We start from the raw sequence: 57,671 nt of genomic DNA, 5'->3' as shown, positions 1-57,671 counted from the left end.
CGACCGAAGCCCCTGCGATGCCGGACCCCGAGCTCAACCCGGTGTTCGCGGCAACCATGGAGGCGGTCGAGGAGGCGTTGGTCTCGTCACTCGTACACGCGGTGACCACCACCGGCTACCGCGGCCACACGGCATACGCGCTGCCCCTCGACCGGGTCCTGGAGCGGCTGAGCGCGTCCGGGCGGTTGCCCAGGGCCTGAAAAGGCCGAGCCGGCGAGCGGGAACGCTCGTACCCTGACAGGGTGACCGGGGACGGTGGTCGGGCGGCCGTCGAGCAGGTGTTCCGCACCGAACGGGTGCGGGTGCTCGCCGCGCTCGTGCGCAGCACCAACCAGCTCGACCTGGCCGAGGACGCGCTGCAGGACGCGTTCGCCACGGCGCTGCAGCGGTGGCCCCGCTCCGGCGTACCCGACGAGCCGGCCGCGTGGCTCGTCACGGTGGCGCGGCACCGGCTGCTCGACCGGCTGCGGCGGGACAAGGTGGGTGCGGAGAAGCAGGTTGCCGCGAAGGTCTTCGAGGGAGCGGGAACCGCGCCCGCGGAGCCCGACGAGCACTCCCAGCTGGGCGAGATCGGCGACGAGCGGCTCAGCCTCATCTTCACCTGCTGTCACCCTGCCCTGTCCCTTGAGGCACGAGTCGCGTTGACGCTGCAGGCCGTCGGTGGCCTGACCGCAGCACAGATCGCGCACGCCTTCCTGCTGCCGACGGCCACCATGGCCCAGCGCCTGGTGCGGGCCAAGCGGAAGATCCGCGACGCCAACATCGTCTTCACGGTGCCGGCCGACGACGCGCTCGAGCCGCGGCTGGACGCGGTCCTCGCGGTGGTCTACCTCGTCTTCAACGAGGGCTACACCTCGAGCGCGCCCGGGCCCTTCGTCCGCGCCGACCTGTGCCGCGAGGCGCTGCGGATCGGCTCGCTGCTCGCGACGCTGCTGCCGACCGAGCCAGAGGTCCTCGGGCTCGGCGCCATGATGCTGCTCCACGACGCGCGCAGGGGCACCCGGACAGACGAGGCGGGTGGGATCGTGCGGCTGGCCGACCAGGACCGGAGTCGCTGGGACGCCGGGCGGGTCGCCGAGGCGCTCCGGCTGCTCGACCGGGCGCAGCGGCTGGGCGGTGACGGGCCCTACCTGGTGCAGGCCCAGATCGCGGCGACCCACATGGCAGCCCCCTCCGCCACCGAGGTCGACTGGGAGCGCATCGCCGCTCTGTATGCCGAGTTGTCGCGGCAGTCGCCGTCTCCCGTCGTCTCGCTCAACCACGCGGTGGCCGTCGCGGAGACGGGCCGGGTCTCGGACGCGCTCGACCTGGTCGACGCGATCGGTGACCTGCGGGACTACCACCTGCTGTCGGCGACCCGCGCCGAGTTGCTCGCGCGGCTGGGACGCACGAAGGAGGCTGACACGGCATACGGCCGGGCTCTCGAGCAGGTGCGCAATCCGGCCGAGCGGGCCCACCTGCTCCGTCGACGTTCGTCCCTGGGCCAACCTGCTGACAGGAATTCGTGAGGGGTGTGTCGAGTTCGGCCCGTCCCGTTCGTCAACAGGACGTCCACAGTCCATCCTCACCAGGAGACCACCATGAGCGCTCAGCTCGTGCACTTCGAGATTCCCACGCCTGACCTGTCCAAGGCACAGGCCTTCTACACCAAGCTCTTCGACTGGCAGCTCGAGCCGTTCGGCGAGTCCTACCAGTTCATCCCCGGCCAGCCGTCCGGCGGCATCCTCGCCAGTGAGGGGGCCGCGGCCGGCGCACCACTTGCCGTCTACTTCGGTGTCGACGACATCGAGGCGGCCGTCGCGCAGGTCGAGTCACTCGGCGGCCAGGCGGAACCGGTCCGTGACATGCCCGGCATCGGCAAGGACGCGGTGTGCCAGGACGACCAGGGCACGACGTTCAGGTTGTTCCAGGCGGCGACCGGCGGCACGACCTGACGAACTCCCACCACACCAGCACGTGACGAAGGAGGAGACATGCAATACCTGATGCTGCTCTACCAGAGCGGACAGCGAGCCGACCCCGCGAGCCCGGAGAGCGAGAAGGTGCGGTCCGCCATGCGGGCCTACCTCGACGACCTGGAGCGCAAGGGCGCCCTGCGCGCGGCGGCTCCGCTGCAGCCACCCGAGACGGCGACGACCGTGCGCGAGCGCGACGGCCAGCGGCTGCTGGTCGACGGGCCCTTCATGGAGACGAAGGAGTGGCTGGCCGGCTACTTCCTCGTCGACTGCCCCGACCTGGACACCGCGCTCGCGCTCGCGGCCGAGTGCCCGGGATGCGCAGGACCGGGCGGTGTCGAGGTGCGGCCGCTGGCCACCGTGCCAGAGTCGGCGCCGGCGGGAGGTGTCGGCGGTGCGGCTTGAGCCGCTCACGCTGTCGCTGCTCCTGCTCGCCGACCCGCAGCCAGACCTGACCGGTGAAGAGAAGGCGCGCCTGCAGGACGAGCACATGGGATACCTCGCGAGCCTGTTCGACGGGGGCGAGCTCCTGGCGGCAGGTCCGGTCCAGGACGTGCCGCCGGGGCGGCTCGTGGGGTTCTCGATCTACCGGTGTCCGCCGGAGCGTGCTACCCAGCTCGGTGACCGGGACCCGGCCGTCCAGCGCGGCAAGTACGTCCACGAGGCCCACCAGTGGCTGGTGCCCGAAGGCGTGCTCGCCCCCGGTAAGGGACGGCTGCCTCGGTCGGCCACCGAGGTCGGCGTCTGATCCGGGGCAAGCCCCGCTTGTTGCTGGGAGATGGCGTCATCGGTGACGCCCTCTTCCAGCAACTTCGCGAGGAAGTGGGTCAGCGGCGGCCGACGAACCAGCGGCGGATCGCCTCGATCCGCGCACCGACCTGCTCACTGGTGGCCTGGTCGAGGGCCGGTCCGCCACAGTGCCGTCGCAGGTCGGAATGGACCACCGCGTGCGGCGCGCCGCTCTTGCGGGCGTAGGCGGAGACGAGCTTGTTGAGCTCCTTGCGCTGGGCCGCGAGCGCCCGGTGCGCCGACACCGGGGCCGAGGCCTCCTTCGCGCGGCGGCTTGGCTTCTGGCGGGCCTGCCGCTGGCGCAGCACCGTGGCGACCTGGTCGGGCTCGAGCAGACCGGGCAGGCCGAGGTATTCCTGCTCGTCGGGGCTGCCGACGTCGGCGTTGAGACCGAACTGCTGGGCGTCGAAGAGCACGTGGTCGAACTCGGCGTCGGACTCGAGCGCCTCGAACGACAACTGGTCCGCGTCGGCCTCCGTTTTGGTGGCGTTGGCGTCCGCGACCAGTCCCTCCTCGGAGGCCCACATCGACTCCTCCCCCGGCTTCTTGGGCCGGTCGAGGGCGTGGTCGCGCTCGTCCTCCAGGTGGGCGGCGTGCTCGAGGAGGGTGGCCACGCTCGGCAGGAAGACCGAGGCGGTCTCGCCCCGACGGCGAGCGCGCACGAACCGCCCCACCGCCTGGGCGAAGAACAACGGTGTGGAGGTCGAGGTGGCGTAGACGCCGACGCACAGGCGAGGGACGTCCACGCCCTCGGAGACCATCCGCACCGCCACCATCCAGCGCTGCTCGCCCTCGGCGAACTCCTCGATCCGGCGGGAGGACCCCGAGTCGTCGGACAGCACGACGGTCGGCTTCTGGCCTGTGACCGACTCGAGCACGCGGGCATACGCACGGGCATTGGTCTGGTCGGAGGCGATGACCAGGCCCCCCGCATCCGGCACGCCACGACGCACCTCGGTGAGCCGCTTGTCGGCCGCCCGCAGCACCGACGGGATCCACTCTCCGCTCGGGTCCAGAGCCGTGCGCCACGCATGGGCGGTGGCGTCCTTGGTCAGCGGCTCGCCGAGTCGCGCGGCGATCTCGTCACCGGCCCGGGTGCGCCAGCGCATGGCACCGCCGTAGGCCAGGAACAGCACTGGGCGCACCACCCCGTCGCGCAATGCTTCCGCGTAGCCGTAGGCGTAGTCGCTGGCAGAGCGGCGTATGCCGTCGCCGTCCTCCTCGTAGCGGACGAAGGGGATCGGGCTGGTGTCGGAGCGGAACGGCGTGCCGGTGAGCGCGAGCCGTCGCGTCGCGGGCTCGAAGGCTTCGCGGATGGCGTCACCCCACGACAGGTTGTCGCCGCCGTGGTGCACCTCGTCGAGGATGACCAGCGTCGGAGCGGCCTCGGTGCGCGCCCGGTGCAGCAGCGGCTTGCTCGCGACCCCCGCGTAGGTCACCGCCACCCCGTCGAACTCGGCGTTGTGGCGGCCCTGGGCGTTGGTGAACCTCGGGTCGATGCGGATGCCCACGCGTGCTGCCGCGTCGGCCCACTGGGTCTTGAGGTGGTCGGTCGGCGCGACGATGGTCACCCGGCGCACGATCCCCCGGCCGAGCAACTCGGTCGCGAGCCGCAACGCGTAGGTCGTCTTGCCCGCACCGGGTGTGGCGACGGCCAGAAAGTCCCGCGGCAACGTGTCGAGGTACTGCGCCACGGCCTCGGCCTGCCAGGCCCGCAACTTGTCCGCCGTGCCCCATGCCGCTCGCTCCGGGAAGGCTGGTGACAGGTGCGATGCGGCAGACGTACTCATGTTGCCCCGAGCCTAACGGACGGCCCACGCCGCCCCGACCGCTACCTCAGTCGTCGCCGCCGTCCAGAGCCGATGGTCCGGCTCCCGCGACGACCTCCGGGCCTCGCTGCGCTCGATCCTCAGTCGTCGCCGCCGTCCAGAGCCGATGGTCCGGCTCCCGCGACGACCTCCGGGCCTCGCTGCGCTCGATCCTCAGTCGTCGCCGCCGTCCAGAGCCGATGGTCCGGCTCCCGCGACGACCTCCGGGCCTCGCTGCGCTCGATCCTCAGTCGTCGCCGCCGTCCAGAGCCGATGGTCCGGCTCCCGCGACGACCTCCGGGCCTCGCTGCGCTCGATCCTCAGTCATCGCCGCCGTCTTGCGGAGCGCGCAGCCCGTCATAGATCTCCTTGCAGATCGGGCAGACCGGGAACTTCTGCGGATCCCGGCCCGGGACCCAGACCTTGCCGCACAGCGCCACCACCGGCTCGCCGGAGAGGGCACTCTCGAGGATCTTCTCCTTGCGCACGTAGTGCGAGAACCGCTCGTGGTCCCCGGGCTCCTGCAGCTGCTCCTCGACCTGCTCGCGTTCGAGCACCGCCGTCCTCGTGCTCGGCATGGACGGCTCCGGGTCGAGCTGCGGGGCGTGTGGGTCGTCCAGGGGCGTCTGCGAGTCAGTCATGGGCCCATTCTAGGAGAAGGGGGGCGGATGCCACCTCACGCAGCGCAGCGGCAATCAGTTCATCGAAGGGTCGTCGGGGAAGCTCGCCACCAGGGCCAGGTTGCCACGCTGGCGCTGCAGCACCTCACGCCAGAGCACCTCGGGCTGCGCGCTGAACGCGTCGCGGGCCTCGGCGTCCACGACATACCAACCGCCTTCACGCACCTCTCGCTCCAGCTGCCCCGCCGACCATCCCGAGTAGCCCGCGAAGATCCGCAGCCCCGCGATCTCCGGCACGACGACCAGCGGCGGCACGTCGAGGTCGACCAGGCCGATCCCGCCGAAGAGCAGCCGCACACCCATCGGCTCGTCCACCGACCCCGGCACGGTGACCAGGCCGAGGGCCGAGTCGAGCCCGACGGGGCCGCCCTGAAACAGGGTCGCCGGCTTGGTCACGTGCTCCTCCCACCCCGGCAGGACGGCGTCGACGGCGGCCTCGATCGGCCGGTTCAGCACCACACCGTGCGCGCCCTCCTCGTCGTGGTGCAGCACCAGGACGACGCTGCGCCGGAAGACCTCACCTCCGGTCTCCGGCGTCGCGACGAGCAGCTGCCCGGTCAGGAACGTCTGGTCCACAACGACATTGTCGCGCGCCCCGGTGTCAGCCGCCCGACAGGGAGCCAAGACCCTCAGAAATGGTTGTCAGGTCCCAGACAGCCCGCTGTCGCAGACCTCACGATCACTCCCCACGGCCATCGGAGCCTGGAGAAGCTCACCGCTCGTGGAGCGCACGACAAGGGCCGGTATGACGGGTGCTCACCACTCGTCATACCGGCCCGGTGTCGTCGATCTAGCTCTCGTCAGTCTCGCGGTGCGCGCGACCGCGCGCCACGGCCCTGCGGACGAGGTCCGCGGCCTTGCGGCCGGCCGCCGGGGCGGCCACGGTAGGGACGCTTCTCGCCCTCGAGCAGGCGGCGCACCTGCGCCGGAGGCACTGGGACACCGGTGGGCACCTGCGCCCCGGTGGCCTCCATGAGGGCAGCGTCCCCCGGGGTGACGCGGGTCGGCCGCACATCGACGCCGGCCTCGCGGGCGATCCGCTCCATGCCGCGCCGCTGGTGCGGGAGCGTCAGGGTCACCACGGTGCCCCGCTCGCCCGCCCGAGCCGTGCGGCCCGAACGGTGCAGGTAGTCCTTGTGATCGGCCGGCGGGTCGGCCTGCAGCACGACGCTGACGTCGTCGACGTGGATGCCGCGGGCGGCGACATCGGTGGCCACCAGGACCGGCAGCGTCCCGTCGCGGAAGGCACCGAGCACCCGGTTGCGCGCGCCCTGGTTGAGGCCGCCGTGGAGCGCTGCGGCGAAAACGCCCTGTTCGCGAAGCTGTTCCGCGACGCGGTCGGCGCCGAGCTTGGTGCGCACGAACACCACGGTGCGTCCCTCCCGGCTGGCGACCTGGGCCAGGAGCGTCTTCTTGTGCATGGGGTCGATCAACAGGATGTGGTGGTCCATCGTGTCGACGCTCGCGGTGGCGTCGTTCGTGGAGTGCGTGACCGGGTCGACCAGGTAGCGCCGCACGACCTCGTCCACGCCGCGGTCGAGCGTGGCGGAGAAGAGGAGGCGCTGACGGCCCGCGGGGATCAGGTCGAGGATCGTGGTGATCTCGGGCAGGAAGCCCATCTCGGCCATGTGGTCGGCCTCATCGAGGATCGCGATGTCGATCTCGGAGAGCTCGACGGCACCGCGCTCGATCAGGTCGTTCAGCCGGCCGGGGGTGGCGATGAGCAGCTCGACGCCACGGTCGAGGGCGTTCAGCTGCGGCTGGTAGGGCATGCCGCCGGCGACCAGCTTGTGCCGCACGCCCATGACGTGCACGAGGGGCTCGAGGGCGTCGCTGACCTGGATGGCGAGCTCACGCGTCGGCACCAGTACCAGCGCGCGGGGACGCCGCGGGACGGCGCGGCTGCTCGCGGCCAGGCGGGTCAGGGTCGGCAGGCCGAACGCCAGCGTCTTGCCGGAGCCGGTCTGTCCGCGACCCAGCACGTCGCGGCCCGCCAGGGCGTCCGGGATCGTCGCGTTCTGGATGGGGAACGGCGTGGTGATGCCGTCGCGGGCCAGCCGCTGCACGAGCGGCTCGGGCAGACCGAGCGCGGCGAAGCCGTTGTCGTCCGAGACCGGCACCGGCGCCCCGTCGACCACCGGCTTGGGGGCGGCGTTCTCCCACTTGCGGCCCGGGCGCTGCTCGCGCTTGCCGTAGTCGGCGTCACGCCGGAAGTCGCTGCGCGGGGCGCGGGCCGGACGCTCCTCACGTCGGTCAAAGCTACGCGGCGCACGGTCGTCACGCCGGTCGAAACTGCGCGGCGCACGGTCGTCACGCCGGTCAAAGCTGCGCGGCGCACGGTCATCACGACGCTCGTCATGCCGGAAGTCGCCGCGCGGCGCGCGAGCCGGACGCTCGTCACGACGATCGAAGCTGCGCGGGGCACGGTCGTCCCGGCGGTCGTCGCGGCGGCCAGGGCGGTCGGTGCGCTGGGGGCCGCGGGGTGGGCGGTCGTCATAGGACTTGCCTTGGCCGCGGTGCGCCTTCTTGGGCCCCGCCTTGGCCTGAGCCTTCTTGGCGGTGCTCCAGCGGGCCTTTTTGGGCGCGCCGGACTTGGGGGCGTGCTGCTTGCTCATCTGAAATTGGCTCACTTCGGTAACTCGAGGTAGGCACGCCTCGAGCTGCCGTCCGTGGCAACGAATGAGAGCGAACCTCAGGCGAGTGTGGTGCCTTCTCGCCCGGCGGACCGGGATGGACGGTTGCCATCCGGCTGCCCGGTGTCCTTGCTTGCACGTTCTCGGGACGCCTCACGCGTCCATGCACCGGGGTGCCTCCACCGTATCAGCGTCTGGTCCGCCTCCAGACCAGGAAGACGGCAAGGGCGAGCAGGACGCCTGTGAGATCTGCCACGACGTCCCACCCGCTGCCGTCGCGGTGCGCCAGCAGGCTCGCCTGGAGCAGCTCACTCACGGGTGCGTGCAACGCGAGCAGACCCACCACCCACCACCGGGAAAGACCGGTCATAAGCCCGACCAGCGTCGGTGCCGCGAAGACGGACGCGTGGATCAGCTTGTCGAGGTGCGCGAGCCCCGGACCACCGGGAGCGGTGGGCACGTAGAGCACGACGAGCTGCACCACCATCGCGAGGACGAGCAGCACGATCCAGCCGCGCCTGATCCGGGAGACGGCGGTCGGCTCGGAGACCTTCGTGGGGATGGTGGGCCGGGACGTCATACGGGCAGCTGCGCGGCCTCGGCGTCGTTGGGGGCCTTGTCGTCCCCGCGAACGGCCTTCTCGACCGCGGTGGCCACCGTCTTGGAGACGTCGGGGTGGAAGACGCTGGGAATGATGTAGGCGGGGTTGAGCTCGTCCTCGCTGACCGTCCCGGCCAGCGCCTCGGCCGCCGCCAGCAGCACCTCTTCGGTGACCTTGTTGGAGCGGGCGTCGAGCAGACCGCGGAAGACGCCGGGGAAGACCAGGACGTTGTTGATCTGGTTGGCGAAGTCGCTGCGACCGGTCGCCACGACGGTGGCGTGCTGGGCCGCCGCGGCCGGATCCACCTCCGGCTCGGGGTTGGCGAGCGCGAAGACGATGGCGTCGTCGTGCATCTTGGCGATGTCGTCGCCGTCGAGCAGGTTGGGCGCCGAGACGCCGATGAAGACGTCGGCACCCTCGATGACGTCCTTGAGCGTGCCGGTGCGGCGCTCGAGGTTGGTGGTCTCGGCGAGCCAGCGCAGGTTGTCGTCGCCGTTGCCCTTGATGTCCTCGCGGTCGGGGTGCACGACGCCGAACCGGTCGGAGACGATGATGTCCTTCGCGCCGGCGGCGATGAGCAGGCGCAGGATCGCGGTGCCGGCCGCGCCCGCCCCGCTCTGCACGAGCCGGACGTCCTCGAGCTCCTTGCCGACGACCCGCAGCGCGTTGCGCAGGGCCGCCAGCACCACGATCGCGGTGCCGTGCTGGTCGTCGTGGAAGACGGGGATGTCAAGCTCCTCCCGCAGCCGGGCCTCCACCTCGAAGCAGCGCGGGGCGGAGATGTCCTCGAGGTTGATGCCCGCGAACCCGGGGGCGATCGCCTTGACGATCATGACGATCTCGTCGACGTCGTGCGAGTCCAGGCACAGCGGGAAGGCGTCGATGTCGGCGAACCGCTTGAACAGCGCGGCCTTGCCCTCCATCACCGGCAGTGCCGCGAGCGGGCCGATGTCACCGAGCCCGAGCACGGCGGAGCCGTCGGTGACGACCGCGACGGTGTTGCGCTTGATGGTGAGCCGGCGCGCGTCCTCGGGGTTGTCGGCGATCGCCATGCAGACGCGGGCGACGCCGGGGGTGTAGACGAGCGAGAGGTCGTCGCGGTTGCGGATCGGCACCTTCGACTCGATCTTGAGCTTGCCGCCGAGGTGCACCAGGAAGGTCCGGTCGCTGACCTTGCCGATCTCGACCCCCTCGACCGTCCTCATGGCGGCCACGATCTCGGTGGCGTGGTCGGTGTCGCGGCACGAGACGGTCACGTCCACCTGCAGTCGGTCGGATCCCGAGGCGGTGATGTCGAGGCCGGTGACCAGTCCCCCGTTCTGCTCGATCGCGGTGGTGAGCTCGCTGACTGCCGTCGCGCGGGCGGGGAGCTCGAGGCGGGCGGTGATCGAGTTGGAGACAGAGGGGACGCTCATGGGCGTCATTGTCCCCGACTACCGCTCGGTATGACGGGCAGCCCCCTCGGCGCGTCCCTCACCTCCTGCGGGATGAGCCGACGGTCAGACGGCGGCGGGGGCGAAGGGCAGCTTGGGCTGGGGCGGCGCGTGGGTCGGGTCCACCCCGTCGAACAGGCTGCTGACCGACTCACCGGCATGGATCCGGGCGATCGCCTCGGCGAACAGGTCGGCGACCGAGCGCACCCGCAGCTGCGGCCAGTTGCCGGGCGCAGGGACGGTGTCGGTGGTGACGACCTCGCTGATCATGTGGTGGTCGCGCAGGCGCTCGACGGCCTTGCCGGTGAAGAGTCCGTGGGTGCATGCGACCGCGGCCTCGGTGCAACCGAAGTCGGCCAGCCGATCCAGCAGCTCGACGATCGATCCACCCGTCGCGATCTCGTCGTCGAGCACGATGGCGCGCTTGCCGGAGACATCGCCCACGATGGCGTCGACCACGACCCGGTCGTCGGCCAGCCGCTGCTTGCTGCCCGCGGCGACGGGGAGTCCGAGCAACCGGGCGAACTGGGTGGCGGTCTTGGCGTTGCCGAGGTCGGGCGAGATGACGACCGTGTTGGTGAGGTCGCGGTCCTGGAAGTGGTCGGCGAGCACGCCGATCGCGGTGAGGTGGTCGACGGGGACGGAGAAGAAGCCGTGCACCTGGGGCGCGTGCAGCGCCATGGTGAGGACCCTGTGGGCGCCGGCTGTCACCAGCATGTCGGCCACGAGGCGTCCACCCAGCGAGATGCGTGAGGCGTCCTTCTTGTCCGACCGGGCATAGGCATAGTGCGGGATGACGGCGGTGATCTGTGCGGCCGAGGCGCCCCGGGCCGCGTCGATCATCAGCAGCAGCTCCATCAGGTGCTCCTGGGTGGGCGGCACCAGGGGCTGGATCAGGTAGACGTCACGCTGGCGGCAGTTGGCGAGCAGCTGCGCCTGGAGGCAGTCGTTGCTGAACCGCTTGATGTCGATCGGCGACAACTGGGCGCCCAGGGCGTCGCAGATGCGCGCCGCCAGCTGACGATGGGCCGAACCGGAGAAGACCACGATCTCGCGCACGCCGAAGCTCCCAGTGGGGTCGATGCCGATGTCCAGGTCGAGCGTAGCCCCTGGCCCGGGCCCGGGAGGACGCCAGCCGTGGCCGAAGCCTGCGCCCGACTCCCGGTCCCACCAGCGCGTATGCCGTCAGGTCACCGCGGCCGCGTAGCCCGCCACCAGCGCGTCGGCCACCACGGAGACGTAGCGGTCGTCGGGAAGGTAGGTCGGGGCGTGCAACCCGCCGGTGCCGGTCCCGGTGCCGACGAACATCATCAGGCTGCGGGCGTGCTGGACGTAGTAGGAGAAGTCGTCGGAGCCGAACGAGCGGAAGTCGGTCGACACCGGGTGCCCCATCTGGGCCAGCCGCTCAGCCGCTCCCGCGGCCAGCACGGCGTCGTTGACCAGGGCAGGTTCACCGGACGCAAAGCGGATCTCACCCACGCAACCGTGCCCCGAGGCCACTCCTTCGACGATCGACCTCATCGCTGCCCGTGCCAGGTCGAGGTCCGAGGCGCGCATCGTGCGCAGAGAGCCCCTGGCCACCGCCCGGCCGGGCACGACGTTGTAGGTGGTGCCGGCGTCGAGCTGGTTGACCATGCAGGCCACCCCCACCGTGGGATCGATCCGCCGGGCTCCGACCTGCTGCAGCGCCACGACGACGGCCGAGAGCGCGAGGACCGAGTCGTCCACGGTGTGCGGATAGCCGGAGTGGCCGCTGCGGCCGCGGACCTCGACCTCGAAGGCGCAGCTGCCGGCGTTGACCGGCCCTGCCACCGCGGAGATGGTGCCGGCCGGCAGCTGCGGCTGGCAGTGGGCGGCGACGACCGCCTCGACCCCCGCCATCCCGCCCTCTTCGACCACGTCCCAGGCGCCGGACTGCGGGCCCTCCTCGCGAGGCTGCAGCAGCGCCACCAGCGGCACCGGAAGCTCGATCCGCGTGGCCGCGCGCGCCACGACCGCCAGCGCAGCCATGTGCACGTCGTGCCCGCAGGCGTGCATCGCCGGGCCCCGGGCCCGCCAGGCCACGTCGGTATCCTCCTGGACCGGGAGGGCATCCAGCTCGGTCCGCAGCGCGATGGCCGGTCGTGACCCGTCGCCGGTCATCGGCACGAGCCGACCGGTGCCCGCGACGGTCTTGCCCGGGCCGACGCCGAGCGCGCGCACGATCCGCTCAGCGGTGGGGCCCTCCTCACCGCTGACACGGGGGTTGGCATGCAGCTCGTGCCGCAGCTCGACGGCTGCCGGCAGCTCCTCCGCGATCGCGGCCCGCCAGTGCTCGATGAGGTCAGCCATGTTCGAGACCATAGACGCGTGAGGCGTTCTCGCGGCAGACCAGCGATGCCACACGCTCAGCATCTCGCTCGGCCATCTCGCCGGCCTCCACGAGACCCGACAGCACCTCGGAGAGCCCGCGCCGGAAGAACAGGGCTCCCAGGGCATACAGCTCGGCCAGGCCGAAGGCGTCCGAGGAGTAGAGCAGCTTCCCGAACGGCACCAGCTCCAGTGATTCACGGATGACGGTGGTCGACAACGCTCCCGTGTTGTGGGTGGCGAGGCCCACGTCCATGAAGACGTGGTCGAAGACCTGGGCCAGATAGGCCGCGTGCCGGTGGAACGGGTAGTTGTGCAACAGCAGCACCGGCACGCCTCGCTCCTGGGTGGCGCGCAGGAAAGCGGTCATCCGCAGCGGGTCGCAGTCCAGCAGGTTGAGGTCGGGGTCCCCGTAGCCGACGTGGACCTGGAGCGGTAGCCCGGCCTCGATGGCGGACCAGGCCAGCCAACCGTTGACCACACGGTCGGCGATCCGCCACCCGCCGTCCGGGAGCTCGCGGCCGGCGAGCGCCGCAGCCACGTCCGCGGACGACGGAGGGCTGGCCGGCAGATCGAGACCGACCCGGTAGGCCGCCACGCTCTTGGCCCCCACCACGCCCGGCGTCCTCGCTCGGGCACGCAGGAGGTCGGTGAAGCGTTCGGGGAACTCGGCGGGCGAAACACCCTCGTCCAGAAGCCCTTCCGCGAGCACCTCCAGGCGGACGACCTCCGAGGCTCTCGCCTCGGCCAGTCCGGCCAGTTCCTCGATACCGCAGATGGTTCCAGGTTCGAATCCGGTGTCCACGACATACCTCTGCGTCCCGGCGGCCGCCAGCATCGTCCGAGCCACCTCGACCGCCCCCAGCTCACGTCGGCGGCTCAGGTAGTGGTCGGCATCCACCAACGGCGGCAAACCGAGCAACGGCGCGCACCAGCGGCGGACCGCCAGGCCGAGCATGGACTCGAAGATCGTCGTGCCCAGCGGGGACGGCCCCGGTGCCTCGTTGAGCAGCTCTTCGAACTGCTGACGGTCGAGGTCGCGGAGCACGAGACCGTGGCAGTGATGGTCGACCAACGGCCCTGTCAGGAAAGGGAACCGGGTCGGGCTCGCCGGACCAGCCATTCAGTGGCTCTCCTCGAGGGCAGGCTCCTGGTCGATCCTCGTCATCCCCAAGGAGAGCCGCCGGGCGAGGCCGGGCACGGCGAACATGACGATCGTCACGAGCAGCAGCCAGCCGAAGGCCACGACGGGGAAGAACCGCGCCGGACCGGAGTCGGGATAGGGGAAGACGTTGCGCCAGATGGTGTAGCCGAGCATCAGCAGCGCTGCGATCGGCACGACGACCTGCCAGGTGGGGACGGGCAGCTTCTTGTCGATGAAGACCAGCTTGATGCAGCCGATGGTGGCCAGCACGTAGGCGACCAGCAGGATGAGCGTGCCGATCGTGCCGCTCCACAAGAAGGTGTCGAATGGTGTGGCGCCGCAGAAGACCGCGCAGATGATCGCGATCACCAGGACCAGCGTGGTCACCACCCCGGCAGCTGCCGCCGGTGTGCCGTAGGAGTTCGTCCGTCCCAGCGGGTGGCCCGGACCCAGGTCGCGGCTGATCGCGAAGAGCAGCCTGGACGCGCCCACCACACAGGCCAGGCAGCAGGCGAAGGCGCTGACGCAGGCCCCCAGCGTGATCACCTCCCCCACCCACAAGGCGATGTAGGTCGTGCCGAGGTCACCCATCAGAGCCGGCGAGGCGATGAACTTCTTCACGCCCTCCGCGTCGGCACCGAACGCCATCATCTCGATGGCCGTCATCACGGTGAAGTAGACGCCCCCGAAGATGGCCGTGCCGAGGATCGCTCTCGGGATGTCCTTGCGTGGGTGGTGGGCCTCCTCCCCCAACGTCGCGGCCGCCTCGAAGCCCGCGAAGGACAACAGCCCGAAGATGATGCCCAGGAACACGTTCGACGTGCTCGTGCCCTGCGGGACAGTGAACACGTCGAGGGTGAAGTGTGCGTCTCCCGGCGCGTTGCCGGCCAGCATCCGGATCAACACGATCGCGCCGATGACGACGATGAGCAGCACGGTGAGCCCCTCGATGGTCAGCAACGTCGTCGTGGCGTTCTTGGTGGGCAGGACGGTGAAGACCAGCGCCAGGGCGAGGGCGATCCCACCCACGACGAAGCCCGCCCACCAGGGTTGGTGGTTCCAGACCCCGATGTCGTCGAGGAAGGCCGCCCCGAAGATGCCCGCAGCCGACGACGTCACGAGCGCGTAGAAGACATAGGTCCCCATGAGGCCCAACCCCGCGATGGCCCCAGCACGGGGACCGAGGGTCGCACCGGCGAACACGTAGACCGAGCCGGCGTGCCGGTAGTACTGGCACAGCCGCACGAAGACGTAGGCGATGAGCAGCACCGCGATCGCGGCGAGGAAGAACGCCAGCGGCGTGGCCCGTCCGATCAGTCCCGCCGTGCCCTGGGGGTTGATGTTGATCGCCATGCTCGGAGCCATGAGGGCCACCGAGATGCCGACCGCCTGCCACACGGACAGACCTCGTCGGAGGCCGCCCTCCTCGAGCTCTGCCATACGACGCCTCTCTTCTGTCCGTGGCCCGATCTGGCCCGATCAGTCCGCTACGCCCCTGCCACAGTGTGCTGTCCATCACATAACCTGTCCAGCGGCGTCGTCATTCGTGCGCGCGCCGTGCCCGTCGCTCCCAACGAGAGGACCTGCCGTGGACCTGGCCGACCGTGAGCAACGCCGCAGCAGAGCCGAGGGGATGCTGGAAGGTCTGGCCGCACGCGGTGTCGAGGTCGTGGCGACGACGTTCGTCGACAACTCCGGCATCGCGCGGGTCAAGTCCGTGCCGCTGCGACGGCTTCCCCAGCTGGCGAGCTGGGGCGCGGGCTTCTCCACGAGCTTCGACCGCTTCCGGTTCGACGACTGGATCGCCGGATCAGGCCAGGGCACCGAGCCGGTCGGCGACCTGCGCATCGTGCCGGACCTCGACCGGGTCGTCCCCCTGGCTGCACAGCCCGGATGGGCCTGGGCCCCGGGAGAGCGATACCTGCAGTCGGGCGAGCCGCATCCCCAGTGCAGCCGGTTGCTCCTGGCGAGGCTCACCGAGGCCCTCGCAGCGCAGGCCATCACGGCCCGCTGCGCGGTCGAGATCGAGTGGGTCGTGTCCGACGGTGCCGGCGAGGAGTTCCGCCCGGGCTTCGTGGGCTCCGGCTATGGGATGTCACGACTCATCGCCGGCAGCGACTACTGCCGGGACGTGGTCACCTCGCTGGAACACGAAGGCATCGAGGTCGAGCAGTTCCACCCCGAGTACGCCCCCGGGCAGCTGGAGGTGGCCGTCTCCTCCGAGTCGCCCGTCGCGGCGGCTGACACGTCGGTGCTCGTGCGGTCGACGATCCGGGCGGTCGGGGCGCGCCACGGACTGCGAACCTCCTTCTCTCCCAAGGTCGACGTGTCCGGAGTCGGCAACGGCGGCCACGCGCACCTGAGCCTGTGGCGCGACGGGCTCAACCTGATGTCCGGCGGTGACCGCCGCTGCGGTCTCACCGCTGAGGGTGAGAGCTTCGCCGCCGGTGTGCTGCAACGCCTCCCGGCGTTGCTCGCGGTCGGCTGCCCGAGTCCCGCCAGCTACCTGCGCCTGGTGCCGTCGCACTGGGCCGGTGACTACGCCTGCTGGGGCCTGGAGAACAGGGAGGCGGCGTTGCGGATGGTGACCGGGTCAGAGGGGTCGGCGCCCTGGGCAGCCAACCTCGAGGTCAAGTGCGTGGACCTGCTCGCCAACCCCTACCTGCTGTTCGCGGGCCTGATGGCCGCCGGGCTGGCCGGTTTGGAGGACCACTCCGAGCTCCCCGACCCCGTCGACGTCGATCCTGCGGCACTCGGCGAGGAGACCCTGGCCGAGCGTGGCATCGAGCGGCTGCCGACCGACCTCGGCACTGCCCTCGAGGCGTTTCGCGCCGACGAGGTACTCACTCGGGCGTTCGGACCTGATCTGGTGGCGTCCATCGTGGCGGTCCGCGCGAGCGAGATCGAGCTGTTCGCCGAGTCGAGCGACGAGGAGATCGCGGACGCGCTCCGCTGGGTGCACTGAGCCCTGCCCGCGGCTCGGGCTCGACGGGTCAGGCCATCAGCCGATGCCGAGGGTGAAGTCGAGCCCGGTCTCGAAGGTCGCCACCGGCGCTTCGCTCACCGTGGAGCCGTCCTCGACCACGGAGACCTGCGGTGCGATGCGGACCTGGGCCGTGGTCGTGCCCGCGGGCACCCGGAAGACGAGGGCACCGCTCCCGGCTCCGAGCGGTCCGTCCTGTCCGGCGGGGACCTGCGCGACACAGGCTGTCCCGTTCACCGTTGCGATCACGCCACCCGGAGCCCAGCGGGACTGCGCGTAGCCGTCCGGCCCGAGGGTGGCCGAGTCCAGCGTGTAGGGGACGACCAGCCACTGCGTGCCGTCCTCGGCCGTGCCGTAGCCGGGTTCCCAGGACGCCCGGTGCGCCTGGCCGAGAAGCAGGCCATGCAGCTCGGCGGTGTAGCCGTCCTTCATCGCACTGGCCGCGGTGACCACCTGGGCGTCGGCCGGCGCGTCGCCGGTGTGCGCCCAGGTGGTGGCTGTCCCGCCGGTGCCGGCATCGATACTCCAGCTGCCGTCGTCGGATGTCACGGTCAGGACGACCAATGCCCTGGACACCTCGACGCCGGCGGGCACCGTCACCGCCAGGTACTGCGTGCCGGTCGCCGGCACCGAGACCGGCTCACCGTCTCCGACGCGGATCGAGGTGTGCGCCTCGGGTGCCGCGTCGCCGCTGAACTGCACGGAGACGATCCACAGGCGGGCGCCGTCGGCAGGGGTGGCCGGTTCCCCGCCGCGTTCCACGGTGGCCCCCGCCTCCAGTGCTTGGTGGGTCACGGTGACCGTGCCGGCCGGAGTCGCCAGCTCACCCGACGATGTGGGCTGGTATGTCGTCGGAGCGTCGATCGACCAGGCTTGCCCCGGCTGCACCGGCGTCGGGTCCTGCGTCGTCGGGGGGTCGGTCGGGGTGCCCGACGGCGGGTCGGTCGGCGTGCTGGTCGTGGGCGGAGGCGTGGTCGGGCTGTCCGTGCTGGGGGAAGGCGTCGTGGTGTCGGTGCTCGGCGGCTTCGTGGTGCCGGTCGGGTCACCGCCCGGGTCACCGCTCGGCTTGTCACCGCCGGCCGGCTCATCACTCCCGGTCTTCGTGCTGCCCTGCTTCGAGGGGGCCTTCGTGGGGGCGACCGTCGAGGACGGCGTCGGCGTCGGTTCCGACGAGGCGGGCGGCGCCGGCGGCTGGTCGGAGTCGGCCTGCCGTCGGGGCCCGTCCGCGAGCACCGGAGGCGAGTCCTGCTTCGGAGCTGGCGACGTGCTCGGCGCCGGACGGGACTTCCGCCCGGTGCGTTGAGGGTTCTGCGGCGGCTCGTCCGGCACCTGGCGCGGGTTCACGGCTGCCGGGACACGACCGGGCGCCGCGCCGACCGGCGCGACGTCACCGTCGCGGTAGGCCTGGCCCCAGCCGAGCACGGACCGCACGTAGTCCATTGAGTGGTTGTAGCGCAGCACCGCCGACGCCAGCCCTGACGGAGTGCGCAGGTCCGCCCCACCCGAGCAGAGGTAGCGCGCGGCCCCGAGCGTGGCGTCATACACGTTGTTGGGGTCGGCGATGCCGTCACCGTTGCCGTCGGCCCGGACGCCGGCCCAGGTACCGGGCAGGAACTGCATCGGGCCGACTGCGCGGTCGTAGTGCGGATCGCCGTCGAAGGCACCCCCGTCGCTGTCGTGGATCACCGCGTTGCCCGCCATCGAACCGTCCAGCCGGGGCCCGAGAATGCGACCGAGCGTGTTGCCGTGGCTGTCGACCCGCCCGCCCGATGCGTGCCCCGACTCGATCCGGCCGATGCCGGCCAGCAGCCACCACGGGACCCCACACGTCGGGTCCGTGCGAGCCGTCTCGTCGGCCGCCTGGTGGTAGGCCGCGAGCACGGTGCCCGGGATACCGAGGGCCGAGGACGGGATGTCGGTCGGCGCGGTTCCCTCGAGCACCGTGGTGCTCAACTGGCGGACCACTCGTGCACCACCACGGGCTGCCCGTTGTCCCGCGTCCACCCAGCTCGGCGCCACATCGACGGAACGAGCTGCTTGCTCGGCGAGCTCGGAAAGCAGAGCTCGCCTCGACGAAGTGACGGGTGCCGGGCTCGCGAATGCCGCCGGGACGGCACGGCCGGTGCTGGTCTGCGCCACCCGAGCCGCCCGAGCTGACGGAGCCCCCGGAGCATCCGCGGCCCTGGCCTCGAGGGGGATGCTGCTCACAGCGGACGCGGCGACACAGGCCACCGCTGCGGCGGAGGCCAAGGTGGTGCGCAGGCGGCTCCCGGAACGGCGTGCCGGCTCCCGGCGAGCTCCCGACCCTGATCCCATCGACCCCTCCGCGCTGCGTGACGTCCTGAGCCACGAGCCTACGTTCGACCCCGGCTCGCCGGCAGGGGAATGACGGGACGCGCACGGACTCTTGACCCGGCGTTGGCCTCCCGAGCCTCTCCAGCCACATGGGTCACGGGGGGAATGACCGGCCGGCGCAGGTCCTTGTACTGGTCGATACCCCTTCCCGTCCGAAAGGCAGACCATGTCCACCACCGCCCTCACCGAGGCGACCTTCGAGAAGACCATCACCGACCAGGACATCGTGCTGGTGGACTTCTGGGCCTCGTGGTGTGGCCCGTGTCGGCAGTTCGCCCCCGTCTACGAGCAGGCGGCGACCAAGCACGACGACATCACCTTCGGCAAGGTCGACACCGAGGCCGAGCAGGGCCTGGCCGCGGCCGCCAACATCACCTCGATTCCGACGTTGATGGCCTTCCGCGAGGGCATCCTGGTGTTCGCCCAGCCCGGGGCGCTGCCGCCGGCGGCGCTCGAGCAGGTCATCGAAGGCGTGCGCGGTCTCGACATGGATGACGTGCGGGCCCAGGTCGCCGAGGAAGAGGCCAAGCGCTCGAACGCCTGAGCCTCTGCTTTCCTCCGTCACCCGGCTGAGCCGCAGCCGTCTTGACCGAAGGCGGTGTCGCGCACCCCGCGTGCGCGCCACACCGGATTGAGGCCCAGCGGCAGCGCCGGTGCCTGCCACCCGGCACCGGCCGCCCTGGCGACCGGCCACCACCACGGCACCGATCGCTCGACCGTGTGCCCGGCGAGGAACGCGGCGACCTGCCGCTGCACGCGCGGCCGGGACTTTGCATGAGCACACGCACACGGACACGGCATACGGACACGACGAAGGGCCCGACCTGCTGGCGGGCCCTTCGTCGACTGCGTGCGTGACGTGGTGCAGGGGTGGTGGAGGTGGCGGGAACCTCCCCCGTAGGGACCTGACCTGCAGTGATTCACTGGTATTCAGCGGGTGTGCCAGCCTGGTGACACTTCAACGAGTGGGCCGACGGATCGATGTGCCTCGTCCGGGCCGTGGAGACCTCTCTGCGCTTGGGATGAAGAGGCCGCAGGTTCAAATCCTGTCACCCCGACTCGTAGCACGTAGGGCTCTACTGGCGCAGCTCGCTCGGCGACTCCCTGGCCGACACCACCGGAAGATGAGCTTCTCAAAGGTCGGACATCAAGCACCGCTTCACCCAGCATGAGGCATGCGCGCGGCACCAACTACAGCCACATGACCCCCCATCTATGACACCCAACGGGCATCGCCGGTTGAGGAACCAGGCCAGCATGTTGGCCGTTGGCCGGCCCCGCAGCACCAACCGCATACGAAGCTTGCTCGCCTCACCCGTGGGGGTCGCCGGATCCGTCCGCCCGATAGCACGATCGGCTTGTGACACACGTAAGGGCTGCGCGGATGGGCTACTCTTCTTCGCTCCAGCGGACCCCTGGCGGCCCGTAGGAGTCGAGGAGCATGCCGATTGCGGCAGCAAGGTTGGTCGGTACGTAGGGGCGTTCGGGCCCCTCAAGGCGGCCGATGGCCTCCGCCAACTCCTGTCGGAGTGCCACCAGGTCCCAGCGCTCCGCGAGTGCAACGAACCGCTCGAAGATGTCGTCAGTCATGAGGCCGATGATCTCGTGCGTGGCAACACCGATCGCCGGAAGCCGATCGTCATCCGAACAGTGGCAGGCGCTCGGCGTCGGCCCCTAGCGCGCCGGCCTCCTCCTCTGTGGGCGATGCGCGACCCGTCCCGATCAAGGCGTAGCGGACCGAGTCCTTGATGGGCGCGGGTCGTCCCAGAAGCCCATCGAGACTGCGGCGTGTCTCCGCAATGCCCTCCTCGGAGGGCTCCCCGAGCCGTAGGTCCAGGTGATGAACCGTGGCCTCGACGGCGAGCGTGCGGAACAGCGCGTCCACGGTGAGCACGTGGCCCTGGGTTCCGACGAGGTCACTACCGGCGCGGCCCCGGCCGGCGACCAGCACAGCCCTCGCCGTCTCGGCGTACAAGGCAGCGATCGGCTCGACGCTCGACCACGCACTGGCCATGATCCGCGTCCCGCGGCGTCCCGCTTCGGCGCCCGGCGTGCCCGGTTGCCATGGTCGCCAGTAGGACACCGAGTCGACGTCAGCTGGACCCTCCGCCGGTGTGTGCAATGCAACGAGCGCGCGCTGAACGTCGCTCCACATGTGGTGGACGAGATCACGCACCGTCCAGCCCGCGCAGCGGGTGTTGCGCCACCCAGTGCGGTCATCCAGACCGTCGATCACGCCGAGCACCGCCCGGTAGCTCGAGTTGAGCACCTGGTAGCCGTCCACTCCGACGATGCTGCCACACGCTCTCCTCGACCCATATGATCCGCATCGTCCACTTCCACGTCCGGGAACCGATCCGCATGCGGGCTAAGTCGCGGTCGGGGTGTGCATCGACGGTGTGGTGCCGCAAGGAGGCGATGATGTTCGCGAGCCAGTGTGAGACTTGACCGGTGGACTACGACCCTGCTCAGTACCTTGGAAGCGCGCCGCATTACCTTCCTGGGCGTCCGCCGTATTCGGCCGAGCTCGGTGCGGTGCTCGCCCGGGAGCTGGGGTGGGACGGCTCCGGCGGCCTTCTCGATGTGGGATGCGGACCCGGCGTCCTTGCGGTCGAGCTGGCACCCTGGTTCCGGCGGGCGGCCGCGATCGACCCCGACCCCAACATGATCAAGGAGGCTCGCCGACACGCCGCGGCCCACGCGGTGACGCTCGACCTGCGGCAGGCCAGAGCCGAGGACGTCGCCCGACTCGACCTTCCGCCGATGCGGGCGGTCACCTTCGGCCAGTCCTTCCACCGCGTCACCCGCACACCGGTCGCCGAGATGGTCTACGACCTGCTCGAGCCCGGCGGCGCCATCGTTCTCATCGCCCATGACCGCGATGTCCAACCGGCACCGGCGGGCCCCGGTGATCCCCCACTACCCGATCGGGCAGTGCAGGATCTGATCGCCCGGTATCTCGGGCCCGAACGCCGGTCGGGCAGCCACCCCGCCAGCAGCTACTCGTCGGAGCGCTGGGCGGTGTCGCTGGCCAAGACGCGATTTGGCGAGCCGATAACGGTCCACGCACCGGGCCGTACCGATGTCACTCGGGACGTCGACGGCGTCACCTCCGGCTATCTGTCGATGTCCTACGCCGCACCGCACCTGTTCGGAGACCGGCTCGACCAGTTCGTTGACGAGCTGCACGGCCTGCTGGCAGCCCGCACCTCGACGGGACGCTTCTGGGACTGGCCCGGGGACACCGAGGCGGTCATCGCCTGCAAGCCCAAGTAGCCACGAGGACCCGGCCACCAGTGACCCTACGTTCCGGTGGACGAATCGGCGTGCGGGACGCTGGCAGCCTTCTTCTCGGCTGATGAGTAGCAGACCAGGAGCGTGGCGCCTGGCAGCTGTCGGCAGCGGGCTACAGAATGAACTCGTGACTCAAGAGTCGGAGCCTAGCTACGTGCTGGCGCTGGAGGAGGCCCGTCGAGGATTCGACCAGCTCGGGCCCGTGGTGGCTGGCCCAGCCCCCGCGAGACTCGAGCTTCGGGTGCACTCGTGGAATCGCCTGCGCCCGGGCGTGCCCGTACCGGCCAGTGCCGTTGCTGGTGGTCACGGCCGGCTCGGGGTACGTCGCCGCCCGGCGCAGCACCATCTTGGCCCCGTGCCGCGGTGGGCGGCCCTTGGTCGGTCCGCGGCGCTTCCCGGCGGGCCCGTAGAACACCCGGTCCGAGCGGACCCGCCCGATCAGGGTCACCGGCAGGTCGGACAGCAGCCAGGACAGGCGGACCACGTCGTAGCCGGCGTCCATCACGACCAGGACATCGGGATCGCCCTGCTTCCAGTGGCCGGCACAGGTCAGCTCGCCGATCACCGAGCGCAGTTGGTTCGCGGTGACCACCGTCGCATCATCACCTGGCCGGATCCGCACCACATCCAACGGGGAAGTCCACGACGACGCCCCGGATTCCAGCGCGACGATGAAGGAATACGGCCAGCCCGGGATCATCTGTGCCTGCCCACGGCCCCTGGCATAGGTGTGGCAGAACGACCGGTCCGGGCTGGTGGCTGCGTCCGGACGCAACCAGTTCGACACATCCACCGCCAGCACGATCCGCGCCCTCCCGTCCGGCCCGGTGATCGTGGGCAGCGGGCCCGAGACGATCAGTCGCCGTAATCGTCCCGCGTCGAGGCGTCCGGAGTTGACCCCGTCGTACAAGCCACCATGGCCGCGCCGGTGGCATGCGTCCAAGGACAGGTGCGCCAAGTCGGTGACCCGACCAACACCGCAGGCGATGGCCTCGGCCAATTCGAACAGCGCGTCGCCACGACGCGTCAGGCACGCATACGCGCCAGCACGGAACCGGTCCAGATGCGCCGACCCGCCACGGGGTAGCGCCGAGGTGGTCGCATCATTGATAATCACTACGCGGCCGCTGTCTCTTCGAGTTTCTCTGTGTCACAACAAGAAGCATCGAAGACAGCGGCCGTACCAAGCCTGAAGACACGCCGGAAGTTAAACAACAAGCTAAGATTGACCGAAGTCAGGGCGGAGGCTAAGCGCCACTGCACTCAAACAGAGATCCATGACAAGTGTTCGACTCCGCTTTCGACATCACCAAGTTCCTCGATGTTCAGGAACGAAGAAAATCAATGGCAATATCAAAAGTAGGAATATGCCAGATACAGCGAAGACATGCGCTTGAGCGAGGGCCGGGTCGTGGCTGCGAGCGAGAATCGTCGTGGTAATGGAGATAGCGGTAATGGCGCCAGTTTGGCGAAACGTGCCACGAAGTCCGGCGATCGCGCCGGCCTGGTGAGGGTCGAGTTGCAGAGAGGCGTTGTGCGCGGCTGGATTGGACAGACCCATGCCTATGCCAGTAATGCCTGCCGCAACACTTAGCCAAGCGTAGGGAGCCAAGGCCTGCGGTGCGGCACTCATAGCGAGGAGCCCTACGGCAGTTACGATGAAACCGATCAACATAGGGATCCGATAGCCGGTACGGCGCAGGGCGATCGCCGCCGCCGCAGCCACTGTAATCATGCCGATTGCACGGGCGCTCAAGAGCGTGCCGGAGTCTAGGCTGGAGATTTGATATCTAGATGTCGCGTAGAATGGAATCAAGGCACCGAGGCCGACAGCCGTAGCACCAAAGAAGAAGTTTATTAGATTCATCACGCCGAAGCCACGACCTCTGAGCAACTGGACCGGGATAAATGGCGTCGGGGTAGAACGAGAGTGGAGCAGAAACCAGAGGAGGGCAATGATAGAAATAGTCCCGGTACCGAGGAACGTGATGCTGGCGAGACCTGCGCCAGCATCACCCAATGAAGTAATGGTGACCATCCCAGCCGACAGGGCAAGCGCGAGCAGCAGCATCCCACCCACGTCCAATCGTGTCCGGACGCTAGGACGTGGAGGGTCAATGGGGAGGCATGCGCGTGCGGCAATGAGTAGCCCGGCCCCGATTGGAACATTGACCAAGAAGATTCCGCGCCACGACCAGTATTCCACGAATACACCCCCGAGGACGGGCCCGAGGACGGCACCGACCGGGATGATGCTGGTGAATAAACCGACCGCCCGATCTCTGGTGTCGCCGAAATGATCAACCACAATCCCCGTCGCCGAAGGCATGAATGCCGCGCCGCCGATTGCTTGAATCGCGCGCAGGCCGATCAGCCAATAGATATCTTGCGCTAACCCGCAACTCAAGGAAGCGATAGTGAATAGACTGATCGAGGCGAGAAATACAGTGCGGCGCCCGTAATGATCACTGAGCTTACCTGCTAATGGCAAGATCATGACGCGACCAAGACTGTAAATCGTGATTGTCCAACCAACCCAGTTGATCTTGGCGTGCAGAGACAACTGAATGTCCGGCAAAGCAGTGGCTACTATAGTCTGGTCAATTGAACTCATGAGCAACGCCACGGAGACCACCGCAAAGATCACCCGTGGCCGCGCGGCTACGTCGTGACTCGTCGCACGCTGAACGTGAGTGGACCTGCTGCCCCGGTCGTCACCTTTGCTTGACCGGTCACTACAGCGCAAGCGTCAGCTCTACCAAGATCCGCGCGGAATAACATTCGCTTGGGAGCAAGCAATAATCATGTCACAGCCTCATTTTCATCCGCGGGGTGCCGGGGCGAACTGCCCCGGCAGACTTACACCTGAGTTTCGGTCAGTTCGGTTGAGATCAATGGCGAGACGAGTTTGGGCTGGCGTCAAACAGTTGCCGCAGGACGTAGTGCAGGATCCCGCCGTTGCGGTAGTACTCGAATTCTCTTGGTGTGTCGATCCGCACGACCGCATCGAACTGCACGTCTCCAGCTCGTACGTTGACCCTCTCGGGGGTTGCGCCCTGCAGGGCCGTTACGCCGGTGATGTCGACGACCTCCTGGCCGTTCAGGCCCAGCGACGCAGCGTTTTCTCCCACCGGGAACTCTAGTGGCAGCACGCCCATGCCGATCAGGTTCGACCGGTGGATCCGCTCGTATGACTCCGCTATCACCGCACGGACACCCAAAAGACTCGGGCCTTTGGCTCCCCAGTCTCGCGAGGACCCCGCGCCGTAATCCTTACCGGCCAGCACCACCAGCGGCGTCCCGGCGGCCAGATAGTGCTCGGATGCCTCGAAGATGGTGGTCACGCTCAACTCGCCTCCGGTGGCCCCATCGGAGAAGTCACGAGTGAAACCGCCCTCGGTGCCGGGCGCCAGCTGGTTGCGTAGGTGGACGTTAGCGAACGTGCCACGGATCATCACTTCGTGGTTGCCCCGCCGCGAGCCGTACGAACTGAGATCCTGCGCCTGCACGCCACGATGCGTTAGGTACGCCCCGGCAGGGCTGTCCCTTTTGATCGCGCCAGCAGGCGAGATGTGGTCGGTGGTCACCGAGTCTCCGAGGAGCGCGAGCACACGTGCACCGGTGATGTCGACGAGCGGTTCGGGTTCGATGCTCATGCTGTCGAAGTACGGCGGCCTGCGCACGTACGTCGATGCGTCGTCCCAGTCAAAAGACTCGCCCTCGGGGACGTCCATCCCCTGCCACCGCTCGTCGCCAACGAAGACGTCGGCGTACCCCTTGGTGTACATGTCCGCCTGCAGGCACGTGTCCATTACCTCGGCAATCTCCTTCGTGGAGGGCCAAATGTCGCGCAGATACACTGGCCGCCCGTCGCTGCCAGTACCAAGTGGGTCGTTGAGCAGGTTGACGTGCATTGTCCCGACCAACGAGTAGGCAACCACCAGCGGCGGCGAGGCAAGGAAGTTCATCTTGGTCTCAGAATGGATCCGGCCCTCGAAATTCCGGTTGCCCGAGAGAACCGAGCAGACGGTCAGGTCATGGTCGGTCACCGCCTTGCTGACTTCGGGAATCAACGGACCCGAGTTGCCGATACAGGTCGTGCAGCCGTACCCGACCAGGTTAAATCCCAGCTTGTCGAGGTACGGCGTCAGACCCGCCCGCTCGTAGTAGTCGGTCACCACCCGCGAGCCCGGAGCCAGTGTGGTTTTCACCCACGGCTTGCGCGAAAGGCCCCGCTCTACTGCCTTCTTCGCCAGCAGCCCGGCCCCGATCATCACCGATGGGTTGGACGTGTTTGTGCACGAGGTGATCGCCGCGATCACCACGTCACCATTATCGATCGTGACCTCGGTGTCATGGAGGGTGGTCGGCACCGGATTGCGGGGCCAGTCATGCTCGCCGTGGCATGTACATGGTCGGTGAGGTTGGTCGGTGGGAGAGTCGCGCTCAATCGCGACCGCGTCGCTGGCCGGGAACGACTCACCTGAGGCTTCATCAAGGTCGGCGGCGACCGCCTCAGCCTGGCTCCTACCTGAGAGCAGCGCCGCGACGGCGTGCGGTGCGATCCGCAGCGGGATCCGATCGTGCGGCCGCTTCGGGCCGGCGACAGAGGGCTCGACCGTGCTCAGGTCCAGTTCGATTGTCTGAGAATAGGTTGGTTCGTGGGACGGGTCGTGCCAAAGCCCTTGCTCCCTAGCATAGGCCTCGACCAGCTCAATCTGCTGCTCCGAACGTCCAGTGAGCCGCAGATAGTCGAGGGTCACCTGGTCGATCGGAAAGATCGTGCAAGTGGCGCCATACTCCGGTGTCATGTTGCCAATCGTTGCGCGGTTGGCTAGTGGAACATTGGCCACACCAGGGCCGTAGAACTCCACGAACTTGCCGACCACGCCGGTGTGCCGCAGCAGTTCAGCGACCGTCAGCACCAAATCGGTCGCCGTGCTGCCGGCAGGGAGCTCGCCGGTCAGCTTCAGCCCGAGCACCGGTGGCACCAAAATTCCCATCGGCTGGCCAAGCATCGCAGCCTCCGCCTCGATACCACCCACCCCCCAGCCCAAAATACCGAGGCTATTTACCATCGGCGTGTGTGAGTCTGCGCCGAGTACGGTGTCGGGGTAGGCGACGCCGTCACGGACCATCACGACACTGGCGAGATACTCGAGGTTCACTTGGTGGCAGATCCCCGTGTCGGGTGGGACCACGCTGAAGTCCGTGAAGGCCTGCTGGGCCCAGCGCAGCAGCTGGTACCGCTCGCCATTTCGCCTGAATTCCCGTTCGGCGTTAATCTTGAAGGAGTCCCGCTGTGCGAACACGTCAGCGATCACCGAGTGGTCGATGACCAGGTCCGTGGGCACCAACGGATTCACCCGCAGCGGGTCACCGCCCAGCTGGGCCATAGCATCGCGCATGGCCACCAAGTCAACTACACATGGGATGCCGGTATAGTCCTGCATCAACACCCGGGCAGGGGTGAAAACCACCTCGGAGCCATGCGCTACCGTCGGGTCCCAATTGGCCACCGCGTCTATCTGCTCAGCCGTCACCACCCGGCCGTCCTCGTTGCGCAGTAGGTTCTCCAGCAGCACCTTCAGGCTGTATGGAAGATTTGCACTTCCGTGCACACGGTCTAACCGGTGAATGACGTACGTTGAATCACCGACCGTCAGTTCACCTCGAGCGTCGAAACTGTTAGATATCATATCCGCTCCAAACTCAGTAGTTTCGCGAAATCAATCGCAGCGGCCTCTCACGGCCGTACCTATCTCAATAACGGTCGTCGGCGCAGATTGCCGGTGACGAACCACCGCCTCAACGGCGGCCGCGCAGGTATCCATTTAGGGGCAATACCCTTTGGCGCATCCGCGATCATGGGCTCTCTGCCGGCAACAGCCCTACCTACCGTGTCACTCCCCATCGAACCGTGGTTCGCCGTTCCACTACCCCCAAGATACCCCGCTCAACCGCGACGCCAATGATCACGATCGCCATCAATCCCGCGAACACATCCGCTGTATCTAGATTGTATCTACTCACGTAGATAAAATAACCCAAGCCACCCTGGCTCCCGGACACGCCAAACACCATCTCAGCGGCAATCGCAGTACGCCACGCGAACGCCCATGCAATCCGAAACGCCGCAAGAATGCTCGGCAGCGCCGCTGGCAGGTAAATATGAGTGAATTGTCTAAATCCCGAAAATCCAAAGTTCTGTCCCACTCTCCTCAAACTCAAGGAGACAGAACTGAAGCCCGTGTGCAGGCTGATCGCTGCAGGCCACGCTACAGACATAATGATAACGAAGATCAAGGGCTTGGTCCCTAACCCAAACCACAGCATCGCAAGGGGCAGCAAGGCGATAGCTGGCAACGGATTGAAAACCGTCACCAGAGCATCCATGAGCGCGCGACCCAGCTCCGACGTGGCAGCCAAGCCCGCCAAAACCACAGCAATGCAGAGGCCAATCACGAGCCCCTGGGCGATCATGCGCAAAGTGAATTCGACCGAGTGCACAATGTCCCCAGACGCCACTCCTGAAACCAACGCCTTTGCGCTAGCGAGTGGGGTCGGAACCGATAATGGATCGACCTTCAACAACATAACGCCAAACTGCCAGATTAAGAGGAGCGCTATAATCATCCAGAAGTTTCGTCCCGAATGAACGACCCTCCTCATGGATCCCGTGGCGGTTCGTCCTGCCTTTGCAATTTCTGTTTGACCATTACGAATGGTAGTAACCATAATCACGCCTCAACTATCATTCCGGTTCCCGCGACACATTCCACGCGCCTGCCGGAGGGCTGCTACTGGCATAAGCGGGCGGTGTAGCTTCGGAAAAGCACGAATCGAGCGCCGCCCGCAAGTGAACCTGTACTTCGGCCCGGGCAGCAATGTCTCGGGCCTGGTCGCCGGTGGGGACAGCTGAGTTGATGAAATCCTCCATAACGCGCCCATTTCGCCCCATCACCAGAATCCTACTTCCAAGGATAGCTGCCTCGTCAATGCTGTGGGTGATAAAGATAATTGTCTTTCCAGCACGCCGCCAGATGGAAAGCAGCTCGAGTTGCAGTTGTTCTCGAGTCTGCGCATCCAACGCCGAAAACGGCTCATCCATCAGCAATACGTCAGGATCTGCGGCGAGAGCACGCGCAATCGCTACACGTTGCCGCATTCCGCCCGACAGATGCACTGGGTAGCGCCCAGAAACCTGCGAAAGGCCAACCATACTCAAAAGTTCCCGTACATCCTTCTGACGTCCAACGCCAGATGCCTTGCCACTAGATGCCCAACCGTGCTTAGCGCCAAACTCAACGTTCTTTTGAACGGTCTTCCACGGAAGCAGTTGATCGAGATCTTGGAAGACCATCGCTCGATCCGGGCCAGGAACAGTAGCCCTTCGTCCGTCGACGGTGATGCTTCCCCCGCTGATTGGTAATAAGCCTGCCAGCGCTAGAAGCAACGTGGTCTTACCGCAACCAGATGGCCCGAGAACCGTAACCAACTCCCCCGGGACAACATCCAGTGAAAGCCCCTGTATGACAGCCGCGCCATCATAAGCGACCGAAACATCGTAGAAGCCAACGCGTCCCCGAGTGTCATTCATTAGTTGGCACCTGTGTCTTGAAGATTCGGAAACAGGATATCGCTCAAGTTTGGAACCTTAGAAATGATTCCTTGAGACTCCATAAAATTCGCGACCTCCATGAGTCCGCCGGGGACATCACTGAAATGTGTATCAGGATCCTGCAAGTCACTAGTGGTCTGCTCCAGTTCCAACTTGGGATTGTCCTTCACAAGAAGGGTCGCAACTCGCTTGGGGTCGGACGCCATAATGGACAGCGCCTTCCTTAGCGCGGTTACGAGCGCGGCATACTCTTTCGGCTGTTTGGAATAGAACTCATTCCGTGCGACGAGCATCTGGAACGGATACTTCTTGCCATACGCCTGCGATGCAGATGCAATCACGTGCATCCCCTGTGTCTTTAGCGCTCTTGACGTGTACGGCGGAGCGCCACAAAAAACACCGATACTAGGGCTCTTGCCCGTGATGTCCCCAAACGCCACGTCCTGTGGCATCGCGACCTCCTGCTTCTTGATCTGGTCGAGGTCCGCACCGGTGTCCTTGGACACCTTCTGCAGCGTCAGGTCCTGAAACGATCCAGGCGCAGGTACAGCAATCTTGGCATCTCTGGGGATATCGGCCGGTGACTTCACTTTCGGATCCCGCGATAAGCACAGAATTGGCACTACACCAGCGTCGGACGCAACTCGCACGGGAACATTCTTGTTGAACGCAATCAAAAACGGAGGTCCAGCCATAAAGCCCGCGTCCAAGTTTCCACTCACGAGGGCTGAGTTGAGGGCGGGGCCGGACGTAGTCTGGACCCACTTGACGTTTACGTCACGGCCGTCGATCTTCACGAGGTTGTCGTGATCGGCTAGAACTCTGAATGCTTGCGAGATAATATTGATTTGTAATCCCACCGTTATTGTCTGCTCTTGTGAATCTCCGGCCTGATTTTCGGAAGCCGCCGCCCCGCTCTGCGAACTTCCAGACGACGTATCAGATGAACCGCATCCCGCAGCGACCAGACACAGTGACAGACTAAGCATCATCGGCAATTTTAACACACGTAGTGCCATTGCGTACTCCATTTTTCTATTTCGCCCCGGGCGCCGGGGAACTTGGTTCAACAAGGTCAGAATCATACGGTGCAGAACTCAAGCACACCGCTCCGTCTTGGGTGATCAAGTACGTATTCTCGAGACGCACGCCTCCCACCCCTGGTATCCAAACGGCTGGTTCCAAGTTGATCAACATTCCGGCTTGCAATGATGTCCGGTACACCTCGAAACGGCTCGTGATATAGGGCGGCTCAGCACCTATCCCAATACCGTGCCCTGTATAGGGATATCCTCCGTAGAAGTCGCTCAGGCCGGCTTTTCCGACCACCTCAAGACACGTCATCTCTATCTCGGCCGTGTCGGCGCCAGGCCGAAGTTCCCGTTCGCCGGCTTCGAGCGCCTCATACACTGCAAGGTAAGCGTTTCGCTGCTCGGTGCTTAGCACACCACCAGTCCATACCGTCCGAGCGAATTCAGACCGGAAGCCGTTGTAGATGCCTCCCCCGTCGATTACGACGAACTCGCCGCGGCGAAGATACCTGTTAGACGGAAACCTACGAACAGGAGCTGCACGTGGACCAGATGTGCACCAGATGTCAGCTTGCGTACAACCCTTCAACATCAATGCATAGTTTGCCGCAGAGGCGATCTCTAACTCCGTACGCCGGAAGGCTCCGCCTTTTACCAGTCGAATGGCTTTGTTTATGCCTACCTCAACGACTGCTAACGTTTCCTTATAAGCGTCCACTTCGGGCTGAGACTTTAGTGCTCGGGCCTCAGCCAGGAGCGAGTCAACCCCAGCGACCTTCCAATCGGGATGCGCATTCGACATCGGGTCAGCCAAGATCTGGTACGCAGCGCGGTCCATTCCGACCGCCAACGTTGCTGTATCCGGTAGGATATGCGAATCCACAATGGCCTCGTACCATGCCCCGTTCCAAGGCGGAAGCACGAAAATCTCATGGAAGGCGGCGTCTTCACGCACCATGAGCTCGTCGCCCTCGGAGGCAAAGATGGCGAGGCGGCGGTTGCGGACGTCCAAGACTGCGAGGTAGGCGCCTTCGTGAGCGCTCGGCCGATACCGGGGCCAGGTAGTGGAGAAGATGACGTTGCCGGGATTGGCGAGAATGAGAATATCCAGCTGTTGGGTGGCAGCACCGTCTTGAAGGCGTTCCAAACGACGCGAAAGAACCCCTCCCCAATCGATCCCTCGCGTCTCCACTGGTGCACGCCCTTGCGGCGAGTCAGTCCAGCCATATTCCAGTGCGAGCGCCTGTTGGCCCAATCGCTCCATCGTCGCTCACACTCCGTTCGTTGCACTTGGCGAGATGCTTCTGATCAAATCGGAGACGTCGTGCGCGTCAGGCAATGCCCTCACCTTCTCGACTATGTCGGCAAGTCGGTTCGGGTCAGCAATCAATTGTCCGGCAGCCCTATCGAACTTGTCCACGATTTGCGCCTCCGTGGGAAAGTTTTCAGGTTCGCCGGTACAGTAATCGACTCTCTCGGAGAATGTGCCTCCACCATCTAGAGTGATTTCGACGATAGCCGTCTTGGTTTTGGGGTACAGTTCTGTCGCCAAGCGGTCCTCTACCACCGCTATCCGACTTGCCATTTCGTTGACGACGGGTGAGCCAAGAAGCGATGCGCGGAACTGCTCCCCCGAGCAGCCCTTCTCAAGCAGAGTGACCGCCAAGCAGTACCTGAGACTGTGTTGGGCACTCCAGATATCCTCAGGCGGGTACTCCCCCAGTGCAGGGTTGTCCACGATGGAGCGTGCAGTGGCGACTTGGACGGTCCTGATATCCCGGGGGTCAATCTGATGTTTTGAATAGATCTGTAGAATTGCGTCAATGGACGAATGTAGTGCTCCCTTAGTGGGATACCACTCCAATCCCACCTCGGCCGTCTTCCAGTGCTGTCCAAGACGATCGGTCAGCAAAGCGGTGTCAGTAATCCCGCTCAAGACGTTTCCGAAACTACCCCAGCCCGGACTGAGCACCTCCGGGCCAGCGGTAATCCCGGCTCTGGCCATGTCTACGGCCGCCACTCCGTTCGCTGCGGCACGCCCAATCATCACTCTCTTTGCTGGGGTCAACCCACTCGCCCAGATGCCCGTCGGCATATTGGCACCTAGCGCAAGAGCGTGAGCCGTCTCCATCGGCGAGAGATGCAGCAGATTTGCGAGGGAAGCCGCAGTCGCCAGCGGGCCGAGAGCGCCGGTCCCCAGCCAACCGCGTTTATAAGCGTCACTTGCTGAATGGATACTCTCGCCAACTCGAATCCCTACCTCGGTTCCAGCAACGATTGCAGTGAGCACCTCGGCTCCGGAGGAGCCTGCAACGTCAGCCACCGTGAGAACCGCCGGCACCAGAATGGTATTCGGCTTGAACTTTGTTCGATGATGGGCGTCCTCAAGTTCATTGATATTCGCAAAGGATGCATTCGCAGCGCTTGCGATTTCCACTGAGGTGCGCAAGCTTGTGCCCCACACGCGCGCATCAGGAACTGCCCGTGAGTTCGCCGCAATGCAGCGTACTTTCTCCCCAAATTCAGTGGATACTCCATATAGAGCATTACCGATACCGTCTAGCAAATGCAATATCTGCTTAGTGATTACCGCTTCGGGAATATCATCAAAGGTCAACTGGCAAGCGTATTCCGCAAGTTGCATGGTCGGTTTCGTAGAGGCGTTCACGCTCCAACCTCCGGGGTGCGCTGTGACTTGTCCGCCCGGCGGCCCATCATGATGACTTCTCCGGTTGACCTGACATCATACTGGCAACCACTCCGAAATTGTCCAGACACTTTTGCACGTCGTCCTCAGAGGGATCATCAGGGCCACGCACGAGGCCCGGTCGGAGGTCTTCAATAAATTTCATAGACGCGAATGCCGGTGCAAGGCCGTCTGGAATCGGCATTCCTAGTTCCGGCTTATCGGAATGCAGCAAATCGTCGCTAACGTCCAGGATTCCGTTGTCGTGGGCCAGCGCGTTTAGATAGTGAGTTCCGGCTAGCATGCAGGTCTCGATTATCGTTTCGCTATCAGCCGTCAGCTCCAAACGGTACAGTGTGGCCTCTAAACGTCGGGCCTTTCGAACGTGCGCTTGAGAATCCATTACCGAGCACCTTTCGGAACGAGCGGGCTGCCAGCCTGGCGGCTAAGCGTGTCGGACAACTGATTGGAATTCATGATTTGGGCGTACTTCATCTCTAAGTCAAACAGACTCACACTGTGTATTAGAGGGCGCCTGTCAGCTACGCAATCTTCAAGAATCGTAGTTCGTAAATTGTGCGAAAAAGCGTCAACAACGGTCGCTCGAACACAACCGCTTGTCGTGACGCCGGCAACAAAGATGTTGTCGACCTCAAGGTACGTTAGAAGACTTCTGAGCGGTGTATCAAAGAACGCGCTGGCCTTAGGCTTATCCAACACCACATCGCCGTTGGGCTTCAGTTGGTCGATGATCGTATCTTCGAGCGGGTCAGCGTCCCTAGCAGCCGAGACCTTCTCCCCCCACAATCCGCGTTCTTCGTCCGAACCTCTCAAGCCAGCCTTGGTGTAAATGATAGGAATCTTCGCGTTCCTGGCCATCTCTAGTGCCTGCATCAGGGGGCCAACGATTCTCTCGGCCGCCGGCCCGATACTAAGGGTCCCCTCCATATCCATGTACATCCGTGTTGTGTCGATTACAAGTAACGCGGCACGGTTGCCCTCTCGTATAGGTGCACCATGTCCACCTTTCGTCCATGGCGTGAGCCCATGTTCAGATGTTATCTCCCTCCAGTGACGAGGATTTGAACTTCGCGACTCGATCATTCCCTACCTCCATGTGAGCGAATGTTTATCGATTCTTGAATGTCTGCGGCAACGGCTACCACCAAACGTCCCCATTCCACGATCTGCGCACTGTCGGCACGGTACGCAGGAAATGCTATTGCGACGGCCCCATATATTTGATTGTCACTGTCGAAGACGGGAGCCGCTACGCCGGAACCATCAGGCACACGTTCCCTGTCGGCGGTCGCGTAACCCAGCGAGCGGACCGCCTCTAGATTTCGTTTAAGGACTTCAACCGACGTTAGAGTATTCGGGCCCTGTTGTGTTAACGGCGTTTGCCGCAGATACGCCCCGAGTTGCTTGGCGTTGAATTGCGCTAGAATGGCTTTTCCAGCGGCTCCACAATACAGTGGAAGAGGCGCATAAAGCTCGACCACCCTACATACAGCTTGGCTGCTTAGGCACTGCGCAACGGTTGTCCGTGAATATCCGGACAACACCGAGAATGTACACGTTTCTTGGGTCTCAATCTCGAGTTTGCGAAGGTAGACGCTTTCGATCATCGCGGGGTCAAGGCCGCGCCCCGCCAAGAAGGACCACTGGAGCAGGCGAGGATGCAACTCGTAGTGACCTTCACGCGTCGACCGGGTCAGGAGCCGAACAGCCTCGAGAGATCGCACCAGACGGTGGACTGTGGCGCGAGGCATCTGGGTGGCAGACGCGAGCTGCTGAAGTGACCGCGCGGGCTGTTTCGGCGTGAAGCAGTCGAGCAACTCGACTGCTCGGACTAGTGTTCGCGAAGTATCAACCATGGGATCTTCTGTCTCATATCCATGTGAGATTTGCCGTCTCACTTTTGGAAGGTGCGGCAAACTGTACGTCTCGTGCGCCCTGGGGTCAACAGTTCGCGTTGACTCACGTAGAACCTCCACGTAGGCGGATACGTGTCCTCATCTGAAAACCTCCGCCTGACGGCGTGTCGCGCCCGGTGTGTGGCTGGGATCGGGGCTACGCCCGACAGATGGGCTTGACGATGAGTCAGCACAAGGCCGTCACCAAGGTCGCCCGGGGCCTACGCGCATGCCAACCGCGCCACGAAGACGCAGATCCTGAGCGAGCTGGTCGAGCCGACCGGGTGGCACTGCGACTACGCTCGGACGGTAGGCTGGTTGCCCAGCGGGCGCTGGAACCCGGCTCCAAGCTGGACGCGAACGGGTGGGCGGTCGAACGAGTTGGCATCGAGGGCTCCCGGCGTGCTCGGTGGATGCCGCGCACGCGGGCATGGACTTCCTGCTCGAGGCGCTGCCGGAGCTCGCCGGTGAAGTGTTCGCCTCGCCCGCCCACCTGCTCAGCCTGGACTTGGACTTGGACTTGGTCTTCGTAGAGACACGACCAGCAGCACTGGTTGGCAAGAGCGGCGGGTGCGAGGGTGTGGAGTAGCGCCTCAGTGATTTTTGGCACCCCTCGGCTGCCGTCGGTGATGGCACCCTGACTGGGCTGGAATCTGGTGTATGGGTGGGATATGGGTTGACCGGCGGTCTTCCGAAGCGGCTCGCGCGGGTCTGCTGCTTGGATTCGGAGTTGCCAAGCGAACCGGACCCTGACACGAAAGTGACCACGTGCCCCGCACCACGTGCCGTAGTCGTGGCGAGTCTGTCGGCCTCTACACGTGGACCAAGGGCGCGCTTTCCTGTTCGCGGTGTTGCGCGTCCGGCCGTCCCTGGCCGTGGCGGGCGTGGCCGAGGTGAACCGGCAGGCCGATGGCGGCGCTGGGTCAGGATCCGTGTCGGGACGATGATCAACTAAGGTCGGTTCCCGAGCGCCGCCCGGAGGAGGCCACAGCGGTGTCCAGCAGCCATCTGCTCGGCTGGCTAAGGCGGTTGGCCCGTGGCCAGACGGCGGTGAGCTGTCTGGCCATGTCGACCCCGCGAACAGCCATCTCTACCAGACGTCCCTCCGCCAGCTCGACGCCGACGGCCAGCACACTGAGCACGGCTGCCCCGGCACCCGCAGTGACGGCCCCCTTGACGGCCTCGTTCGAGCCCAGTTCGAGCAGCGGGGCTGCGTGCTGACCGCCCATGACTTCTTCGAGGGTCAACCGGGTGCCCGACCCGGGCTCGCGCACGACCAGAGGCGCGATCGCCAGATCTTCGCGCCGGAGCGGGCGACGTCTTTGCGTCCATGAGTGCTCGGGAGCCACCACGACCACCAGCCGGTCGACCGCCACCGCACGGGTGTGCAGTCGGCGGTCGATGCGCGGGCCCTCGACGAACCCGATGTCGCTGGATCCGGCCAGCACCAGTTCCTGCACTTGTTCGGAGTTGGTGACCTCGAGCCCGACGTGCAGATCCGGGTGCTTGGCGCGGGTCTCGAAGAGCCATCGCGGCATGAGGTGCTCGGCGATGGTCATGCTCGCCGCGACCCGCAGGTCGGTGTCGGCTCCGGCATGCAGGGAGTTAACTGCGCCCAGGAGGTGGTCGACTGTGTCCAACACCTGGCTGGCCCAGTCCACCACCACTTGTCCTTGGGTGGTCAGCCGTGAGCCGGTGGCCGACCGGCGGACCAGCATCAGGCCCAGATCTCGTTCCAGTCGGGCGATCCGTTTGCTGGCTGCGGGCTGGCTGATCTGGGCTTGTCGTGCGGCGGCACCGAGGCTGCCCAGGGAGCCGACGTCGACCAGCAGCCGCAGTGCGGTGAGGTCTGGGGTCCTCATGGCCATAACCAAAGTGTATGGGGTGATGCCGGTTTGTGGTCTAGCGACCGTGTGGGCCGATCCCCGACGATGTGCCTATGAGGTATGGCTTCGCGATCGACCAGGGCACGTGTATCGGCTGTCATGCGTGCACGGTTGCGTGCAAGACCGAGCACCAGGTTCCGCTGGGCCAGTTCCGCACCTGGGTGAAGTATGTCGACTCCGGTACCTTCCCGGACTCCACCCGCGACTTCGCGGTGATGCGATGCAACCACTGCACCGACGCGCCGTGCGTGAAGATCTGTCCCACCACGGCGCTGTTCAAACGTGACGACGGGATCGTCGACTTCGACAAGGAGCGGTGCATCGGTTGCAAGTCCTGCATGCAGGCTTGCCCCTACGACGCCATCTACATCGACGAGGACACCCACACCGCAGCCAAGTGCAACTTCTGCGCGCACCGGGTGGACGACGGCCTGGAGCCTGCCTGCGTCACGGTCTGTCCCACGCACTCGATCTGGGTGGGTGACCTCGACGACGAGAACTCCGGGATCTCTCAGCTGATCGCCGCCAACCGCACCCAGGTGCGCGCGCCGGAGCAGAACACCGGACCCAACGTCTTCTACCTCGGCGCTGAGCGTGCCACGCTCGACCCTTTGGCCGCACCGGTCGAGGACACCTACCTGTGGGCCCAGCCGGACGAGCAGCGGCTACGAACCTCCGGCGATTTCATCGGCGAGGACCCGACCGCGCACACCACCTTGAACACCGCGCACCCCCGACCGTGGGGATGGCGGGTCATCACCTACCTGTGGGCCAAGGGACTAGGCGGTGGTGCGCTGTTCGTGGCGGCCCTTGCCGTGCTGCTGGGGACCGGCCTCGGTCTCACCGGCGACATCGTCGCTCCCATCCTCGGAGCCGCAGGGGTCGGGGCGACCGGCGCGCTGCTGATCTGGGACCTGAAGCGCCCGGACCGGTTCTACTACCTGTTCACCAAGCCGCACACCTCCTCATGGCTGGTGCTGGGTGGCTACTGCCTCCTGCTGTTCGGGGCCGCGTCGGTGGCCTGGTTCATCGTGGGCGTGGGCGGCTTCGACAGCGCCTGGCAGCCCCTGGCGTGGGCAGTGCTGGTCCCGTCCGCGCTGGTGGCCGGTTACACCGCGTTCCTGTTCGGTCAGGCGGAGGGGCGAGATCTCTGGCAGTCCAGGTGGCTCGCGCCGCACCTGCTCGGCCAGGCCCTGTTCGTCGGCTCCGGCGCGATGGCGATCGTGGCCCTGGTCGCTAGTGCCTCGGAGAGCGCGGTGGCGCTCATCGCCCGCTGCCTCCTCGTGGGCGGCCTGCTGCATCTGGTCATCAGCCTGGTCGACCTGTTCGGGTCGCACCATACCCGGGGCGCGAAGGTCGGCGCGGACATCATCGTGCGCGGCCGCTACGCTCGGCTGTTCTGGGCCGGCTCGATGGTCCCGACCCTGGTTGCGGTGGTCCTGGCCGCGATCTCCTGGGGCGGCGGCATCGCCTGGCTGCCCGCGCTGGCCGGCCTGATCGCCCAGCCCGCACTGCTGGCCTATGAGACGGCCTACGTCCGGGCGGCGCAAGACGTCCCGTTGTCGTGAGACGGAGAGGAACCACCGATGACAACTACTCCCGATCGCCCTTCGACTCGCCCGGAGCTTCCGGGTCAGCGTCACCATGAGCATCTGGCCAACTTCCCGCCACCGGAGACGTGGGACCATCACGTGGCTCACGACGCGAGGGCGCACCCGCGCAAGGTGAGTCGGGAGTTCATGCTGATCCCGACCACCTGCTTCAACTGTGAGTCGGCCTGCGGCCTGCTGGCCCACGTGGCCAAGGACGATCTGACCGTCACCAAGGTGGAGGGCAACCCGGCTCACCCGGGGTCGCGGGGTCGCAACTGCGCCAAGGGCCCGGCCACCATCAATCAGGTCAACGACCCCGAGCGGATCCTGCACCCGCTCAAGCGGGCCGGGAAGCGCGGTGACGGACAGTGGCAGCAGTGCAGCTGGGACGAGGCGCTAAACGACATCGCTGCACGGATCCGGGCGGCGATCATCGAGGACCGGCGCGACGAGGTCATCTACCACGTCGGCCGCCCCGGTGAGGACGGCTTTGCCGAGCGGTTCCTCGCGGCGTGGGGCGTGGACGGGCACAACAGCCACACCAACATCTGCTCGGCCGGCGCCCGGCTCGGCTACACGCTGTGGGGCGGCTACGACCGCCCCTCACCGGACTACGCCAATGCCAAGGTCGTGTTGCTGTTGTCCTCGCACCTGGAGGCGGGGCACTACTTCAACCCGCATGCCCAGCGGATCATGGAGGCCCAGCACGACGGCGGCGCCAAGCTCGTGGTACTTGACCCGCGGATGTCCAACACCGCGTCCAAGGCCGACCTCTGGTTGGCGCCCTGGCCGGGCAGCGAGGCCGCGATCCTGCTGGCCGTCGCCGCCCATCTGTTGGCCACGGGCAACATCGACCGGGACTACTTACGGCGCTGGGTGAACTGGACGACCTACCTGCAGCGGCTGCACCCGGACGCCGACGTCGACTTCGACACCTTCGTGGCCAAGCTGACCCAGGACTACTCCCGCTACACCTTCGACTTCGCTGCCGCGGAGGCGAAGGTGCCCGCGGAGAAGATTCGTCAGTTGGCCGAGATCGTCGCGGGCGGCGGCAACGCGCTCTCGGCCCACGTGTGGCGCTCGGCCACCGCGGGCAACCTCGGCGGCTGGCAGGTCGCCCGTTGCCTGTTCTTCCTGAACGTGCTCACTGGCAGCGTGGGCACCCCCGGCGGGACCAGCCCGAACGGGTGGGACAAGTTCATCCCGCACGGCTTCAGCGTGCCGCCCGGCCACGACGTGTGGAACGAGTTGTCCTGGCCGGGTGAGTACCCGATGTCGACCAACGAGATGTCCATCCTGCTGCCGCACTTCCTGGCCGAGGGGCGCGGCAAGGTCGACGTGTACTTCTCCCGTGTCTACAACCCGGTGTGGACCAACCCCGACGGGTTCAGTTGGGTGGAGTCCCTGAGCGACCCCGACCAGGTCGGTCTGCACATCGCTCTGACGCCGACGTGGTCGGAGACCGCCACCTTCGCCGACTACGTGTTGCCGATGGGGCACTCCACCGAGCGGCACGACACGCATTCCTATGAGACCCATGCGGGCCGCTGGCTCGGGTTCCGCCAGCCGGTGCGCCGAGTGGCGATGGACAAGCTGGGCATCGACTACACCGACACCCGCGACGCCAACCCGGGCGAGGTGTGGGAGGAGAACGAGTTCTGGTTCGAGCTGTCTTGGCGCATCGACCCCGACGGCGCGCTGGGCATCCGAAAATATTTCGAGTCGCCCTATCGTCCTGGCGAGAAGGTCACGGTCGACGAGTGGTATCGCTGGATCTTCGAGAACAGGGTGCCGGGCCTGCCGGAAAAGGCTGCCGCAGAGGGCTTCTCGCCATTGGAATACATGCGCAAGTATGGCGTGGTCGAGGTCGCCAAAGACATCTACCGGCAGGACGAACGGCCGTTGACCGCCGAGGAGCTCGACGGCGCCGTCGCCGACGAACAAGGAGTACTGCGCAAACCCAGCGACGACGAGTCCACCCCACCGCTGGTGGGAGAGGCCGGTTCGGTGGGGGTGCAGCTCGACGACGGGAGCCAGGTCGCGGGTTGGCTCACCCCCAGCCGGAAGCTGGAGCTGTACTCGACCGCGATGGCCGACTTCGGCTGGCCCGAGCAGGCGGCCCCCGGCTACATCGAGTCCCACGTGTCGCACCACCAGGTCGACACCGACAAGGGCGAGATGGTGCTGGTTCCCACCTTCCGGCTGCCCACCCTCGTGCACACCCGCACCGGCAACGCCAAGTACCTCAACGAGATCAGCAACACCCACCCCATCTGGGTCAACGCCTCCGACGCCGAACGGCTGGGCCTGGCCACCGGCGACCTGGTGCGTGTGAACACCCGCATCGGGCACTACGTGGCCCGCGTCTGGGCTCATCAGGGCATCCGTCCCGGGGTGATCGCGATGAGCCACCACATGGGCCGCTGGCGGCTGACCGAGGGTTCCGGTAGCCGCTGGGCGACCGGTCTGGTCCACCTCGACCACCCCAGCGACGGGGTGTGGCGGATGCGCTATGCCGAAGGGGTTGGGCCGTTCGCCAGCGAGGACCCCGACAGCGGCCGGATCTACTGGGAGGACCCCGGTGTGCACCAGAACCTCGCCTTCCCGGTCCAGCCGGACCCATTGTCGGGCATGCACTGCTGGCTGCAGAAGGTCACCCTGACCAAGGCCGAGCCGGGCGACCGGTACGGCGACGTGGTTGTGGACACCCGCAAGTCCGGGGAGGTCTACCGGGAGTGGCTCGCGCTGACCCGCCCGGGCCCGAACGCCGAAGGCTGGCGCCGGCCGGAGTTCCTGATGCGCCCGGTCACACCGCGGCGTAAGGCGTTCAAGGTGAAGCAATGACGCCCCTAGGCGCTCTAGGGAAGCCCGGGTTGGCCCGATGAGTGGACTGGCCAGAATCCGATCGCACCACATTGGCGACCCGGAGGCTGGTGGCACCGATGACCAGGCTCTGCGTGACGCGGTGGGGCAGGTCGATGACCCGTGCGTAGGGTGGTCGCTGGACCGCCTCGATCTCGTGCAGGAGGCCGTGGTGTATCGACACCGGGCGACCGTGCGGGTCTGGGTGCTGCTGTCCGAGCGGACCTATCAGGAGCGCCTCCGTGACGTGATCGAGGTGGCGGTCCGCCCTCTACCCGGCGTCCGGGCGCTGGACCTCGAACTGACGCCTTTGACCGACGCGGCACGGGCGAATCTCGCCCGTCGGCTGCGCGAGAGCCACGGGCGACCAGGGGCACTGGGCTCACGCACACGGATCTATGCCGTGGGTTCCGGCAAGGGTGGCGTCGGCAAATCCACCGTCACCGCCAACCTCGCGGTCGCCCTCGCCAGGACCGGGCAGAAGGTCGCCGTACTTGACGCGGACGTCTGGGGCTACTCGGTGCCCCAGCTGTTCGGGTTGCACGAGGCCCCGGTGGCACTGCAGGGGCTGATGCTGCCACCGGCCGCGCACGGTGTCTCCCTGATGTCGATCGGCTTCTTCGTCTCTCCCGACGAGCCGGTGGTCTGGCGCGGACCGATGCTGCAAAAGGCCCTCGAACAGCTCCTGGACGACGTCTACTGGGGCGACCCCGACGTGCTGCTGGTCGACCTACCACCCGGCACCGGCGACGTGCCGCTAAGCGTGTTGCAGCTGCTGCCCGACGCCGCTCTGCTGCTGGTGACCACACCCCAGGCCGCGGCCACCACGGTCGCCGCCCGCATCGGACGGATGGCCCTCGACTCCCGGATGCCGCTGGCAGGCGTTGTCGAGAACATGACCGGGTCGGTGTTCGGCTCCGGTGGAGGCGCCGAGCTCGCGAAGACGCTGGGGACCACGCTGCTCGGGCAGATACCGCTCGATGAGGACCTACGCCGCGGCGGCGACGACGGCATACCCCTGGTGGCCGCGGACCCGATCGGCACCACCGCGTCGGTGTTGACGGCCACGGCTGCGGCGCTTCCCCAGACCCGACGCAGCCTCGCCGGACGGTCCCTGCCGCTGTTCGTCACGAGCCAAGGCACCACCGCCGATGCGTGATCGGTGGCCCGGCTGGGTCTACGACCACGGCGACGAGCCGGACTACCGGTTCAGCTACGCCAACGAACGCACCTTCCTGGCCTGGCTGCGCACGGCGCTGGCGCTGCTGGCTGGCGGAGTGGCACTCGACGCGCTCAACGTGGACATGCCCGTGCTCGTGCAGCAGGCGCTGTCGGCGGTCCTGCTCGTGGCCGGGCTGCTGTGCGCACTCGTGTCGTGGACGCGCTGGGCACGGGCCGAGCGCGCCATGCGCGAGAACAACCCACTCCCCGCTTCACAACTCGGCGTGGTGTTGGCCGTATTGATCGTCGCCGTCGCCATCGTCGTGCTCGCCCTGACGGTCTGACCCGGTGACAGCCACCTCCCAAGCAACACAAAACGAGCGCACAGCACTGTCGTGGCAGCGCACCGCGCTATCGCTCATGGCGGGATCAGTCGCCCTCACCCGGTTCACCTTCGACCACGTTGGGCCGGCCTCACTAATCAGCCCGACAATCACCCTGTCAATGTGCGCGTGGGTCCTCTTTCACAACAGAACCCGTTATCGCCGCCGCAATGCTGTAGGTCCGGAGACGTCGCGCCACGGAGGACTGGCACCGGCCGCACTGGTCCTGTGCGTCGTCGCCATGGCAGTCACAGAACTCGCCGAGCTATTGGGCTCATAGCCGTTCCCGTCTCAAGTGTATGAATCGGTGCAGCGATCCCCTGGTCGGCGGTTTCGTCGGCGCCGCCGTGCTTGCGCCGATGGGCCTGTTCGGCCCGAAGACCGGGGCGAACAACGCCGTGTCCAGCGGTGCACACTTCGGGATCGCGGGCCGGTTCATCGGGTCCGCCCTGGCGTTGTTCTCCGCGCTCCTGTTCGGGGCACTGACCATCTGGACCAGCGGGGACGCGTTGGCCGGTGGCGTCGCGCGGGCCCTGGGCGGTGAGGTCTCCTCCGCTCAGCGCGCGGTGGGCTACGCGGTCATCTTCGTCATCGTCCTCGGGGTGGTCCTGCACGGCGTGCACCTGGTCCTGCGGCTCCAGCAGCGAATCATGATGCCCTTGGTGACCGTGGTCTTGTTGATCGGGCTGATCGCCTTCGGCTCCAAGTTCGACCCCGGATACGCCGGCGGCAACTACGCGTTCGGCTCCTTCTGGCCCACTTGGATCGCGAGCGCGCTGGTGGTCACCTCGACGATCTTGTCCTACGGGCCGTTCATCGGCGACTGGACGCGTTACAACAACCCGGACCGGCACCGCGGACCCAGCCTCATCGCAGCGACGTTCCTCGGCGGCTACGTGGGCATGTGCGTCCCGGTCCTGTTCGGCGCCTACTTCGCCACCAGCTTCGCCTCCGACGACCGCGACTTCGTGACGGCTCTCGTGGCCCATGCGCCGCTGTGGTATGTGCCCGTCCTGATCGCCATCGGCCTGGTCTCCGGGTCGGGCAGGGAGTCATCGGGCTCTACGGCACGGACCTGGACACCTCGTCTATCATCCCGAAACTCAGTCGCAGGCAATCGACTCTCACGATCGCGGTGGTCATGCTCCTGCTGGTCTACCTCGGCACCTTCGTCTGGGACGCGGTCCCGGCCATCAATGCGGCCCTGGTGGTGTTGCTGGAGACCGTCGTCCCGTGGGTCGTGGTCATGGCAGTCGGCTACTTCTACCGGCGCGGCACCTACTTCGCCGACGACCTGCAGGTGTTCACGCGCGGTCAGCACGGTGGCCGGCACTGGTTCCCGCACGGATGGAACTGGCGCGCCGTGGGATCGCGGGGTATTGGGCTCAACCGTCGGGATCCTGTTCTCGTCCGCGCCGCCCTTCTACACCGGGCTGTGGAGCGGCGTCGCCGGCGGCGTGGACATCAGCTTCCTGGTGGGCCTGGTGGTCGGACCCGGGTGCTGGCCTCGTCAATAGCAAGACGCGACGCAGAGGCGGCGCCGCGGCCGCGGCGCACCCGACCCGGCGGACGGTGCGTTGAACGGATGAACCGCGGTTCCTCGTCTGGAAATTTGGAGAATGAAGCGTGGGTCTGGCGTCGCGCCCGAGGCAGCCCGCGATGCCCATCGCCAGGGCGGCGTGGGCAAGCTCAGTGAGCTCCTTCATCGCTGGGGTCCAGTGCGCGACGGCATGAGAGTGGATGGCGGATGTTGCCGTTGCCGTTCCTGTGGCAGCCGCCGAGGGGACTCAGTCCCGGCCGGCGATGGACAGCCAGCGTGGTTGAGCACGCTGCCGGCCGACAGGGCCTTCCGGGTAATGTCGACCAGGTGATCTGTGGCCGCGACGAGTTCTTGCCGCAGCGGGGCGGGCAGGGCCACGACTCGGTTCGCGTGCAGGTCTGCCGGGTTCACCCATGGCAGCTGCCGGTCGGCGCCGTCGAGTTCGCGCGTCCTGGCGGCCATCGTGCGCGCCGGCCCGGTGAGGCTCTGGTCCCGGACGGCGACATCCTGGTGCACGCCGGCCGCCTCGACCGCGGCCGCCACGGCCATCTGCACCGTGGCTGCGGCCTCGGCCAGGTCGACCCGCTGGGAGATGACCTCTGCTGTGGCCCAGCCGGTCTTGTCCATGGCGACCTCGTAGACGGCGGCTCGCATCTCGCCTGCCGCTCGTCTCAGGCTCGGATCCGCGCGGTCCCCGGGGGCGAGCATGTCCGCCCACTGGTCGGCGAGGCGGTGCCACGCCTGCCCGGACGACTCGAGGGCAGGCACCAGGCGCGCCCGGTGGGACGGGTCGAGCTGCCCGGTGCTGCTGGCTGCCGCGAGGATGACGAGCCCCGCATGGGCCATTCCAGCCTGGGTGGCGGCGCTCAGGTGCAGGTTCGCCGCCATCGGTGTCGCAGCCAGGACGCGGTGGCTCTGAATATCCAGGCTGGCCACGGCCTGGCCCAGTCGGCTGGTGTCCGAAGCCGGCGTCTGGTGCTCGCCGGCCAGCACGTCACCGAAGCGGCGACCGATCACTGCCCCGGCCAGCTGCTCGAAGGCGGCCAGGTGGTCGGCCGCCCGCCGGGCGGCGGCTTGTCGGGCAGCGTGCTGGCGGCTGTTCCGGGAGATCCCAAATTGCTGCTTGGGCGACCCCTTCTTGCCGAATGTGTCTTGGAGGTCGCGGTGGTGCTGCTGGACGGCCACACCGACGGCGTGGGAGCCGACATACAGGGTGTGCATGACCCGCATGCGCGCGGCAGCCAGGTCGGCCCGGACCGCTGGAGTGGTGGGCCGGACCTCGCCGCGGTACCGGTCGACCAGCTCGGTGGCCCTGGCCAGGTTGTCGGCGATCGCCAGGAGCCGCTCGTGGCTGGGGCCGGGTCCCGGCCAGATCTGCCGCAGCTGGGCATGGTGCAGGGTCTGGCTCATCGCCTCCAGCCGACGCATGGTCGATCCGGCGTCCGGGCCGCTCAGGAGTTCACGGGGGAAGGCCGCCCACAGGTCGCTGGCGTTCTGCACGACCTCTCCCCAGGTGCGCATCAGAGCCGGCGCGTCATCGCCGCCGGTGTGCATGAGCAGCTGCCGAGCCTGGGCGTCGGCGTCCATCAGCAGCTCCCCGACGCTGCGCGGGTCCCGGACGGTCCTCATGACGTCATCTCCCGCAGCAGGCCGCCTAGGGCCACGACGACGACCGCGAACCCGGCAGTCGCCTGGGTGGCAGGGACCTGCCTGGCCAGGTGTTCCGCGGCCAGGAGCAGCTCAGTCACGTCGGACTGTGGTGGTGCGGGCCAGTAGGGGTCCAGGTGTTCGGGCACCAGGTCCGCGGCGTCGTACGCCGCGAGCAGGATGCCCAGACTGCGCAGCTGCAGCACGGACCCGGGCCCGTCGGCGGCAGCGTCGCGGGCGGCCCGCCGCGCCGCGTGATGCAGCAGCCGAGCGATCGCGGCGATGGTCTCCTGGGCCGGTGTCGTGGTGGGCGTCATCACGGGCTCCTTGTTCGGTCCTGGTTAACCTGGTCCCATCACGCCCTGCGCCGTCCCCAGCGCTCCAGCGCCCGCGGCGGCCTGTGGATAACGTCGTCGCGGTGTCCGCGGTAGGGGCCAGACTTGCTGTCACACCCCCCAAGGGCGCACCCACGCTGCTGGTGATCACCCCGGCGGGGATCGAGACGGCTGCACCGGTGGTGCGGGAAGGCAGGTAGGCCCGATGCCCACGCGTTTGCGGATGTTCGGGCGGCTGCCAACCGGGGTCGGCATGCTGATCAGCACCGTGGCCACCTGCATGGTCGGTGCCCTGCTACCGAAGGGCCCGGCGTGGGGACTGTTCGTCGCTGGCCCGGTCCTGATGGGCGTCCTGCTGGCCGGGCGGGCCGAGGGGCCGGCGGTGCGGCTGCTGCTGGGCGCCCGAGAGCCGACCCAACACGAGCTGGCCGCGCTGGGCCCGGCGCTCACCCTGCTCGGGCAGCGTGGCCTGCTGCCGCCGACGGTCGACCTGCTGGTGCGCCGGCGATCCCCTCAAGTCCTGGCCGGCGCGATCGGGCGGCGCACGGTCCTGATCTCCGAAGGACTGGCCGCATCGTGCGCCCGGGGGGCCGTCCGGCCCGAGACCACGGCGGCCCTGCTGGCGCATGCCATCGGGCGGATCCGGCTCGGGCAGACCCGGTTCAACGTCGCGACGGAGTTCTGGATGCTGCCCTGGCGCGTCCTGGAGCAGATCGCCCGGGCGGTCGGCCGCATCGGCGGGGGGCTGCCCCTGACCCGGCTGGCCTGGCGGATCCGCGCGCTGCTCGGCGTGGTGGCCCTGATCCAAACCACCGCCGGAGGCCTGGCCCTGTTCGGGGTGGCGGCCGCCGCGGTCGTGGCGCTGTCCTACCTGGTGCCATGGTGCGAAAAGCGGGCGGACCGCGCGGCCGAGGCCGAGGCCGACACGATCGTCCTCGCCGCCGGTCTCGGACCCGAGCTCGCCGCCTTCCTGACCCGTGGTCGGCCCACCTCTCGCGTCCTGGCTCGCGCCCACCGGCTGCAAGATGGGACAATCACAGCGCCGGCGGCCCATGCAGCTCCCCGCCTGATCTGGGGCCACCTCACCGAACCCCACCCGCCGGGCACCGGCGGGGCCGCCCCGCTGGTGGGTTGAACGGGCGCCGGGTTCAGTGCCGTGGCGCAAGGTGGCGGTAGGTGGAGCCCCCGCCCGACGCGCGCCTCCACCTGCTCATGTTCGACGCTGTGACAGCGGCCGAGCGCTCACGCTCCTGGCGCGCGTCTTGGATGGCGACATCCTCGGACCGGATCTCGGCTGGGATCTCCAGGCCACGTGCGCGCGCCTCGCCCAATCCTGTGTCACTCACCGGTCCTCCATTCCTCGGGTACCTTCCCAGGGCATAGGCACGGATCCTGTCCGGTGTGATCACCGGCCAGTAAACGATGAGCGGCCTCGCCAGTCAGGCCTGCGGACGAGGTCGTCGCGATCCCCTCCCTGTGGCAGGGTGGCCGAGTCAAACGTCGTAGAACATCGAGCAGTGAAGGCAACCCATGGCGAACTCAGGCGAACCGCGATTCATCACGTTGGACGAGGTGGCCGAGGAACTGTCCACGACGACCTCGCAGGCCTACGCCCTGGTGCGCCACGGCACGCTGCCGGCGATCAAACTGGGGGGACGCGGGCAGTGGAGGGTGGAACGCCTCATGTTCGAAAAGTTCCTGGAGCAGATGTACGCGGAGACTCGCGAGTTCGTGGAAGCCCACCCGTTCGGCGGGCAAGGCGGCGACAGCGACGACAGCGACGACAGAGAATCCTGAGATGGCGGGAGCAGTCGGGCACCCCGGCGGCCGCCGCCCGACCGGACGGGGCGATCACCTCTGAGCAGCTTGTCCTGGCCCCGGCACGCCCGCATGAGGGGGCGTGCGCTTCTCCTGGATCGCGCCGAAACTGTGGGGCGCCGCAGGCGGGGGCTCGTAGTCCACCGCTTCCAGAGCCGACGGGATCCCACGGTCCCGCTCGCGCGTGGCCGCCGTCGCGGCCACTCCGAGGCCGGTTCCGGCGCGTTCCAGCAGCCCCTCCACGGCCCGCACCGCCGAGTCCGCTCGCGTCATTGCCTCCTGGGTCAGCATCACGAACTGGCCGGCGCGGACCGCGTCCTGGGTGCCCTCCAGACTCGGCGTGAAGGCATGCCGCACCGCCGCGTTCACGTGGCTGGCGACCGCGGCGGCGGTCGGGGCGCTCACCTCGAGCACGCCAGCCAGGCCCTCGAGGCGGCCCTGTAGCCACCCGAGGTCCCGGGCGCGGTTGAGGTCGTGACCACCAGAACCTGTTGCAAGAAGCCCCGGGCAGCGACCATGGTGGACCGCGCGCGGTCCAGTTGGTCCCGGATCATCCGGGCGTCCGGAAGGATCACCTGGGCGCATCGGCCGACCCTAGTCAGCTGCTCACGGACGTGAGCGACGTGTCCCGCGGCCTGTTCGGGACCGGTCGCGGCGTGCGCTTTGGCCGAGGCGGCTTCCACCTCCAGCATCCGGTGGTCAAGACGGGTGAGGGCGCTGCGGGTGCAGTCCATGGCGGTCTGTGCGGCGGACACCTGCCGGTGTGCAGTGATCAACCGGCGGGCCACCTCGGCCAGAGGGTCGGGGAGCGGCGGAGTGCCGCCACCGAGGTCGGAAGGCTGAGGAGTCATGGCGGGCTCGATTCGGTCCATCCCGTGGCCGGCGGCCGACCGGAACCCGTGGAGGGGATCGCGCGCCCGGCCCCATGCCGGCGGTAGGTGTCCGCGGGACTCGCGGCCGCACCGGCGCGTTCGGCGTCCGTGTCGCCGAGGTCAGTGCGTGCCACCGGCAGGCCCCGCCCGGTCGCATCCGGTGGGACGACCACCGCGTCGTGCGGACGTACCTCACGGAGCAGCGGGACGTAGACCGCCACCTCGTACGTCCCGGTGACTCTCCGTTGCTCGGTCACGGCAGCTCCTCTCGGCCACCCCCACAAGGCAGTTCGCGAGGTGCTGGTGATCATCAGTCGCGGGCGGATCCGTCCGTGGCCCGGCACGTGCGGGCTTCTGACGACCCGGCGCGGGAAGGGTCGGACCGTCCTTGCAAGGGGTGCAGAGCCGTAATGCACAGCCGGGGCGCGGCCAGCGGACGAGCGGCGGCACCCGTGCTGTCTACGGGAGGCACGCAGCGGGCAGCGCGCCCGAACGCTCTCGGACGCCGGCCCGACCTGCAGTGGTCGCCTGCGCGCCGTGGGCGGTTGCGCGCTGGGTTGGAGGTGCCCCCGGCGGGGCTACGGCCGGTCGCGCCCGCGGTCCTCGCCCGCAGCGTCGACGCCGAAGTGTCGGCGCACGTGCCGGGCGAAGCCGGGAACCGTGAAGGCCAGGTAGCCGTGCGCCGTGTCGGTGATGATGCCCGCGCCACGCAGCCGGGCTCGAGGAACACCCAGGGCGTCGGACTCCACTCCCATGGCGGCCGCCAAGTCAGCTCGCCGTGCCGGTCCATCACCCAAGCTCGCCAGGGCCCGCACGAGACGAATGTCATTGGGATTGGTCACCTTTGACAGCCGGGCGGTGAACAGCTCCTCGATGTCTTCCTCCACGGCCGCCAGTGCCAGGCCGAGCTGCGCGCTGGTCAGTCTGGCGCCCGGGTCGGGCAGCCCCGCCTGCCGCCAGGTGTTGTCGCCGACCAGTTGCAGCGTGTGCGGATACCCGGCGGCGTACTCGACGGCCGCCTCCAGTGCGGCGTCGTCCCAGGTCACGCCGAACCGGGCCGCTGGTGAGGCCAAGGCCATCAGCGCGGCGTCGTGCGGCAGGTCGTCCAGTTTCCGGTAGGCGAACCGCTCCGAGTTGCTGACCGCCTGGTTGATCCGGGCAACGCTGTCGGGCAGGCCGGCCGCCAGGATGGCCGCCGGCAGATCGGGCCGTTCGGACTGGAAGTGCTGCCACGCGTAGGACAGGGTCCGCAGCCCGCCCGGGTCGGCGGCCTGGATCTCGTCGACCAGCAGCACCACTCCCCGCCGGCCACGCTCGCCGGCCGCAGCCGACGCCGCCACCACCAGGTCCTCAAACTCACGCGTCGAGCCCTGGACGGCTGAGGGTTGCGCTGCAGGGTCTCCGTGCCAGGTTGCCTCCACCGAGACGACCCCCGGCACACCGCCGGCCACATTGACCTCCAGATGCTCCAGCGCCGCGCGCACCCGGCCGCGCCCCGCCGCATCCCAGTCCCGGGTGACCCGATCGACCTCCGCGGCGATCGCCGGAATCAACGCGATCGGCTCCCCGGCGGTCACCCAGATCGTGACCGGCTCATCACGACCCGGTTGGCGAACCGATGACCCAGCCGTGGATCGTGCAGGCCGTCACCCGGCCCGCGTCACGGAGCGTCCGGCCGGCGACTCATCCGTTTCGGCGCGATCGGCAACCTGTCGCTCGTCCGGGTCGCGGGGGTGCGACTTCGCCAGCCGCCGCAACCGGGACACCTCGCGGGCAGACAGCTCATCACCGCACCACTCCACCAGATCGCGCACCGCCAGCCCCTCGCTGCTCATCTGGGCCAGCGCGTCCCCGGCGCGACGCTCGATCAGCGAGACCTGTTCATCCCGCTCACGGACCGCCACCAACACCTGCACCGCCAGGCGCTCCAGCCGCTTCTCACGCTCGGCATGGCGAGCACGCCGTTTCGCCTGCGCATCCAGCGCCGTCCGGCGCGCCCGCTGCTTAATCGACTGCTTGTCCATATCCACCGTCACCTCGCTCACATCGAAGGCGTTCACCTCCCCAAGGCATGTAGGCCCGCCCAGTGATCACCGCCGACCGGACGCCGCCAACAACAACAACGCCCGCGCACCCCCACCGAAAACGCCAAACCCCAAGTCCGACACACCTCTTGCATGCTCGGTAGTTGAATCTTCAACTAATGATCACCAGCCCCCACCGTGGGCCCTTGTGGAGGCGTGACGATGAGTCTCCACAAGCTGACCGCGGGGTCGGGGTATGACTACCTGACCCGGCAGGTCGCGGCGTTGGATGCCACCGACAAGGGCCACACCGGGTTGGCGTCCTATTACACAGAGAAGGGCGAGAGCCCGGGGGTGTGGGTGGGTTCGGGGATGGCCGGGATCGACGGCCTGGCGGCCGGGGACGTGGTCACCGCGGAGCAGATGCAGGCCCTGTTCGGGTCCGGTCACCACCCACTCGCCCACGAACGCCGGGAGCGGCTGGCGGGCCCGGACCTGACCGATCAGGACTACCGGGCCGTGACCCGGCTGGGGCAGCCGTACAAGGTCTACGCCAGCGACGTGTCCGCCTACCGGCTCGAGGTCGCGAAGCGGATCGAGGCACTCAACGAGGCCAAGGGACTGCCGGCGGACTACCCGGTGCCGGCCGAGGACCGGGCCCGGGTGCGCACCGAGGTGGCCCGCGAGTTATTCATCGCCGAGCACGGCCGCGAACCAGCGGACGCTCGGGAGCTGGCCGGGACGATCGCGAAACACTCCCGACCGAAGACGACCGCGGTCGCCGGCTACGACCTGACCTTCAGCCCGGTCAAGAGCGTCTCGACCCTGTGGGCGGTGGCCGACCCGGCCACTGCCGCCCGGATCGAGGAGGCGCACCAGGCTGCCGTGAAGGACGCGCTGGAGTTCCTCGAGCGGCATGCCCTGTTCACCCGCGAGGGGACGAACGGGGTGCGCCAGGTCGACGTCCGCGGCCTGGTTGCGAACGCGTTCACCCACCGGGACAGCCGGGCCGGCGACCCGGACCTGCACACCCACGTGGCTGTGGCCAACAAAGTGCAGACCCTCGGCGGCAAGTGGCTGGCGATCGACGGGCGGGTGCTGTTCAAGGCCACCGTCGCCGCGTCTGAGACCTACAACACCGCGCTGGAGCGCCACCTGCACCGCGACCTGGGCGTGTCGTTCGCCGACCGCGAAGGCGCTGATCCACGCAAGCGGCCGGTGCGCGAGATCGTCGGCGTCGACCCCGCCCTGAACCAGCGGTGGTCGGCCCGGCGAGCCAGCATCGAGGAACGGCGCAGCGACCTGGCCACCGACTTTCAGCGTCACCACGGGCGCCCGCCGACCCCGATCGAGCAGGTGCAGCTGGCCCAGCAAGCCACGTTGGAGACCCGCGAGGCCAAGCACGAACCGCGCACCCTGGACCAGCAGCGCGCCAGCTGGCGGGAGCAGGCCGAAGACACGCTGGGGGGCCGGGGCGGGGTGGACTCGATGGTTCAGGCCGCGCTGCGTCCCAGTGGGCGGCACCAGCTGCTACCGGACCGGGCCGTGGACGCCAGCGAAGTCGCACGCACCGTCATCAACGAGCTGGAGTCACGGCGTTCCACCTGGCAGTTCTGGCACGTGCGCGCCGAGACGCAGCGCCAGATCCGCGCGAGCGGACCCTCCCCCAACATCATGAATGAGGTGATCGACCAAGTGGTGGCCGACGCGCTCAGCCCCGAACTGTCGACCTCGCTGGCCCGGCCCGAGACCGACGTGGTCGAGCCGCCGCAGCTACGCCGCCAAGACGGCGCCAGCGTCTACACCGTGGCCGGCGCCGCCCTGTTCACCTCCGCCCGGATCCTGGCCGCCGAGCAGCGCCTGGTCGACGCCGCAGGCCTTGCCGGCGGCCGCGTTGTCGACCAGGACGCGGTCAGTCTGGCCCTGCTCGAACAGACCGCGAACGGGGCCACGCTGAACGCCGGGCAGGCCGCGTTGGTGGCCGACATGACCACCTCGGGTGCCCGGTTGCAGCTGGCGATCGCTCCCGCCGGGGCGGGCAAGACCACCGCCATGCGCGCCCTGGCCGGCGCTTGGATCGAGGGCGGCGGCCACGTCCTTGGCCTCGCGCCATCGGCGGCCGCGGCCGCCGCGCTGCGCGACCAGATCCAGGTCAGCACCGACACCCTCGCCAAGCTCACCCACTCCCTCGCCGCGGGTGACCTGCCCGAATGGGCAGCACAGATCGGACCGGAATGCCTGGTCATCATCGACGAGGCCGGCATGGCCGACACGCCCTCCCTGGACGCTGCCGTCCAGTACGTCCTGGGCAAGGGCGGAAGTGTCCGGCTGATCGGCGACGACCAGCAGCTGGCCGCGATCGGCGCCGGCGGCGTGCTGCGCGACATCCAAACCACCCACGGCGCGAACCGACTCACCGAACTGGTCCGGTTCGCCGACCCCGCCGAAGCAGCCGCCTCACTGGCCCTGCGCGACGGGAGAACCGAGGCCCTCGGTTTCTACCTCGACCACCACCGGGTCCACGTCGGAGACCTGTCCACCCTGACCCAGGACGTCTTCACGGCCTGGCAGGCCGACCGCGGCAACGGGCTCGACTCGATCATGCTGGCCCCCACCCGCGACCTGGTCAGCCAGCTCAACCAGCGCGCCCGCGCGCACCGGCTCGCCGGCACCACCGACGCGGCGGCCACACCCGTCGTCACGTTGGCGGACGGCAACCAGGCCAGCATCGGCGAGCTGGTCATCACCCGCGCCAACGACCGACGGCTGCGCGTCACCGCCAGCGACTGGGTCAAGAACGGCGACCGCTGGACCGTCCTGGCCCTCACCAACAACGGCGGCCTGCAGGTCCAGCACACCCGGCACGGCCACACCGTCACCCTCCCCGCCGGTTACGTGACCGAGTCCGTCGAATTGGGCTACGCCACCACCGTCCACGCCGCCCAAGGCGTGTCGGTCGACACCATGCACGGCCTGGCCACCGGCGACCAGTCGCGCCAGCAGCTCTACACCATGCTCACCCGCGGCAAGCACGCCAACCACGTCTACCTGCAGGTCGCGGGCGACGGCGACCCGCACAGCGTCATCCGCCCGGAGATGAACCACCCCGCCACCCCCACCGACCTGCTGGAGAACATTCTCGCCCGCGACGACGCACCCCGCTCCGCCACCACCCTGCTACGCGAACAGGCCGACCCCGCAACCCTGCTCGGCCAGGCCGCCCAGCGCTACCACGACGCCCTGTACGTCGCGGCAGAAGACCTCCTCGGACCCGCGAAGGTCGCGGCCCTGGACCGTCAGGCAGACAAGGTCTGGCCGGGACTGACCGAGCAACCCGCTTGGTCGGCACTGCGTGCCCATCTGCTGTTGACCGGATGCCACGGCGCCGACCCCCTCGTGCAACTCCGAGCAGCTGCACAGGCGCGCGAGCTGGACAGCGCCGCCGACACTGCCGCCGTGCTGGACTGGCGCCTGGACGACACGGGCCTGCGCGGGACCAGTGCGGGACCGCTGCCGTGGGTCCCCGGCATCCCCGCATCCCTGCGCGAGCACGCGACCTGGGGTCCCTACCTGACCGGGCGCGCCGCGAAGGTCACCGCACTGTCCCGGCAGGTCCACCAGAACGCAGCCGCGGCAGAAGACGTGCCGGCCTGGATCGCGCGCACCAGTGCCCGGCCCGACCCGGAGGCGCTCGGGGACGTCGCCGTCTGGCGGGCCGCGACGCTCGTCGACCCCGCCGACCGGCGCCCCACCGGGCCAGCACAGCTGCAGAAGGCCGAAGCGACCTGGCAGCACCGCCTCAACCAGCGCCTCACCGGCGGGCAGCTGCCTGCCATGGACGAATGGGCGGGACCGATCGCAAAGGTCGCCGCGTCCGCCGCGCGCGACCCGTTCGCCACGGTCCTGGCCGAACGCCTGGCCGCAATGGCGCGGTGTGGCGTCGACGCTCCCGCGGTCCTACGCCGCGCCGCGGCACCGGGGCCACTGCCCGACGACCATGCCGCGGCCGCGCTGTGGTGGCGGATCAATGCCTGCCTGTCGCCCGCCGTCGCCGAACGGGTCGGTCACGACCATGCCCTTGCCACGGCCTGGACCCCACAGCTTCCCCACTTGCTCGGCGAACACCAAGCCATGCAGGTGCAGGCCAGCCCGTCGTGGCCGAGCCTGGTCGCGGCCGTCGACCAAGCCCTCGCCCGCGGCTGGACACTCCACGGGCTTCTTGGCCAGGGCATCCACCTCGACCCCGGCGACGACACCTGCCAAGCCCTCACCTGGCGGGTCTCCCTTCTCCTGAACCCCGTCCCGGACGAGTACGACTACGCCGACCCGGACGCCGCCACCCCGGACATGTGGAACGAGCTGGAGGTCTCTGCCGACTCCCCCGAGACCGTCACGTTCGGGCCCGACCCGGGCGTCCTGTCCCCTGTCGAATGCCTGGAGCCACCCTTCGAGCTCGAGGACACCTCCCCCGTCCGGCCGAACGACCACGACTCCGCCGCGCAGCAACTCCAGCTGGCCGCGCTGGTCCGGGACACCTTGGGCCCTCTCGAGCCTTCCGATACCGAGATCAACCAGATGCTCGACAGGGCCGTCGAGATGGACCTCAGCCCGGTCAGCCCCGAGCGGATCGCCGCCATCAACGCGATGACCCTGTCCTTCTACGAAGCCTGCCTGCCCGGGTCCTGGGGCGCGGACCACCTCACCGCGCGGTTCGGCACCGACCTGGCTCGCGACCCGCGCCTCCACCCCGGATACGCCCCAGCAGGCTGGACCCACCTGGTTGGTCACCTGCGCCGACGCGGCGTCAGCAAACAGGAGATGCTGGCCGCCGGGGTAGCCAGCACCGCGCGCACCGGCCGGCTCATCGACCGGTTCCGCGACCGCGTCGTGCTGCCGATCGTCCACCACGGCGAGGTGCTCGGGTTCGTCGGACGCCGCCACCCCGACCGGACCGACCAGGACCAGGCGGGCCCGAAATACCTCAACACTCCCCAGACCGTGCTGTTCCACAAGGGCGCCCAGCTGTATGCCGCCGGGTACGAATTCCTCGCCGCCGGCTCTCGACCAGTGTTGGTCGAAGGCCCTATGGACGCCATCGCCATCACCCTCGCCACCAACAGGCAGTATGTCGGGGTCGCGCCGCTTGGCACCACACTCACCCAGGAGCAGGCCCGGCAGCTCGCCACTCTCCACGAGAGCGGCGCCACCGATACGTCGCCCACCGACGACGCACAAGCCGAGTACGACCCGTGGCTCATCGTGGCCACCGACGCCGACCTACCCGGACAAGTCGCCGCCGAACGCGACTACTGGCTGCTCGTCCAACACGGGCTCGACCCCGGACACACCCGCTTCCCCGACGGGCACGACCCCGCCGACACGCTCACGCTCTGCGGACCCGCGGTACTCCGTGACGCCCTCCGCCACGCAGCACCACTGGCCAACGCCCTAGTGGAGGAGCGACTCACCAACCTCCCCCCAGACAGGGCCCCCGCCGAAGCCGCCCGAGTCATCGCAGCCCGACCCTCACGGTTCTGGCTTAATGACGCCGTCGCAGTCGCCTCCAGACTCGCGGTCGGCACCGCGATCACAGACCAAGACCTGCTGCTCGGCGCCCAGGCATGGAACAGCGACCCCGCCAAGACCGCGGCGGCTCAACTGGACAAGGTCATCGACGCGCGCACTCGCATGCAACGGGCCGACCAACGACCCGCGCACGAACGCTGGGCTCCCCTCGCACGCGAGCTCGACTCACGACTTCTGGCCGCGCCCGACTGGCCCGCGCTGGCCACCATCATGGAGCAGGCCCGCCATGAGGGCCACGACGTGGCCAACCTATCCCGGCAATTCGTGGCCGACCGGGCGCTCGACAACACGCCGGCTCAGGATCTGCGATACCGACTCGTCAACGCCACCGACGTCACCGCGGGCAGCTTCAAGTCGGCGCCGTCTTCCCCCCGCCCTACTGGAGTCGTCCATCAACGACGGGCGACGGCCGTCGACTCGACTCGGCACGCTCTTCTGCGACGACAAAACGATCGGAGATCAGCTCCCTAACCTCGATGCACCGATGAAATCAGGAAATCAGCGCGTCACAAAGCGAGGATCGAGTTAAGCACGGGAACTCATTCCCGATCGCAGCGTATGAAGACTACCCATTCGTACTCGAAGGCGCGGGCCCCGAGGCCGAACGTCCGGGACTGTCCGGGAATTGGTGTAACTGGCCCGACACGCCGATGAGGATCGGCGGGGAAGGTCATGATGACCGAGAAA

Annotated in this window: 52 protein-coding genes and 1 pseudogene (1 of these 53 running past the window's edge); 20 read left to right on the top strand and 33 right to left on the bottom strand. The window is 67.6% G+C overall.

Going from position 1 to position 57,671, the window contains the following annotated elements; genetic code table 11:
• The 5 genes from FCN22_RS13490 to FCN22_RS13470 form a co-directional block, all read left to right on the top strand.
• On the top strand, positions 1-200 hold the 3' end of the coding sequence (locus FCN22_RS13490) for a P1 family peptidase (protein ID WP_137122084.1). 901 nt of this gene lie to the left of the window's left edge; 200 of the gene's 1,101 nt are visible here — the last part of the coding sequence; the start codon falls outside the window, past its left edge; its stop codon occupies positions 198-200.
• Between the two features lie 42 nt (positions 201-242).
• Entirely contained in the window at positions 243-1,508 is a 1,266-nt protein-coding gene (locus tag FCN22_RS13485) for an RNA polymerase sigma factor (protein ID WP_137122083.1), read from the top strand.
• A 72-nt stretch (positions 1,509-1,580) separates the two neighbouring features.
• Positions 1,581-1,934 (top strand): VOC family protein, encoded by a 354-nt coding sequence (locus FCN22_RS13480; protein ID WP_137122082.1) that lies wholly within the window; start codon positions 1,581-1,583, stop codon positions 1,932-1,934.
• 39 nt (positions 1,935-1,973) lie between these two features.
• Entirely contained in the window at positions 1,974-2,360 is a 387-nt protein-coding gene (locus FCN22_RS13475) for a YciI family protein (RefSeq protein WP_137122081.1), read from the top strand.
• A complete protein-coding gene (locus FCN22_RS13470; RefSeq protein WP_162308205.1) occupies positions 2,350-2,703 on the top strand; it encodes a YciI family protein in 354 nt (117 codons plus the stop codon). The genes FCN22_RS13475 and FCN22_RS13470 overlap by 11 nt, the downstream gene beginning before the upstream one ends.
• A 79-nt stretch (positions 2,704-2,782) precedes the next feature.
• Here FCN22_RS13470 and FCN22_RS13465 read toward each other — a convergent pair whose 3' ends face one another.
• From FCN22_RS13465 to FCN22_RS13420, 10 genes are all read right to left on the bottom strand, one after another.
• Entirely contained in the window at positions 2,783-4,534 is a 1,752-nt protein-coding gene (locus FCN22_RS13465; protein WP_137122079.1) for a DEAD/DEAH box helicase, read from the bottom strand.
• Positions 4,535-4,872: 338 nt separating this feature from the next.
• On the bottom strand, positions 4,873-5,130 hold the full coding sequence (locus FCN22_RS13460; RefSeq protein ID WP_373681317.1) for a DUF3039 domain-containing protein: 258 nt from the start codon (positions 5,128-5,130) through the stop codon (positions 4,873-4,875).
• Between the two features lie 117 nt (positions 5,131-5,247).
• Positions 5,248-5,808 (bottom strand): YqgE/AlgH family protein, encoded by a 561-nt coding sequence (locus tag FCN22_RS13455; protein WP_137122077.1) that lies wholly within the window; start codon positions 5,806-5,808, stop codon positions 5,248-5,250.
• Positions 5,809-6,032: 224 nt separating this feature from the next.
• Positions 6,033-7,847: a DEAD/DEAH box helicase gene (locus tag FCN22_RS13450; protein ID WP_137122076.1), complete on the bottom strand. Its 1,815-nt coding sequence runs from the start codon at positions 7,845-7,847 to the stop codon at positions 6,033-6,035.
• 205 nt (positions 7,848-8,052) lie between these two features.
• On the bottom strand, positions 8,053-8,445 hold the full coding sequence (locus tag FCN22_RS13445) for a VanZ family protein (RefSeq protein ID WP_137122075.1): 393 nt from the start codon (positions 8,443-8,445) through the stop codon (positions 8,053-8,055).
• Positions 8,442-9,881 carry an NAD-dependent malic enzyme gene (locus FCN22_RS13440; protein ID WP_373681315.1) on the bottom strand — a complete coding sequence of 480 codons (1,440 nt, stop codon included), beginning with the start codon at positions 9,879-9,881 and terminating at the stop codon, positions 8,442-8,444. Before FCN22_RS13440 ends, FCN22_RS13445 begins: the two co-directional genes overlap by 4 nt.
• Before the next feature lie 84 nt (positions 9,882-9,965).
• Positions 9,966-10,958: a ribose-phosphate diphosphokinase gene (locus FCN22_RS13435; RefSeq protein ID WP_137122073.1), complete on the bottom strand. Its 993-nt coding sequence runs from the start codon at positions 10,956-10,958 to the stop codon at positions 9,966-9,968.
• A 126-nt stretch (positions 10,959-11,084) separates the two neighbouring features.
• On the bottom strand, positions 11,085-12,230 hold the full coding sequence (locus tag FCN22_RS13430; RefSeq protein ID WP_137122072.1) for a M20 metallopeptidase family protein: 1,146 nt from the start codon (positions 12,228-12,230) through the stop codon (positions 11,085-11,087).
• Entirely contained in the window at positions 12,223-13,371 is a 1,149-nt protein-coding gene (locus FCN22_RS13425) for an amidohydrolase family protein (protein WP_137122071.1), read from the bottom strand. Before FCN22_RS13425 ends, FCN22_RS13430 begins: the two co-directional genes overlap by 8 nt.
• Positions 13,372-14,832 (bottom strand): APC family permease, encoded by a 1,461-nt coding sequence (locus tag FCN22_RS13420; RefSeq protein ID WP_137122070.1) that lies wholly within the window; start codon positions 14,830-14,832, stop codon positions 13,372-13,374. It abuts the gene before it with no gap.
• A 148-nt stretch (positions 14,833-14,980) separates the two neighbouring features.
• Here FCN22_RS13420 and FCN22_RS13415 point away from each other — a divergent pair, with 148 nt between their 5' ends.
• On the top strand, positions 14,981-16,357 hold the full coding sequence (locus tag FCN22_RS13415) for a glutamine synthetase family protein (RefSeq protein WP_202911569.1): 1,377 nt from the start codon (positions 14,981-14,983) through the stop codon (positions 16,355-16,357).
• A gap of 36 nt (positions 16,358-16,393) precedes the next feature.
• On the opposite strand, the gene FCN22_RS13410 is transcribed toward FCN22_RS13415, so the two are convergent.
• Positions 16,394-18,340 carry a lytic transglycosylase domain-containing protein gene (locus tag FCN22_RS13410; RefSeq protein WP_137122069.1) on the bottom strand — a complete coding sequence of 649 codons (1,947 nt, stop codon included), beginning with the start codon at positions 18,338-18,340 and terminating at the stop codon, positions 16,394-16,396.
• A 112-nt stretch (positions 18,341-18,452) separates the two neighbouring features.
• Between FCN22_RS13410 and FCN22_RS13405 the strand changes: the two genes are divergently transcribed.
• Positions 18,453-18,764, top strand: coding sequence for a hypothetical protein (locus tag FCN22_RS13405; RefSeq protein ID WP_137122068.1), 312 nt, complete (start codon positions 18,453-18,455; stop codon positions 18,762-18,764).
• A gap of 132 nt (positions 18,765-18,896) precedes the next feature.
• Positions 18,897-19,274 (top strand): thioredoxin, encoded by a 378-nt coding sequence (gene trxA / locus FCN22_RS13400; protein WP_137122067.1) that lies wholly within the window; start codon positions 18,897-18,899, stop codon positions 19,272-19,274.
• A 17-nt stretch (positions 19,275-19,291) separates the two neighbouring features.
• Here the strand turns inward: trxA and FCN22_RS13395 are convergent, their stop codons facing one another.
• The 3 genes from FCN22_RS13395 to FCN22_RS13385 all read right to left on the bottom strand — a co-directional run bounded on the left by FCN22_RS13395 (position 19,292) and on the right by FCN22_RS13385 (position 21,014).
• A complete protein-coding gene (locus FCN22_RS13395) occupies positions 19,292-19,486 on the bottom strand; it encodes a hypothetical protein (RefSeq protein WP_137122066.1) in 195 nt (64 codons plus the stop codon).
• A gap of 633 nt (positions 19,487-20,119) precedes the next feature.
• Positions 20,120-20,320 (bottom strand): hypothetical protein, encoded by a 201-nt coding sequence (locus FCN22_RS13390; protein WP_137122065.1) that lies wholly within the window; start codon positions 20,318-20,320, stop codon positions 20,120-20,122.
• 49 nt (positions 20,321-20,369) lie between these two features.
• Entirely contained in the window at positions 20,370-21,014 is a 645-nt protein-coding gene (locus FCN22_RS13385) for a maleylpyruvate isomerase N-terminal domain-containing protein (protein WP_162308204.1), read from the bottom strand.
• Between the two features lie 167 nt (positions 21,015-21,181).
• Between FCN22_RS13385 and FCN22_RS13380 the strand changes: the two genes are divergently transcribed.
• Positions 21,182-22,006: a class I SAM-dependent methyltransferase gene (locus FCN22_RS13380; protein WP_137122063.1), complete on the top strand. Its 825-nt coding sequence runs from the start codon at positions 21,182-21,184 to the stop codon at positions 22,004-22,006.
• A 130-nt stretch (positions 22,007-22,136) separates the two neighbouring features.
• Here the strand turns inward: FCN22_RS13380 and FCN22_RS13375 are convergent, their stop codons facing one another.
• From FCN22_RS13375 to FCN22_RS22845, 11 genes are all read right to left on the bottom strand, one after another.
• Positions 22,137-23,141: a transposase gene (locus tag FCN22_RS13375; protein WP_137122062.1), complete on the bottom strand. Its 1,005-nt coding sequence runs from the start codon at positions 23,139-23,141 to the stop codon at positions 22,137-22,139.
• Positions 23,142-23,330: 189 nt separating this feature from the next.
• Positions 23,331-24,650 (bottom strand): MFS transporter, encoded by a 1,320-nt coding sequence (locus FCN22_RS13370; protein WP_137122061.1) that lies wholly within the window; start codon positions 24,648-24,650, stop codon positions 23,331-23,333.
• A 265-nt stretch (positions 24,651-24,915) separates the two neighbouring features.
• Positions 24,916-27,723: an aconitate hydratase AcnA gene (acnA, locus tag FCN22_RS13365; protein ID WP_137122060.1), complete on the bottom strand. Its 2,808-nt coding sequence runs from the start codon at positions 27,721-27,723 to the stop codon at positions 24,916-24,918.
• Between the two features lie 196 nt (positions 27,724-27,919).
• Complete coding sequence (locus tag FCN22_RS13360; protein ID WP_162308203.1) at positions 27,920-28,507, bottom strand: ABC transporter permease; 588 nt, start codon at positions 28,505-28,507, stop codon at positions 27,920-27,922.
• 271 nt (positions 28,508-28,778) lie between these two features.
• Positions 28,779-29,624: an ABC transporter ATP-binding protein gene (locus FCN22_RS13355; protein ID WP_137122058.1), complete on the bottom strand. Its 846-nt coding sequence runs from the start codon at positions 29,622-29,624 to the stop codon at positions 28,779-28,781.
• Positions 29,624-30,664, bottom strand: a complete 1,041-nt coding sequence (locus FCN22_RS13350) for an ABC transporter substrate-binding protein (RefSeq protein ID WP_162308202.1) — start codon at positions 30,662-30,664, stop codon at positions 29,624-29,626. Before FCN22_RS13350 ends, FCN22_RS13355 begins: the two co-directional genes overlap by 1 nt.
• 16 nt (positions 30,665-30,680) lie before the next feature.
• The gene (locus FCN22_RS13345) at positions 30,681-31,940 is read right to left on the bottom strand and encodes a M24 family metallopeptidase (RefSeq protein ID WP_137122056.1); all 1,260 of its coding nucleotides are present in this window, start codon (positions 31,938-31,940) and stop codon (positions 30,681-30,683) included.
• 6 nt (positions 31,941-31,946) lie between these two features.
• A complete protein-coding gene (locus tag FCN22_RS13340) occupies positions 31,947-33,344 on the bottom strand; it encodes an MmgE/PrpD family protein (protein WP_137122055.1) in 1,398 nt (465 codons plus the stop codon).
• Positions 33,345-33,390: 46 nt separating this feature from the next.
• Positions 33,391-33,765 (bottom strand): hypothetical protein, encoded by a 375-nt coding sequence (locus FCN22_RS13335; protein ID WP_137122054.1) that lies wholly within the window; start codon positions 33,763-33,765, stop codon positions 33,391-33,393.
• Positions 33,765-34,466 carry an isochorismatase family protein gene (locus FCN22_RS13330; RefSeq protein ID WP_137122053.1) on the bottom strand — a complete coding sequence of 234 codons (702 nt, stop codon included), beginning with the start codon at positions 34,464-34,466 and terminating at the stop codon, positions 33,765-33,767. Before FCN22_RS13330 ends, FCN22_RS13335 begins: the two co-directional genes overlap by 1 nt.
• Positions 34,463-35,239 carry an IclR family transcriptional regulator gene (locus tag FCN22_RS22845; protein WP_137122052.1) on the bottom strand — a complete coding sequence of 259 codons (777 nt, stop codon included), beginning with the start codon at positions 35,237-35,239 and terminating at the stop codon, positions 34,463-34,465. Before FCN22_RS22845 ends, FCN22_RS13330 begins: the two co-directional genes overlap by 4 nt.
• Before the next feature lie 448 nt (positions 35,240-35,687).
• On the opposite strand from FCN22_RS22845, the gene FCN22_RS13320 reads away from it, so the two are divergent.
• Positions 35,688-35,867 carry a hypothetical protein gene (locus FCN22_RS13320; protein WP_137122051.1) on the top strand — a complete coding sequence of 60 codons (180 nt, stop codon included), beginning with the start codon at positions 35,688-35,690 and terminating at the stop codon, positions 35,865-35,867.
• Between the two features lie 358 nt (positions 35,868-36,225).
• On the opposite strand, the gene FCN22_RS13315 is transcribed toward FCN22_RS13320, so the two are convergent.
• Positions 36,226-37,140 (bottom strand): LysR family transcriptional regulator, encoded by a 915-nt coding sequence (locus FCN22_RS13315; protein WP_137122050.1) that lies wholly within the window; start codon positions 37,138-37,140, stop codon positions 36,226-36,228.
• Positions 37,141-37,217: 77 nt separating this feature from the next.
• Between FCN22_RS13315 and FCN22_RS13310 the strand changes: the two genes are divergently transcribed.
• The 7 genes and pseudogenes from FCN22_RS13310 (at position 37,218) to FCN22_RS22830 (ending at position 44,858) form a co-directional block, all read left to right on the top strand.
• Positions 37,218-38,732 carry a 4Fe-4S dicluster domain-containing protein gene (locus FCN22_RS13310; protein ID WP_137122049.1) on the top strand — a complete coding sequence of 505 codons (1,515 nt, stop codon included), beginning with the start codon at positions 37,218-37,220 and terminating at the stop codon, positions 38,730-38,732.
• 171 nt (positions 38,733-38,903) lie between these two features.
• Positions 38,904-41,600: a molybdopterin-dependent oxidoreductase gene (locus tag FCN22_RS13305; RefSeq protein ID WP_238384729.1), complete on the top strand. Its 2,697-nt coding sequence runs from the start codon at positions 38,904-38,906 to the stop codon at positions 41,598-41,600.
• Positions 41,601-41,790: 190 nt separating this feature from the next.
• Positions 41,791-42,777 carry an Mrp/NBP35 family ATP-binding protein gene (locus FCN22_RS13300; protein WP_238384728.1) on the top strand — a complete coding sequence of 329 codons (987 nt, stop codon included), beginning with the start codon at positions 41,791-41,793 and terminating at the stop codon, positions 42,775-42,777.
• A complete protein-coding gene (locus FCN22_RS13295; protein WP_137122046.1) occupies positions 42,770-43,123 on the top strand; it encodes a YidH family protein in 354 nt (117 codons plus the stop codon). Before FCN22_RS13300 ends, FCN22_RS13295 begins: the two co-directional genes overlap by 8 nt.
• 4 nt (positions 43,124-43,127) lie before the next feature.
• A complete protein-coding gene (locus FCN22_RS22840; RefSeq protein WP_137122045.1) occupies positions 43,128-43,442 on the top strand; it encodes a DUF202 domain-containing protein in 315 nt (104 codons plus the stop codon).
• Positions 43,443-43,461: 19 nt separating this feature from the next.
• Positions 43,462-44,169, top strand: a pseudogene (locus FCN22_RS22835) (cytosine permease); the annotation flags it as partial.
• The gene (locus FCN22_RS22830) at positions 44,067-44,858 is read left to right on the top strand and encodes a cytosine permease (protein ID WP_373681316.1); all 792 of its coding nucleotides are present in this window, start codon (positions 44,067-44,069) and stop codon (positions 44,856-44,858) included. The pseudogene FCN22_RS22835 and the gene FCN22_RS22830, both read left to right, overlap by 103 nt.
• Before the next feature lie 6 nt (positions 44,859-44,864).
• On the opposite strand, the gene FCN22_RS13280 is transcribed toward FCN22_RS22830, so the two are convergent.
• Together FCN22_RS13280 and FCN22_RS13275 are read right to left on the bottom strand one after the other, a co-directional pair.
• Positions 44,865-46,331: a hypothetical protein gene (locus FCN22_RS13280; protein ID WP_137122043.1), complete on the bottom strand. Its 1,467-nt coding sequence runs from the start codon at positions 46,329-46,331 to the stop codon at positions 44,865-44,867.
• Positions 46,328-46,666: a hypothetical protein gene (locus FCN22_RS13275; RefSeq protein WP_137122042.1), complete on the bottom strand. Its 339-nt coding sequence runs from the start codon at positions 46,664-46,666 to the stop codon at positions 46,328-46,330. Before FCN22_RS13275 ends, FCN22_RS13280 begins: the two co-directional genes overlap by 4 nt.
• A 223-nt stretch (positions 46,667-46,889) precedes the next feature.
• On the opposite strand from FCN22_RS13275, the gene FCN22_RS13270 reads away from it, so the two are divergent.
• Together FCN22_RS13270 and FCN22_RS13265 are read left to right on the top strand one after the other, a co-directional pair.
• Positions 46,890-47,819, top strand: coding sequence for a hypothetical protein (locus FCN22_RS13270; RefSeq protein WP_137122041.1), 930 nt, complete (start codon positions 46,890-46,892; stop codon positions 47,817-47,819).
• Positions 47,820-48,214: 395 nt separating this feature from the next.
• On the top strand, positions 48,215-48,481 hold the full coding sequence (locus FCN22_RS13265; RefSeq protein ID WP_137122040.1) for a helix-turn-helix transcriptional regulator: 267 nt from the start codon (positions 48,215-48,217) through the stop codon (positions 48,479-48,481).
• A gap of 54 nt (positions 48,482-48,535) precedes the next feature.
• Here FCN22_RS13265 and FCN22_RS13260 read toward each other — a convergent pair whose 3' ends face one another.
• From FCN22_RS13260 to FCN22_RS13240, 5 genes are all read right to left on the bottom strand, one after another.
• On the bottom strand, positions 48,536-48,907 hold the full coding sequence (locus FCN22_RS13260) for a hypothetical protein (protein ID WP_137122039.1): 372 nt from the start codon (positions 48,905-48,907) through the stop codon (positions 48,536-48,538).
• Positions 48,904-49,353 carry a hypothetical protein gene (locus FCN22_RS13255; protein WP_137122038.1) on the bottom strand — a complete coding sequence of 150 codons (450 nt, stop codon included), beginning with the start codon at positions 49,351-49,353 and terminating at the stop codon, positions 48,904-48,906. Before FCN22_RS13255 ends, FCN22_RS13260 begins: the two co-directional genes overlap by 4 nt.
• Positions 49,350-49,631: a hypothetical protein gene (locus tag FCN22_RS13250; RefSeq protein ID WP_137122037.1), complete on the bottom strand. Its 282-nt coding sequence runs from the start codon at positions 49,629-49,631 to the stop codon at positions 49,350-49,352. The genes FCN22_RS13255 and FCN22_RS13250 overlap by 4 nt, the downstream gene beginning before the upstream one ends.
• A gap of 321 nt (positions 49,632-49,952) precedes the next feature.
• Positions 49,953-50,951 carry a DUF8462 domain-containing protein gene (locus FCN22_RS13245; protein WP_137122036.1) on the bottom strand — a complete coding sequence of 333 codons (999 nt, stop codon included), beginning with the start codon at positions 50,949-50,951 and terminating at the stop codon, positions 49,953-49,955.
• 69 nt (positions 50,952-51,020) lie between these two features.
• Positions 51,021-51,434 (bottom strand): hypothetical protein, encoded by a 414-nt coding sequence (locus FCN22_RS13240; protein WP_137122035.1) that lies wholly within the window; start codon positions 51,432-51,434, stop codon positions 51,021-51,023.
• 186 nt (positions 51,435-51,620) lie between these two features.
• Between FCN22_RS13240 and mobF the strand changes: the two genes are divergently transcribed.
• Positions 51,621-57,455 carry a MobF family relaxase gene (gene mobF, locus FCN22_RS13235; protein ID WP_137122034.1) on the top strand — a complete coding sequence of 1,945 codons (5,835 nt, stop codon included), beginning with the start codon at positions 51,621-51,623 and terminating at the stop codon, positions 57,453-57,455.
• The last annotated feature ends 216 nt before the right edge of the window (positions 57,456-57,671 follow it).

Source organism: Segeticoccus rhizosphaerae (assembly GCF_005222685.1).
GTDB classification, from domain to species: Bacteria; Actinomycetota; Actinomycetes; order Actinomycetales; family Dermatophilaceae; genus Segeticoccus; species Segeticoccus rhizosphaerae.
The sequence above is the reverse complement of the archived record's forward strand: the minus strand, read 5'-3'. Positions and strand labels throughout refer to the sequence as shown.

Excerpts from the sequence above, each read along its gene's own strand:
- FCN22_RS13480 (WP_137122082.1), top strand. The coding sequence starts at position 1,581 with ATGAGCGCTCAGCTCGTGCACTTCGAGATTCCCACGCCTGACCTGTCC.
- FCN22_RS13475 (WP_137122081.1), top strand. The coding sequence starts at position 1,974 with ATGCAATACCTGATGCTGCTCTACCAGAGCGGACAGCGAGCCGACCCC.
- FCN22_RS13465 (WP_137122079.1), bottom strand. The coding sequence starts at position 4,534 with ATGAGTACGTCTGCCGCATCGCACCTGTCACCAGCCTTCCCGGAGCGA.
- FCN22_RS13460 (WP_373681317.1), bottom strand. The coding sequence starts at position 5,130 with ATGCCGAGCACGAGGACGGCGGTGCTCGAACGCGAGCAGGTCGAGGAG.
- FCN22_RS13450 (WP_137122076.1), bottom strand. The coding sequence starts at position 7,847 with ATGAGCAAGCAGCACGCCCCCAAGTCCGGCGCGCCCAAAAAGGCCCGC.
- FCN22_RS13445 (WP_137122075.1), bottom strand. The coding sequence starts at position 8,445 with ATGACGTCCCGGCCCACCATCCCCACGAAGGTCTCCGAGCCGACCGCC.
- FCN22_RS13440 (WP_373681315.1), bottom strand. The coding sequence starts at position 9,881 with ATGAGCGTCCCCTCTGTCTCCAACTCGATCACCGCCCGCCTCGAGCTC.
- FCN22_RS13430 (WP_137122072.1), bottom strand. The coding sequence starts at position 12,230 with ATGGCTGACCTCATCGAGCACTGGCGGGCCGCGATCGCGGAGGAGCTG.
- FCN22_RS13425 (WP_137122071.1), bottom strand. The coding sequence starts at position 13,371 with ATGGCTGGTCCGGCGAGCCCGACCCGGTTCCCTTTCCTGACAGGGCCG.
- FCN22_RS13420 (WP_137122070.1), bottom strand. The coding sequence starts at position 14,832 with ATGGCAGAGCTCGAGGAGGGCGGCCTCCGACGAGGTCTGTCCGTGTGG.
- trxA (WP_137122067.1), top strand. The coding sequence starts at position 18,897 with ATGTCCACCACCGCCCTCACCGAGGCGACCTTCGAGAAGACCATCACC.
- FCN22_RS13390 (WP_137122065.1), bottom strand. The coding sequence starts at position 20,320 with ATGACTGACGACATCTTCGAGCGGTTCGTTGCACTCGCGGAGCGCTGG.
- acnA (WP_137122060.1), bottom strand. The coding sequence starts at position 27,723 with ATGATATCTAACAGTTTCGACGCTCGAGGTGAACTGACGGTCGGTGAT.
- FCN22_RS13360 (WP_162308203.1), bottom strand. The coding sequence starts at position 28,507 with ATGATCGCCCAGGGGCTCGTGATTGGCCTCTGCATTGCTGTGGTTTTG.
- FCN22_RS13355 (WP_137122058.1), bottom strand. The coding sequence starts at position 29,624 with ATGAATGACACTCGGGGACGCGTTGGCTTCTACGATGTTTCGGTCGCT.
- FCN22_RS13350 (WP_162308202.1), bottom strand. The coding sequence starts at position 30,664 with ATGGCACTACGTGTGTTAAAATTGCCGATGATGCTTAGTCTGTCACTG.
- FCN22_RS13345 (WP_137122056.1), bottom strand. The coding sequence starts at position 31,940 with ATGGAGCGATTGGGCCAACAGGCGCTCGCACTGGAATATGGCTGGACT.
- FCN22_RS13335 (WP_137122054.1), bottom strand. The coding sequence starts at position 33,765 with ATGGATTCTCAAGCGCACGTTCGAAAGGCCCGACGTTTAGAGGCCACA.
- FCN22_RS13330 (WP_137122053.1), bottom strand. The coding sequence starts at position 34,466 with ATGATCGAGTCGCGAAGTTCAAATCCTCGTCACTGGAGGGAGATAACA.
- FCN22_RS22845 (WP_137122052.1), bottom strand. The coding sequence starts at position 35,239 with ATGGTTGATACTTCGCGAACACTAGTCCGAGCAGTCGAGTTGCTCGAC.
- FCN22_RS13315 (WP_137122050.1), bottom strand. The coding sequence starts at position 37,140 with ATGAGGACCCCAGACCTCACCGCACTGCGGCTGCTGGTCGACGTCGGC.
- FCN22_RS13310 (WP_137122049.1), top strand. The coding sequence starts at position 37,218 with ATGAGGTATGGCTTCGCGATCGACCAGGGCACGTGTATCGGCTGTCAT.
- FCN22_RS13305 (WP_238384729.1), top strand. The coding sequence starts at position 38,904 with ATGCTGATCCCGACCACCTGCTTCAACTGTGAGTCGGCCTGCGGCCTG.
- FCN22_RS13295 (WP_137122046.1), top strand. The coding sequence starts at position 42,770 with ATGCGTGATCGGTGGCCCGGCTGGGTCTACGACCACGGCGACGAGCCG.
- FCN22_RS13280 (WP_137122043.1), bottom strand. The coding sequence starts at position 46,331 with ATGAGGACCGTCCGGGACCCGCGCAGCGTCGGGGAGCTGCTGATGGAC.
- FCN22_RS13275 (WP_137122042.1), bottom strand. The coding sequence starts at position 46,666 with ATGACGCCCACCACGACACCGGCCCAGGAGACCATCGCCGCGATCGCT.
- FCN22_RS13270 (WP_137122041.1), top strand. The coding sequence starts at position 46,890 with ATGCCCACGCGTTTGCGGATGTTCGGGCGGCTGCCAACCGGGGTCGGC.
- FCN22_RS13265 (WP_137122040.1), top strand. The coding sequence starts at position 48,215 with ATGGCGAACTCAGGCGAACCGCGATTCATCACGTTGGACGAGGTGGCC.
- FCN22_RS13255 (WP_137122038.1), bottom strand. The coding sequence starts at position 49,353 with ATGACTCCTCAGCCTTCCGACCTCGGTGGCGGCACTCCGCCGCTCCCC.
- mobF (WP_137122034.1), top strand. The coding sequence starts at position 51,621 with ATGAGTCTCCACAAGCTGACCGCGGGGTCGGGGTATGACTACCTGACC.